This window comes from Halorubrum sp. CSM-61, assembly GCF_003781945.1.
Taxonomy (GTDB): Archaea; Halobacteriota; Halobacteria; order Halobacteriales; family Haloferacaceae; genus Halorubrum.
The window spans coordinates 388,799-445,099 of sequence record NZ_RJJW01000001.1; the positions used below are offsets into that span (position 1 = coordinate 388,799).

Below are 56,301 nucleotides of genomic sequence, written 5' to 3' on the forward strand. Positions count from 1 at the left end.
ACTCGGCCCGGATGGCCATGGTCGTGACCGTGGGCGGCGGGCTGTGTCTGCTCGCGGGCGCGCTCATGCTCGCGGCGGCGGCGCGGGGCGCCCTCGGCGGCGCGACCTTCGACCTGACGGCGATGATCGCGAACGACGAGGCGATGCGGGCCTCCCTCCGCGAGTCGGGACTGTTCGTCCCGGCGCTGGGCCTGATCGTCGTCGCCGCGGCCGCCAAGTCCGCGCAGGTGCCGCTCCACTTCTGGCTGCCGAACGCCATGGTCGCGCCGACGCCCGTCTCCGCGTTCCTCCACTCCGCGACGATGGTGAAGGTCGGCGTCTACTTCCTCGGCCGCGTGCGCCCGCTCCTGATGAGCCCCGAGTGGGTGGCGGTCGTCGCGACCCTCGGACTCCTGACGATGACCGTCGGGGCGCTGTTGGCGGTGGCCGCGACCGACACTAAGGAGCTGCTCGCCTACTCGACGGCGAGCCACCTCGGACTGATGGTGGCCGGCTTCGGCTTCGACGTCGTCTACGGCGGCGAGGCCGGCGCGTTCCACCTGCTCAACCACGCGCTGTTCAAGGCGCCGCTGTTCCTCGTCGCGGGGATCGTTGCCCACGAGGCCGGCAGCCGCAGCCTCGACGAGCTCGGGGGGCTCTGGCGGGAGCTCCCGGTGACGGCCGCGATCACGGCGGTCGCCGCGCTGAGCATGGCCGGGATACCCCCGTTCAACGGTTTCTACTCCAAGGAGCTGCTGTTCGAGGCGGCGTACGAGGTCGCCCACGAGGCCGGCGGCCTCGCCTGGCTGTATCCCGCGGCGGCGACGTTCGCGAGCGTATTGACCGTCGTCTACTCGCTGAAGTTCCTCGCGGTGTTCTTCGGCGAGCGGCGGACCCCGGTCGCGGAGGTCCATCGCCCGCCGATCGCGCTTGTCGGCCCCCCCGCGGTGCTGGCGATCGCGGCGGCCGTCGTCAGCGCCGCGCCGCAGGTGGCCGTCGACGCCGTCGTTCAGGGCGCCGTCGAGGCCACCGCCACCGGCGAGGCGGAGCTGTCCGTCGGACTGCCGACCCACTTCACGCCCCCGGTCGCGATGTCCGCCGTCGCCGTCCTCGGTGGGATCGCCGCGTACCCGCTCCGGGGGCGTCTCGCGGCAGGCATTCGGCGAGGGGTCGAGGCGCCGGTCCCCGTTCGGCCCAGCGGGTGGTACGACTGGGTCGTCTCGACCGCGGCGGCGACCAGCGCCCGGTTCGGTCCGGCGGTCCACGACGGCCTCCTCCGGAGGTACGTGGGATGGGTGGCGGCGGCGGGGAGCCTGTTCGCGCTCGCCGGCTTCGCCGCGGCGGAAGGGTCACTCGGAATCGGCGGTCTCGGCGGTCTCGGCGTGCCGCTACCGGTTGCGGTGGTGTTGGGGGTGGCGACCCTCGCCGGCGTGGCCGTGGCGATCGCCACGTCGCACGTGTCCGGCGTGCTCACGCTGTCGATCCTCGGGTTCATGCTCGCCATCTTCTTCATCCTCGCGAGCGCGCCGGACCTGGCGCTCACGCAGCTGGTCGTCGAGACGCTCCTTCTCCTCATGTTCCTCCTGGTCCTCCAGCGGTTACCGTCGTACTACTCGGAGGTCCGACCGCTCGCGATCGCCCGCGACGCGGGCGTCTCGCTTCTGGTGGGCGCGACCGCTTTCGTCGCGGTCCTCCTGACGATACCCGGTCCCGACGCCGACCCGACGGGCGTCGCCACCTACTACACGGAGCAGGCGGTTCCGGGCGGGGGCGGCACCAACGTCGTCAACGTCATCCTCGTGGACTTCCGGGCGTTCGACACGTTCGGCGAGCTGCTGGTCGTCACGATCGCCGCGATCGCCATCCTCGTGCTCGTGACGATGCGGACCCGCGGCGAGGCGTCCGAGGCCGAGGTCGAGGAGAACCCGCTTCCCGACGGGGGTGACTCGCCGTGACGACGACGATCATGCAGACGACGACCCGGGTGACCGTGCCCATCGTCCTCGTCGTCGCGATCTCGCTGTTCTTACAGGGTCACAACCTGCCCGGCGGGGGGTTCATCGGCGGCGTCCTCACCGCGGCGGCGTTCGTGCTGATATACGTCGCCTACGACCTCGACTACTTGGAGTCCGGGGTGCTGGGCCGAGAGATCGAGCCCGGGACCAGCGTCTTCGAACACCGGACGGTCACCGCCTACCGCCGCACGTTGCTCGCGGGGCTCGTGATCGTCCTCGGCAGCGGCGTCGCGGGCATCCTCGTCGGCGACCCCTTCCTGACGCAGGGGTACGTCCACCTCGAGGGGATCCCCGTCTACCACGAGGTCGAGCTCGCGAGCGCGCTCCTCTTCGATCTGGGCGTGTACCTCGTCGTCGTCGGCAGCCTCCTGACTATCGTCTCGGTGGTGAGCGGCGAATGACCCGGAACGGGGCGGCGCCGTCCGCCGGACGCGGAGGTGACGACCGATGAGCGTCGCCCTCGCGATCGCGGTCGGCGGGCTGTTCGCGGTCGGGACGTTCCTCCTCCTCCAGCGGGACCTGATACGGGTCGTGTTGGGGGTCGCCGTCGTCTCCCAGGCGACGTTCGTCTACCTGATCGCGATGGGGGGCATCGACGAGGGGGCCCGGGACCTCGTGCCCGTGCTCGATACTCACGGCGGCGGCGTCCCCGAGATCGCCGATCCGGTGGTACAGGCGCTCGTCCTGACGGCGATCGTGATCAGCTTCGGGACGACCGCGCTGGCGCTCGTGCTGTCGTACCGCGCCTACGAGGAGAACGAGACCATGGACGTCACGGAGTGGGCGAGATGAGTCTGCTCGTGATCGCGCCGCTTTTGGTCGCGGTGACGACCGCCGTGCTGACGCTCGCGCTCGGTCGGCGGCCGGGGATCCAACGCGCGACGAGCGTGGTCGGCGTCCTCGGCTACGTCGGAACCGTGTCCGCCGCCGTCTGGACGCTCGTCCTCGGTCCGGCGGCCCCCGGCGCGGCGGTGTATCAGGTGGGCGGCTGGCCCGCCCCCTTCGGGATCACGCTCGTGTTGGACGGGCTGTCGGCGTTCATGCTGACGATCGCCGCGGGCGTGGGGATCGCTTCGATACTGTTCTCGATCCGGTACGTTACCCCCGAGAACCAGCGCGTGTACTACCACCCGCTGTTCCACATGCTCCTCGTGGGCGTGACCGGGGCGTTCCTCACCGGCGACCTGTTCAACCTGTTCGTCTGGTTCGAGGTGATGTTGATCGCCAGCTACGTGTTCGTCGCCTTCTACGGCACCGATCGCGCCACCGCGGCGTCGTTCCGGTACCTGGTGATGAACGTGTTCGGAAGCGCGCTGATGCTCATCGCCGTCGGCGGCCTGTACGCCACGACGGGGACGCTCAACATGGCCGACATGGCGCGGCGGCTGGCGGCCCCCGACGCGTACGGCATCGATCCCGCGCCCGTCGTCGGGCTGTCGGCGCTGCTGCTCGCGGTGTTCGCGCTGAAGGCCGGGCTCGTCCCCTTCCAGTTCTGGGTGCCCGGCGCCTACACCGCCGCCCCGACCCCGATAACCGCGATGTTCGCGGGCGTCACGAAGAAGGTCGGCATGTACGCGATCGTCCGCCTCTACTTCACGGTGTTCGCGGCCGCGGCGGTTCCCGTCGACCTGTTCGGGATGACCGCCGCGTCGCCGCTGGCCTTCCTCGCCCCGGTGCTGGGGGCGATGGGAGCGGCGAGCATCGTCGTCGGCGGGTTCGGTGCCGTCGGTCAGGACCGGCTCGAGGGAGTGTTCGCGTACTCGAGCGTCGGGCAGGTCGGCTTCATCGCGGTTCCCGTCGCTATCGCCGCGGCGGCGGACCCGGCGGGAACGCTCCGCGGGGCCGCCGTCGCCGCCGCGCTCGTGTTCGCGCTCCACCACGCGCTCGCGAAGGGGCTGCTCTTCCTCTCGGTGGGCGCGATCGAGGACGCGACCGACACGGATCGGCTGCGGGAGCTCGGCGGCCTCGCCGACCGCTCGCCGGTGCTCTCGGGAGCCGTCTTCGTCGGGCTCCTCTCGCTGATGGGTCTCCCGCCGCTGGCCGGGTTCTTCGGGAAGCTCCTCGCCTTCGACGCGGCGGTTCGGGGGCTCGCGTCGGACCCGGGCGTGGCTCCGGCGCTCGCGCTGGTCGCGCTACTCCTCGGCGCCGTGCTCACGATCCTGTACGCGACGCGGGTGTGGATAGTCGGCTTCTGGGGACGCGAGACGCCGGCGGTCGAGGCCGCGTCCGTCGATTCGGGACAGGTCGCGGTCCTCGTCGCGCTCGCGGCGGCCGTCGTGCTCGTCGGCGTGGGGTTCGACCCGGTCTACCGGTTCGCCGAGACGGCCGCGACCGCCGCGCTCGACGGGGAGGCCTACGTCGAGGTCGTGGGTCTAGAGGGGGGTGACGGCGCGTGACCCGCACCTGGCCGGTCGCCGGATTCCTCTTCGGCGTCCTCTGGGTGTTCGTGCAGGGACCGCCGCTCGCGCCCGAACCGCTCGTCGGGTCCCTCTTGATCGGGCTCGCGGTCGGCTTCCCCACGGCGTTCGTCTTCCGGCGCCTGTACGAGGACAACATGGAGCTCCGCCGGTCGGTCCGCGGAGTCCCGTACGCCCTGTTGTACGTGCTGACGTTCGTTCGGGAGGCGATCGTCGCCAGCCTCGACGTCACGTACCGCGTGCTCGCGCCCTCCGTGCCGATCGAGTCCGAGGTGATCCTCATCCCGCTGCGCGTGCGGACCGATCTCGGCGTGACCACCATCGCCAACAGCATCACGATGACCCCCGGGTCGCTCACGCTCGACGTCGACCCCGAAGAGAACGCGCTGTACGTCCACGTCATCGACGGGAGCGACCCGGACGACATCGTCAGGCCGATCCGCAAGTGGGAGAACTACGCGCTCGTCATCTTCGACGAGGAGCTGTCGCCGAGCGATCCCGTGCCGGATTTCGCGGTCTACCCGCCCGACCAGACGCATCCCGCGCTCAAGCAGGCCGCTCCGGAGATAGGGAAGGAGACGGAGAGCGAATCACCCGCGGAGGAGACGGAGAGCGAATCACCCGCGGAGGAGACGGAGAGCGAATCACCCGCGGAGGAGCCAACGGGAGGTGACGGCGATGGCCGCTGAAGGGCTCCTGGTACCGGTCATCGACGCTGCGATCGTCCTCGTGGCGCTTCTGAACCTGCTGTGCGGCTACCGCGCGGTCAAGGGACCGACGATTCCCGACCGCGTGGTCGCGCTGGACGCCATCGCGACGAACGTCGTCGCGATCGCCGTCCTGTTCGCGGTCAAGACCGGCCGGGGGCTCTTCGTGCTCGTCAGTCTCGTCCTGGCGATCATCGCGTTCCTCTCGACGGTCGCGGTTGCGAAGTTCATCACCGAAGGCGACGTCATCGTTACACAGGAGTGACCCCACCATGGATTACCAACATCACGGAGAACGGGACGGGCCGACGGATACGCGGGTTTCGGGAGGGGATCGCCGATGATCGAATCGACCCCGATACGGGCTTGGATCGTCATCGCGTTCGTCGTCGTCGGGACGTTCTTCCTCACGGTCGGGACGATCGGCCTGTTGCGGCTGCCGAACGTGTACAACCGAATGCACGCGACGAGCAAGCCGGCGACCATCGGAACGGTCGCGATATTCATCGCGGGGTTCGTCCACTTCGGTCCCGGGGGCGCCGGCCTCTCGTCGCTCATCGGCATCGTCTTCCTGTTCCTGACGGTGCCGACCGGCGCGCACATGATCTCGCGGGCGGCAGAGGAGACCGGCGTCCCGTTTCTCGGATCCGTGACGTGGCCGGGGAAGTCCGACGACGAGTGAGGCTCCCGACACTCGTCGACCGGGTACGACGGACCGTCCAGATAGCCGTCTCACCACCGTGTGAGATATAGAGCCGACGTATTTCCCGGCAGTGACTACTTGGCTCTGTTGAAAACTTATCCTTCAGATGTGTTTTGTCTGAAACAACCGGTCGGTGAAGACTGCTTTTCGATCGATAGCGGGAGTGAGTATTGCAGATCGGCGTCCGCGCTTTAATATTTAAAAGCAACCGTGAGTGACGCCGATGATCGCTTTTAAAGCTACAACGCAGTGGCGCGTGCCTGCGAGGCCGCCTCGCGGCCGAGCAGCACGCGCGAGGGAGTCGCTGGCGGCGACAGCCGCCAGCGACGAGGCTGGGGAGGTGTGAGGCGCGTTGCTGTGCGGGGCGGGACTCAAAGGGGCAGCCGTGAGGGCGGCGCAGGCGACGTAAGCACCACAGGGAGCGAGTGAAACGAGCGACTGAGGAGCGCAGCAAGCGTGCGCCGCCCTCACGGCTGGGGCTTTGGAAGCCTCCACCGTAGCATCGCAGTTCGCTTATAAACAGCCGCTAGCAACGTCACCCGATCACGTATAAAACCTCGATCAACTAACGTGCAATACCTACTCCCGCAATCGTTCGCCGCAGTCTTCGTATCGACCGCAAGGAGGACGAACAGATCACTCGCTAAGGATTTCGACAGGGCCGGAGACATCGTGTCGCGAGAGGCGGACATCGCAATCGGAGGGACCGGAAGGCGGCCGATCTGCGGCGATCACGCGACGGCGGGTGAGCGCTCGACGACATCTGACCCCTTACTACGCGCCTTACGAAGTCCCCCGAGCGCGTCGACGGCGTCATCGGGGACGACAATGACAAGATCGAGGAGCTACCGAGTGTGACGGAGAACGGCATCGAGCTCGCCGTCGAAGACGGGAAAGTAGTCGGAAAGCACACCGATACCGGTGAAACGATCCCCATCGAACTCGGCGAGACGAGCGCAGAACCGCTCACCGCGGGGGAGTCGGGGATCGGACCCGACGCCGATATCGTCATCGTTTCGCCGGACGACGACTGGCACCGGGCGGTCGGCGACGAGAACGATCCCGTCGAGGACGCGCTCGTCTACGTCCTCCCCGGCGAACACGAGGTCAGGCGGCGCACGCTCGTAACAAGTCACTGCGCGTTCGTCGGCGTCGGCGACGCCACGCTCTCCTACCCGGACGTCCATCAGGCGACGCTGACGTCGGACGTCGGCACCGGCGACGTCACCGTCGAGGTGGACGACGCGTCCGAGTTCGAGGTCGGCCGAGGGATCGTCCTCTTCGGGCCGGACCGAGAGGAGAAGGCCGGGCGAAACACGCACCACACTCACGTCACGGACATCTCCGGGAACGCGCTCGAGCTGAACGAGGCGGTCCGCGGCTCGGCGGCGGAGTTCGACGAGGGCGACGTCTGCGCGCAGACCCACTCCGCCATCGCGACCCGGATCGACGAGGTGTCCTCGGAGAACATTCACGTCCGGAATCTCACGTTCGACGGCGGCGGGCGCGACGCGGACGCCCCCGCCGATTTCACGGTCGCGTTCACGTACGTCTTCGGGGACGACGGCGGGTCGGTTCGAGACTGCGTCATGCGGGACTTCCACTCCGAGGGGATCTCGAACCAGCGCGGGACGTCCAGGGAGCTGCGGAACAACACGGTCCGGAACGTCGCGTACAACGCCCTCCACGTGGGCGTCTGGAGCGACGGGACGGAGGTCATCGGAAACTGGATCGAGGACTGCGACGGGACCGGGATCTACATCTCCGACGACACCAACCACATGACGATCCAGAGCAACGACGTCATCGACTGCAGGGGCAGCCCCTCCCCCGAGGTGCCGTCGGCGTACCAGTCGGCCGTCGGCGGGATCGGCGACTTCGACACGGGGAGCGGGGAAGGCGGTTCCGGGGGGAACCACGAGAACACGGTGAAGCACAACCACATCGATCTCACGGGGGCCTCCGCCGGTGGGATCGAGGCCCGAAACACGGTGGACAACAGGTTCGTCGATAATCGGATTCAGATCGGCACCGGGTACGGAATCGAAGCGGACGGCGTGTCCGACTCGGCGATCACGGGGAACAAGATCATGATCGAGGACGGAGAACCGGGTGACTACTGTATCCGGACCGCTTCGGCCTGTGAAAACCTGACTATCTCGGGGAACACCCTCCTGTCAGACGAGGGGTCCTCGGGTTGCATCCGCGTGGATCTCTCGGAGTCGCTCGTCGCGGACAACGCGCTCTCCGCTCCGGGCAGGTATCCGATGTGGATAGGACGTCGGGCGAGACACGTTGCAACAAGTTCAGGGACAACCACGTCGCGGAAGGTACCGGCGTGATCAGCGGGGCCGGTTCGGCGGCGGAAACCGAGTGGGAACTGTCCGGAAACACCTCCGACGACGGTGACGACGTCGACCTGCAGAACCCGACTCGCATCCTGATCAACGGCTGGGGGACGAACGCCGGCGACCCGTCGGCCGAAGGCGAGTGGAACGGTCACGGCCGGGAAGGCGTCCAAGTCTACGACACGGCCAACGACGATCGGTACCTCTACCGCGGCGGAGACTGGCGCGGTCCGTTCTGAGCGACGCTACGTCGGTCAGTCCCATCGGCTCTTTCGAAGCGAAATGGCCGGCCCGAGACCCTTCGCCCACCGGGTCCGCTCTCACTCGTCCTCCGCTTCCGCCATGTATGTCATTTTTTACCATGCGGTTCGTGGGATCGGCATGGATCCGACGCAGTACCGCGACGCGGTCGTCGCGAACCGGCGGGAGCACGGCTTCGAGGTCGACGACGAGTACACGAAGGGGTTCGATCCGGTGTGGGCCACCCGCGAGGACGACCCCTCGGTGGGCGAGTGCGTCGCGCTCGCGACGCTCGTCGACGAGCTGGACCCCGATCCCGACGACGTCACCGCGACCGCCGACGAGTTCCGGGACGTGCTCGTCGACCGGGTCGACGACCGGCGGGGGTCGACGACGCCGCTCGGCTACGTCGTCTTCCCGGTGCCGAACCCCGATCCCTCGGTCGTCGACGCGGCGCGGTCGTACACGGTCGCCCGCCGTCGGACCAACGTCTTCCCGATCGTATACGACTGCGAGGCGGAGACGCTGCACCGACACGAGGTGCCGCGGTTGAAGGGGCGAGGGATCTACCGCAGACAGGCGGCGGACGCCGAGCGGCTGTTCGATATATAAACCCGACTGCTCTGTCGGGATCTCGCGCAGGTGAGCGATAGCGGGAGTAAGTATTGCAGATCGGTGGCGGCGAGAGAGTATTTAAACAGTCGCGAGCGACGCCGACGATCGCTTATAAATGGGATGCGGTGGCGCGCCCCGGTGAGCGGCCCTCTGGGCCGCGAACCGACGGTGCGAGGGAGTCGGCGGCGACCAACGGGAGCCGCCGACGAGGCTGGGGAGGCGTGAGGCGCGGTTGCGGTGCTGTGCGGGGTGGGACTCAAAGGGGCAGTCGCTGTGGGCGGCGCAGGCGACGTAAGCACCGCAACGAGGGAGCGAACACCGTGAGCGACCGAGTGAGGAGCGCAGCGAGCGTGCGCCGCCCACAGCGGCTGGGGCTTTGGAGGTCTTCACCGTCGATCCCAAGAGGTCGTCACCGTATCGACGCCGCTCACTTATAAACAGCCGACAGCAACACCACTCGATCACGTATAAACAACTACTCCACCATATCGATATACCCACTCCCGCTATCGATCGGCGTCGGTCGAAGACGGAACCGGACTCTCGCGGCGCGCTCGCTTCACGCGACGACGAACTGGTTCCAGATCCCCGAGACGAGGAAGAACAGCGCGTAGTAGGCGGCGTACACCAACACGAGCAGCGAGGCGGCGATCGAGCTCTTCGGGGCCTCGATCGGCATGTCGTTGCGGGCCTCGACGTTGCGCGCCTCCAGTTCGAACAGGTCGGCGATCAGCATCGTGATCACGATCACCGCGAGGATCGTGCCGCTGACGGGGGAATCGAGGACGAACAGGAACGACAGGAGCAGCAGTCCGATGTTCGTGAACGCGTGAGGCGAGTACGGCTCGACGCTGTCGCCGTCGTCCCCCTGTTCGACGTGGTGCCGGTGGGCGATGTGTCGGGTCGCGAGGTTCGCGACCGCCATCACGAGTATCGCGTACGGCAGCATCGGTCCGACTTCGGACAGCCAGCCGAGCGGAACGAGGAACTGCAGTGGATCCATACCGACATATCCGGTCACGAGTTATTAGAGTGTTTCCGATCGGCGCGCTCGCGACGACCGCTCGGGGCCGCGAACGCGACCCGATCGACCGCCTCGATCTCGACGGGGCGGTGCGGCTCGACGGCGCCGCGTCGCTCCCCGTCGACCACGAGCCGGATCGGTTCGCCTTCCCGTTCGACCGTGAGCCGCGCCCGCTCTCCGGCGATCCACGCGTCCGTGCGGGTGCTGAACGGGGCGATCGGCGCGACCGAGAGCCCGCCGTCGGGCTCCACGAGCGGGCCGCCGGCGGCGTTCGCGTACCCGTCGCTCCCCAGCGGCGTCGCGACGACGACCCCGTCGGCGCGGAACGACTCGTCCCGGCCGCGGGAGAACTCGACCGCGAACTCCGAGATCCGCGCCGGCTCGTCCGTGACGAGGGCCGCGTCGAACGCGGCTCTGACCGGCGTGACCCCTCCGCCGCCGACCGCGAGGACCGGATGCGTGACGCGTCTGACCGTCTCTTCGGCATCCGATCCGCCGAGAAGTCGACGGAGCGCGTCGACGGCGCCGTCGCGGTCGAACGCGAGCCGGCGATCGGAAACCGGGATCACCGTCCCGTCCGGTCCCGAGACGACCGCGTCGCGGATCGCCTCGTCGCCGACCGCCACGAGGACGGTCGCGTCGGCCACGTCGGAGCGCTCGTCGTCGATCGCGCCCGCTCCGGCGTTTCCGCTCGGCTCGGCGTTTCCGCTCGGCTCGGCGTTTCCGCTCGGCTCGGCGTTTCCGCTCGGCTCGGCGTTCCCGCTCGCCTTCCCGGCGCCCGCGAGCCGTCCCCCGGCGTCTCGAACCGTCTCGCGGAGCTCCGACGCGCGCTCGCCGTCGCCGACGACGGCGACCCGGCGTTCCGGCGGTTCCATGTCCGGGAGTGCGACCGGCGGGAGTGAAAACCTCCCGGTTCCCGGCGAGCGAGGGAGCTAGAACGGCCAGTCGCCGGTGATCTTCATCCCCGTCGCCTTCCCCTCCCGTTCGAGCGCGGCCGCGATCTCGTCGATCGGCCGCCGCGCGGTCGAGACGTCGTCGCCGGCGAGGTCGACGACCAGTTCGGTCAGGAGGATCGCCTGCTCGCGGAGGTTCCGCGACTCCAGCTTGTCGAGCGTGTCCGCGCCGGTGTGGCCCCAGCCGCGACCGCGCCCCTCTGTCTCCCCGGAGACCATGTAGCCGGGGATCCCGCGCTCGACGAACGGCCAGTGGTCGCTGTGGGGGACCAGCTCCTCGCCGAGCGAAATCGGGTGGTCGAACCGGTCGCTCACGCGCTCGCCGGCCGCCTCCAGCGCGTCGAACCCGTGGTGGTCGAGCCGGAGAGTGCGGCCGAACACGTTGCTGTCGACGTTGACGACGGCCTTGACGCGGTTCGGGTCGACGTCCGCGGCGAACCGGGAGGAGCCGACGAGTCCCACTTCCTCGGCGCCGAATCCGACGAACCGGACCCGCGTGTCGAGTTCGTCTTCTCGGGCCGCGAGGGCGGTGGCGACCTCGACGAGGGTCGCGGTGCCAGCGCCGTTGTCCATCGCGCCCTCGGCGAGGTCGTGGGCGTCGACGTGACAGGAGACGACGAGGTACTCGTCGGTGTCGGGACCGAGGTCGGCGACCGCGTTCCCGCTCGTCGCGTCGGCGGTCTCGCAGTCGACGGCGACGGTGAGGGCTTCGCCCTCGCGCCGACGCGCGAGGCGCGCGCCGGTCTCCTTCGAGACGCCGACGGCCGGGATCTCGCCGATCGGCGCGTCGGCGGTGCCGACGCTCCCGGTCGGGGGTAAGGTTCCCTCGACGTGGTTCGCGAAGACGAAGGCCGCGGCGCCGGCCTCGACCGCGTGGTAGTACTTCTCGCGGCGGTGGATGAACCGGTCGACGGAGTCGGGGGTGTCCGACGAGACCATCACGACCTTCCCCGTCAGATCTCTCTCGAAGTCCTCGGGGACGCCGTACCCCAGATCGACGAACTCGCCGGTCGCCTCGTCGCTCGGGCTCCGCGGGAGCGCGATGCAGGCGTTTCGGCCGCTCGCGACGGCCTCGTCTCCGCGGCTGATCTCGCTGTCGCCGCGCTCCCAGCCCTGAATCCCGAACTCCTCGATCCGGGCGTCCCGCGCGCCGGCGTCGGCCAGCGCGTCGCGAGTCAGTTCGAGGCCGGCGCGCTCGCCGTCCGACCCGGCCATGCGGTCGCCGACGTCGACGAGTGATTCGAGGTGGTCCCAGCCGATGTCGCTCGTGAAGACGTCGCCGATCCAGTCGGTCATGGGCGTAGGTGTCCGGGATGCGGGTCAAACATTTCGATGGCGGCGGACCGGGCCGGATCTGGGGGCGCGGCGGGCTGGAGCGGCTCCGCGGTGCGAGGAGGCTCCTAGGCGACGGAGACCGCCGGAACGAGCGCCGCCGCGGCCTCGGCGGCCGCGAACGTCGAGTCGTACGCGTGGTTCAACATGAGGTAGGTGACGACGCCGAGCACGAGCGAGAGGAGCCACGCGCTCGCCGCGATCCGGCCGACCCGGCGGTGGGGGGTCTCGTTCCGGAGCTCCGCCTCCGAGTGGGTGAGCCCGAGGACGACCGCGTAGAGGACGACGGGCACCGCGACGACGGAGAGGACGATGTGAATCGCGAGCATGATGAGGTACGCGGGGTAGACCCAGTCCCACAGGGGGACCCACGCGTACGCCGAGTCGAGGACGAACTCCCTGGTCCCGCCGCCGGCGACCTTCGGCAGGTACAGCCCGAGGAACACGAGGATGAGGGCGAACGAGGTCGTCATCGCCGTCGCGTGCTTCTTTACCTCTCCGTTGCGGATCCAGTACCACCCGAGCGAGAGCGTGACGATCGCGACGGTGTTGACGGCGGCGATGGCGTGGGCGAGGAGATCGACGGTGCCCCGAGTCAGATCGGGGAACAGCGCCTGAAACTGGGGCACGAGGAACACGCCGCCGACCGCGCCGTAGCCGACGACGGTGAGGAGCACGGTGACCGCGCCGGCTCGCCCTTTGACCCGGTCGCGAACGCTGGCGGTGGACATACCGGAGGAAGGGAACGGAGCGATAAGTCGGCTTCGGGTGCTCCCGTCCGTCGGGACGGTCTCCGGTTCGGCTCCCGGGACGGTCCCCGGGTCGGTCCCGGCCTACCGATCGATGACGCCCGTCGCGGTCGCGACCTCGATCGCGGCCGCCTCGTTGATCCCGCCCTGCAGGATCGTGTACCGGTCGCGGATCTCGTGGGCGCTGGTGAGGGCGGCGATCAGCTCCGCGTCGTCGATCCCGAGCTCGGCGGCGGTCGTCGGGGCGTCCAGCTCCGCGAGCGCGTCGCGGATCGCGGTCCACTCGCCGTTCTCGCCGCTGTGGAGGTACTCCGTCATGATCGAGGCGACGCCGACCTGATGGCCGTGGAGCGCCCGCCCCGGCGCGGTCCGGTCGAGCTGGTGGGAGATGAGGTGCTCCGCGCCCGAGGCGGGCCGCGAGGAGCCCGCGATCGACATCGCGACGCCGGAGGAGACGAGCGCCTTCACGACCACCCACGCCGACTCCTCTAGCCCGGGCCGGATCATGTCGGCGTTCTCGACGAGCAGCTCCGCGGTCATCTCCGAGAGCGCACCCGCGTACTCGCTGTACTCGACGTTTCGCAGCCGGCGGGCGAGCCGCCAGTCCTTCACCGCGGTGTAGTTCGAGATGATGTCGGCACAGCCCGCGGTGGTGAGCCGCCACGGGGCCTCCGCGATCAGCGTCGTGTCCGCGACGACCGCGAGGGGCGGGTCGGCCGCGACCGAGTGGCGCGTGTCGCCCTCGGGGATCGAGGAGCGCCCCGAGACGATCCCGTCGTGGGAGGCGACGGTGGGGACGGAGACGAAGCCGACGCCGAGGTGGTCGGCCGCCATCTTCGCGATGTCGATCGGCTTCCCGCCGCCTAAGGCGATCAGGTAGCCGGGGTCGACGGCCTCCGCGGTCTCGGTGAGCTCCTCGACGGCCTCGAAGGAGGCCTCCTCCACGACGGCGGTCGCGGGGTCGTCGAACTGCGCCCGCACCCGGTCGCCGGCGATGTCGTTGGGCGTCGGGCTCGTCACGATCAGCGGTCGCCCCGTGAGGTATAACTCGCCGACCGCCTCCCCGAGGTCGTCGAGGACGCCGTGGCCCACGAGCACGTTCCGCGGGAGCTTGATCCACGTGGTCTTCTCGAACATACCGGGCGGTCGCGCCCGTCGGTGAAAGCCGTTGTCCATGTCGGTCGGAGGGCGGGAGGTCGCCGATCTCGCTACGCTCCCAGCGCAGCCAGCGTCGTCGCCGCGTCGTAGAGGAAGTAGACGCCGAACCCGGCGAGCACGACCGCGGAGCCGACCGCGACGATCGGCGCGAACGTCTCGATCCGGCGCTCGGCGGCGACGAGCCCGGTCGGGAACCCGGCGACCCAGATCAACACGCCGAGGAAGAACCCGCCGATGAGCGCCGGGGAACCGGTGGCGACGACGAGCGTCCCGGCGAGGTCTTCGCCGACGATCGGGAGCCGGGCGAGCACGTCGAGCTCGCCGGGGCGGAGGAGGCCGACGCCGATCGTCAGCCAGAACAGCACCTGGTAGGGGTTCGTCAGCGCCAGCACCAGCGCCTTGCGGAACCCGTTCCCCTCCTCGACGACGGGCTCGCCGCCGGAGGTGGGGCGGAACGACGCCCGCGCGCCGCGGGCCGCGCCGAGCGCGAAGTACAGCATCAGGACGCCGCCGACCGCGACCATGACGCCCTGCAACAGGGGGAACGACTCGACGACCGCGACGACGCCGACGTACGCGAGGGCGAAGAAGATCGCGTCGGCGGTCGCGGCGCCGAGGCCGGCCCGGAAGCCGGCGAGGCGACCGCGCAGCACCGCTTCCTCGGCGATCACGGCGTTCATCGGTTCGGGCGGGGCCGCGAGCGCCAGCCCGAAGACGACGCCGGCGCCGAGCGTTACGAGGAGACTCACACCGTTCGGAAGGGTCGTTTTCGTGAAAAGCCCCGCGAACGAAAGGTGGGGGTCACGGGCGGGAAACCCGCATCGATGGACGAGTGTGAGCGGTGGAGGTCGGGCGTTGCGGTCGAGCTCGGGTCGCGGTCAGTCCGCGTCCTCGACCCGGATCGAGCGGGCGATCTCGGCCGGGAGGCTCTGCTCGCCGGCCGGCGTCGCCACGGTGACCATCCCGAAGGGCGCGACGTCGACGACCTCGATCTCCGTTCCGGGCGTGATCCCGGCGTCGGCGAGGTAGTCCAGCTCGTCCTCGTCGCGGTCGGAGACGCGGACGACGACCACGCGGTCGCCCTCCTCGCGGTCCGCGAGGCGCGCGCCGCTCCCCTCGTCGACCGGTTCGAGGTCCGCGCTCGGGATCGGGTCGCCGTGGGGGTCGACCGCGGGGTCGCCGAGCGCCTCGGCCACCCGCCGCTCGAACGCCTCGGAGATGTGGTGTTCCAGGGCGTCGGCCTCCTCGTGGACCTCGCTCCAGTCGTAGTCGAGCCGCTCGGCGAGGAACGCCTCCAGCAGCCGGTGGTGACGGACGATCTCCAGCGCGACCGCCTCGCCCTCGGCGGTCAGCTCCGCGCCGCGGTACGGCTCGCGCTCGACGAGCCCGCGCTCCTCCAGTTTGCCCAGCATGTCGGTGACCGACGGCGAGGTCTTCTCGAGGTACTCCGCGATGGCCGACGTCGAGACGGGCGGGCCCTGCTCGGACTGGAGGACGTAGATCGCCTTCAGGTAATCCTCCATCACGTCGCTCAGCATTTATAAGCGATCGCGCGCGGCGGCGGAAATACCTACCGGGAGGCGGTGCGGCTGCGTCCCCGGCGGCGATTCGGCTGCGTCCCGGAAATCGGTGTGACTGCCGGTTCGCCGCCGGCTCACCGCGAACTCACTCGTCTTGCAGTTCCGCGTCTCGCAGCGCCTCGTTGAGGTCCTCGCGGACGCGCTCGCCGGTCTCGCGGTCCATCGCGGTGGTGACGATCCGGTTCTCCTGTACGCTGGAGCCGTCCCGCAGGAGGAGTCTGACGTTCCCGTTGGTCCCGGCGCGCGTCGCCTTCGCGCGCAGGCCCGTCCGGGAGCCGGTGCCGCCGGCGTCGATGGGTCCGGGGACGATCTTCTTGACGTGAGGGTGTTGCGCGACCGTGCCGACCGCCTTCCGGCCCTTGCGATCGCCGATGAGCGTCGAGTGCGACCCGCCGATCTTCTCGCGCGGCGGCGTCTCGACGACCTCCAAGGCGCGGTCGCCACGGCGATCGAGCACCCACGAGACGACGGGGCTCGCCTCGCCGTCGGTGTCGCTTCCGGCGTCGCTCTCTCCGTCCCCTCTTTCGTCCGTCTCCGCCTTCGCGTCGGGCACGCGGTAGAACTCGTGGTGGACCTGCGCGCGCGTCTCGCGGAGCGGCTCGCGCGCGCCGGCGGCGTAGACGGTGTCGGGCCGCTTCCGGCGGATCTCGTCGGCGACGCGCCCGGCGAAGTTCCGGAGCTGGATCTCGGTCAGCTGCTCGTCGCTCTCGGGGCGGGTGGTCACGGTCGTCTCGCCGACGACCTCGTCCTCGTCGAGCATCGCGAGCCGGGCGCGGTCCTCGTCGAACTCGACGACGACGGCGTCGGCGTTGGCGGTGTTGCAGGTGAGACAGTAGTCCCCGGGCTTCCGGAGCGGGGTTCCACACCGCCGGCAGTTCATAGCGAACGGTGGGACGTGACGGGTAAAAGCGCGTCCGTTCGCCGCGTCACAGAGGCAACCCATATAGTGGGGCCGGCCTGAAGAAGAGTATGAATACCGACCGATCCGGGGGGGAGCCTCCGGACGGGGAGTCGGAGGTCGGGAGCGACGGGGGCGAACCGACCGACTCCGATCCGATCGGCCTCGACTCGGTCGATTCCGATCTGATCGACTCCGAGCCCGACGTTCCGGACGGAGACGCCATCGAGGACCGGCTGGCGCGGCTGTTCCGCAGCGGGCGGACGAACGCGCTGGTCGCGTGGTCGATGGTGGCGGTGCTCGCGGGCGTGTTCGTCGAGAGCCTGCTCGGGTTCGACCTGCTCTCGATGGTCCTCATCGCGGCCATCGCGGCCGTCGTGGTCGCACCGGCAATCTCGGCGCGGAACCCGCAGGTGATGCTCCCGTGGGAAGTGCTCGGACTCGCGCTGTTGCCGGTGCTCGTGAGCGCGCTCCTCGGCGGAGAGCTCGGGACGTTCGCGACGTACCTCGCGATCGCCGCGTTCGCGCTGATCCTCACCGTCGAGTTCCACATGTTCACCTCGCTGCAGGTCACCCACTGGTTCGCCGTCGCGCTCGTCGTCCTGACGACGCTGGCGACGGCGGCGGCGTGGACGATCCTGCGCTGGAACGCCGATCGGCTGCTCGGGACCGACTTCCTGACGACGAACGAGGCGCTGATGATCGAGTGGATCTACGTGACGCTGGCCGGGCTCGCCGCGGGGATCCTCTTCGACGCGTACTTCCGGCGGCGCGGAGCCCGGCTCCGCCGTGCGATCGGGCGGGTGGTGCGCCGATGAGCGTTCGCAGCGCCCTCCGCGCTCGTCCCTCGCTCCGGACGCAGCGCCGACTCACGAGGCTGATGCAGGCCCTCCTCGTCGCCATCGTCGTCTACGGCGCGGCGTTCGGTCAGCCGAAGGCGATCACCAACGGGGGGCTCGGGCTGTTCGTCACGTTCGTGCCGGCGCTGCTCGAACGCAACTACGACATCCCGCTCGACCCGTGGCTCGGCGTCTGGATCACGTCGGCGGTGTTTCTCCACACGCTGGGGTCTGCGTGGTTCTACGCGCAGATCGGGTGGTGGGACCACCTGACGCACGCGCTCTCGGCGTCGCTGGTCGCCGGCGCGGGCTACACGACGCTACGCGCGGTCGACCTCCACAGCGATCGGATCCGGATCCCGCCGCGCTTCGCGTTCGTGTTCATCTTCGTGGTGGTGCTCGCGTTCGGCGTCGTCTGGGAGCTGTTCGAGTTCGCGCTCGACATCGTCGCCGACGAGACGGGGGTCTCGATGCCGCTGGCCCAGCACGGGCTCGACGACACGGTGCTCGACCTGATGTACAACTCCGTGGGGGCGCTGATCGTGGCGACGTTCGGACAGGCCCATCTCTCGGGAGTCGCGGAACGGGTTCGAGAAGGGCTGTACGGGGCGTTAGACGAGCGCTCGTAGCTCTCATCGCAGACACGCGGCCACGACCCGCAGCGCGGCCTCCCCGCGGACCTCCTTCGCGAGCAGCGGGACGCGCTTCACGTCGCGCCCGCGGAACAGGTCCGTCGCCCGACGCAGTGCCGCCTGCTGGACCTCCCACCGGCGCGCGCAGAACTCGCAGGTGTCCGGGTTCGGCTCCACGACCCAGTCGGGGTCGATCGCGGGCGCGTTCTCGCCGGTCGCGTCCGATCCGGTCACGTCCCCGACGCCCTCCATCACGCGGTTGACGACGAGCGTGTTCACCGGAATCGAGAACTCGTCGAGGCGCGCGACGAGCCGCTCGGACTCGACGACGCTCATCTCCTCGGGGATCGTCACCACGCGGAAGTCGGTCTTCTCGGGGTCCCGCAGCACGCTCCGGAGGCGCTCGATCCGATCGCGGAGCTCGTCGAGGTCGGCGGAGGGGTCGGCGTCGTCGTCCCCGCCGCCGAACATCCCCTTGATCCCGTCCATCATCCCGGCAAAGCGGTTGCGGAGCTTCATCACCCGGCCGATCATCGAGTCCATGATCTCGGGCAGCTGCAGGAGTCGGAGGGTGTGGCCCGTCGGCGCGGTGTCGACGACGACGCGGTCGAACCGCGGGTCGTCGAGGTACTCCAGCAGCTGGCGCATCGCGGCCGCCTCGTCGGCGCCGGGCATCGTCCCGCCGAGCAGAGAGCCGAGGCCGGCCTCTTCCCCGTTTTCGACGTCGCCCGCGGGACCGCCCGCACCGTCCGCGCCGCCCATCATTCCCCCCATCCCGCCCATCGCGTCCCCCATCTCGCCCATCCCGCCGAGGGGGTCGCCATCGGCGCCGAACATCCCCTCGTCCATCGCGTCGTCGGGGTCGATCTCGGCGGCGTACAGCGGGATCTCCTCCCGGATGCGCGACGGCTCCGCCGGGATCTCCGTCTCGTAGGTGTCGGAGAGCGAGTGGGCCGGGTCGGTGGAGACCACCAAGGTGTTCACCCCGCCCGCCGCCGATGCGAGCCCGGTCGCGGCCGCCATCGTCGTCTTCCCGACGCCGCCCTTCCCGCCGTAGAGGACGTACTCCGGGGCGTCGACGCCTACTGGAAGATCCGTGGCGGCGTCCGTCTCAGTCGGGAGGTCGGGGTCGGCGTTTTCGGGGTCGCCGTCGGCGTTCCCGTCGCTCTCGTCTCCCTCGGCCTCCGACTCCTCGACGCGATCCACCGGCTCGACGTCGATATCGTCCATACCGGACCGTGGGCGCGGCCCGCTTGTGTACCCGTCGGTACGGATCTGTGAGAGATCGGTGTGGTATCGGGTCGATCGATGGTTCGGGCGAGTGAGTGGAGTGGAGGGCGGTTGCGGATCGAGCTCCGGTCAGTGCAGGTGAGGCACAGATCGCTCAATACGTTATTCCGTCGCTCGATACGCCTGACTGCCACGAACAATTCCCACTACCGCGAGGAGGGCATACAGAACGGGCATATTTACGAGACCGAGATTCAGATAGCCGAGAACGGTGAACGCAAGTGCGAGAACTCCAACGGCGATCATAATGACTGAGTACGCTTTCTGAAGCTTCAAGAGCAGGAACCCACCAGCGACGGCGATTAACGAAAAGAGGCTGCTGAGAACATATGAATCGAGGTAGACGGAAACAAAAACCGCTCCGAAGAAAGCAACAACGATGAGTCCCACTCTACAGAGGTTTCTCCGTAACTCCTGATCGATCACGTTGAGAAAGTTATATTGCGAGGAGAAACAGTTTGTTCTTTTCGTAGTCTCCATCGACCGGCTATTTCAGGCGAGAATATATCTGAGAGATGGGGTTTCAGCAGAGCCGATCGACGCCATCGGTGACTCTGGGGTGAGGATCTTCAAAGCCCCAGTCGGGAGGCGGGCGCACGCTCGCTGCGCTCCTCAGTCGTTCGCTCCGCTCACTCCTTGCGGTGCTTGCGTCGCCTGCGCCCGCCTCCCGACTGCCCCTTTGAGTCCCACCCGCCCGCATCCGCACCGCAGCCTCACACCTCCCCAGCCTCGTCGCTCGCTCGGGCTCCCTGCGGTCGCCCGCTCGCGACTCCCTCGCGCGTGCAACTCGCGCCCTACGGGCGCTCGTCGGCACGCGCCACCGCACATGCATGAGTTTAAAAGCCGCCTCAAAAACGGTGAACCCGCACTACTCGCCGATATCGTCCCCCTCGCTCCCCGCGCCGTTCCGCACCTTCACCGCGACGCCGCTCTCGAAGGCCTCGGCCTCGGCGCCGGAGAGTTCCGCTCGCCCGACCGCGAACAGCGCGTCGCCCTCGTCGACGACGAGCACCTCGTCGCCGGGGCGGATCCCGTCGTCGGCCGCGGTCACGAACTTCGCGAAGGCGTTGCGCCCCTCGCGGACGAACGGCTCGCTCTCCTCGCCGACGACCATCCGGTGCCGCGGGGCCGGAAAGGCCTCGCGGAGCCGGTTCCCGCCGGCGATCCCGAGGGTGAACCGGCCGTCCGTGCCGTACGAGACGAGCCGGTCGCCCTCCGGGCTGCCGGGGTCGTCGTCCACGTCGCCGACGATCACCTGTCGGGGGCGGCCGCCGCTCGACCGCCGGAGGGTCAGCGTCTCGTCGGCGGGGAACAGCGCGTCGCCCGCGCCCGCGCCGAACTGGTAGTCGGCGCCGGTCCGCAGGTCCGCGAGGGCCGCTGCGTCGCTCATACCCCGGCTATCGCGGCCACCCGCAAAGCCGTTGCGACACGGGACGATGCGAACGGTCGAGGGAATTGCGGACCGCCGCCGACTCACCCGGACTCGTTCCCGCTCGCGGTGAAGTCAGTCGCGGTCCAGTCGGCGTCGACGCGCCCCCGGCCGCCTCGTCGTCAACCGGCCGGGGATCGCGGCGGCGGGCTCGGCGCAGAACGGGTTCACGGTCGCGCCGCTCCTTGAAAGCGGAGCCGCGAGGGGAGCCAGCACGACGGCGGACTGACCGCGACCGACCTGATCGAGACGACAAGCGTCTCGGTGACAACGGTCGCCGACCGCTCAGCACACCGGAACGGGGCCGAGGAGACGATTCGGGAGACGTAATCAGCAAAATAAAATCCGTAAGTTGGTCGGCTTCAATGCTAGAGCCGAACTAAGATCATTCATTAACATCTACTGATTTCAACAGGCTCACCGCTGTCGTTTTAAACCGTGAATGTTACTGCGAGATTTGTCAGTACCTTTACGTGGCTCTTGCCGCTACGGTTCGCTCCCGTTCTCAGACTATAGGTCGTAGCGGTACCGCCGTCATGATATATATTATAAATTTGATCTACTGTGTATCATTAAATTGGTATTTAATAGAACCAAGACCTGCAAAAATAAAAAGTAGCCCAATAAATTGTCTATTGTATGGATGTTAGAGATTACCACCATCTCGCCGAGGAGATAGCCCAGCAAGCAGATACTGAAACGCTAGAAACCTACGAAGATCGGATTCATTATTATGAAAGTAAGAATTACAGCCAAATACCGATACCAGATGACAATAAATACTATAATGTAGATGATGGGTGGATAGGAGACATCACTTTGGATCAGATTATTCATCCACATACTCATTTAATTGATATTCTAGAATTAATGGAGGATGCTCCATTTTTGCTTCTAGATGCTTTCTATGGATGCTACTTTCTTATTTATGATGGTGAATATGTAACTACCTTTGGAACTGGTCTCCCAGACGAACATAGCACCGAAAAAAAGGAAGAGTTGCTTGAGAAAATTGAAAATCAATATGGATTCTCTGAGCCAGATTTACTCACATATAATGAATTAGAAAAGCACTATCCAAAAATCACAGATGAAAAAGTAGATATTGAAAATAGATATCAGATCATAACACTCAGTCGATCACATCGACAGCTGCGTAATCTCGTCTGATGGCGATGAATCAGATGGAACTGGTCATGGAGCGTCTTCGAAGCGCTGGTGAGTGTGATCTTCAGGATGGACCGTCGCTGTCGGCGGCGCACTGCCGCCGACGCGACAGTGTCGCCACTCACGACCGCTATCTAAATCGGTGGACAGCTACCGGAAGAACCGGTTGTCGAGTGGCTGGTTCGCTGGAATGGACCTACGTACACCAAGCGCTGTCCAAGCGGCCCGCAGCACCATCTCACAGAACTCCGTGAACGACCACTGCCAGAGGCGGCGCCCCCCGTGGCGGGGCGCCGCCACGTACTTCCAGTGAAGATACCGCCAGCTGTTCTGGAGCAGCAGGCTCACCACAAACATCACCAGCCGTAGCCCAGCGTCCTGAGAACTGGTGAATGCGAGGCTCTGCTTGGCTAATCGGTAGCTCGACTCGATGCCGAAGCGCTTGCTGTAGTGTTCTCGGGCATCCCGTGGGGTGTCGATAAACGGCGCGTCAGCGGCGTAGCCGTGACGCGCCACCCCGTGTTCGTCGTATCGTCCCTGTTGGTAGACGCAGTCGATGAACACAGGGAACGTTACCTTGCCGGCGAGATCGTGTTCGATCTCGCGGCTCCAGCCGCTACTGAGTTCGTCTTGGATCGTTTCACCCCACTTGACGATCGGCATCACGTAGGCGTAGTTGTGCGTGGACAACAGCCCAAGACAGGTGCTGTTGTAGAATCCGCGATCGAGATAGACGGCCTTGACGCCGAGGTCAAGGCCGTCGAGGAGCTCGAGAAACTCACCAAGGACGTCGCTGGTGGTGTCGCCAGCGACAAGCTGGCGCACCGCCAGCGTGTACCGCTTGTTGCGTACCCGCGCGTACAGCGTCGCGTACGCGTGAAACGTCGTCGTTCCCCGTTTCGCCTGTGAGGAGTACAGCGCTTCCGTTTCGTCTTCATCGCCGTAGTAGGGGTCGAGGTGGAGGTCTGCACAGACCTCCACCGGTCGATCTGGAAGCGTCTCAAGCGTATCTCGTTGAAGTAGCGTGTCGCCAACCGCCTCAACGGAGTCAAGTTCGAACTGCTCGGTGAGATGTCCTCGGACGGTGTTGGCGTGTGGCGAGTCCTCGGTCGTTTCGCAGACGTGATTGATCGAGGTCCCGCCGGCGCTGGCGCCGGCGAGGACCTCGTACAACGTCTCTGTCGTGACCTTGACGTTCTCGTCGAGATCTATCGCAAGCTCTTCGTTGAGGCTGTTGACGACAAAATTAAGGAGGTGCTCTTCTTCTATCTCGCTGTCTGCTTCGGTAGCTTCCACACCCTTCCCAAGCAGACACTTTCACTCAAACCCGATGTGATCGACTGAACCTAATCCCGCTGTGTCAGCGCTGTCATATTCACGTCCACAAGACGGACGCGACCCCATACAGGCAGTGGCATCGCCAACTCCCGATCGAACACCGAAATGCGTGGAATGCGCATCATAAGGTGTACTACGAGGGGCCACGGCTCAACAGCGCACAGGCCGAGTGGTTCTACGGCGATAATGAGGGCACGCCACAGAGCGCACGATTCCACGATAAAAAGTCGGAATCGCCCGATGAGTCTCACGAAACGACTGAATCCGACACTAACTCGACGTCAGAGACGTCAGAGGATGATGACTCAGAAATGACATAGCTAGTCGTCGACGAGAGGCTCGGTAACTCCGGTAGCGATCAGGTCCGTCGTGGTGTCAATTCGGATCCCAACTTGGAGACAGTAAGCATCAAACACGCTCCAAGCAATGAGGACCAATATCAGATCGGGTTCGTTAGCCGAGACGCCCACGGCTGGTAGCGACTCAAAAAACAGGAACTGGCCAACGCTGGCGGCCAGTTAGACGTCAGCCCATCACCGATATCGGTATTACTCACTGATGACCAACTGCGTGATGGCCACTCGAGACCCACGGTCACGCTAATTTTTTAGAATAGTACTTTCGCCCCGCTTGCCCGAAGTATAAGTCACAGAGTCTGTAATCTTGGGGTGAGGGAGCACAGCTGAGTCGGTCTCACCGACCGAACCAGCTGTTAAAGAGTATCACACGCTCCCTCTCCCCCTGAAAAGAGCTGCCGATTTCGTGAGAATGGCCCCCGATAATCCAGAGACAGTCCGTGGCACCTGCTCATTCTGTGGCGATACAGTTACTGGCCGACACGCGATAATCGAGTATGAAACAGATAGCGGTAGACCGGGCGTGTGGGCCGAATGTCCAAGCTGTGGCGAGGTCGTTGACCCCACCCATGCTCAGTAAACAGTTCATCCAGCAGATTGTGAGACTCGATCTACCATCGACAACCCACCACGAGTGCCGTCACTGTGGATACAGCGTGGGGAAGGACGTCGATGAATGTCCACAGTGTGGCGCTGACGAGATTGCGGCCTACGACCTCGAGTAATTGCTGGAGCGCTCACAGTTGGTGGAGAAGTTTAATGCCTTATGTAGCATCCGAACGCTAACATGGCATCAATTATTACATAAGGTGTGGAGGAGCCGCCACCACCGACCTCGCTACCCAAGTATCTCGCAAAAGGCTCCCAAAGCAGGATACGGAGACGCTCCACGAGATACAGAGCTACGTTGGGGTACTCATCGAGTATCGCGACCAGCCACTCGGCACCGATGAACTTCCCGAGACAGCTGAATCCGTCAACAAGCCCGACAGTTCAGGAACTGGACCATCGTCAAAGAGAAGATCACCTGTGGCGACGACAGCTGTAAGTGCGCCAGCGGAGATCGTCAGGATATGCACGGCCCGTATCTCTACCGCTACTATCGTGAGAATGGGACGATGAAATCAGAGTACATCGGGAAGCCCGGAAGTGGGTAGTGGTGAGTCGGTCAACGTCGACTAACGAGCATCCCGGGAGAGATACGCTTTTCACTGTACGCACACTTAGACAACGGTATACGATGAACTGGGATAGTGAGCGAGAAATGGCCAAAGACGTCGAGGAGAACGAGGAACTGTACGAGGCGCTCGCAGACGACGATACCGACGACGACAAAGAGTAATCAGCGATACTCTTCAGGAAGGACCTCGCCGAAGAACTGAAGCCAGACGCGATACAGCTCGTCCGTTTCATACAATCTGTCGAGATGGATCGGAGGTATCTCTCTTCGAACGTCGTGTGACTCAGCTCGCACCCGTTTGACCCGCTCCGTCGACCATTCTCCCGGTTCGATCCCGTTGTCACGGAGCAGCTTTCGCAATGTAACGATCGCAGTACGGTGGTTCCCATCCGGGAAGAAGTGTTTCCCTACGAGCGCGTGTATCCAGAGCGCGCACTGTTCGGGAAGCGGCCGGTCAGTTGGGAACTCCTCGAGAACCCGTTCGAGATCGCCGTTTCTCACTCGCCAGATCTCCTTTCGCTGTTCAAGGAACGACTCGTCGTGTGGATTGTCGTAGTGATGGCCGTCTGCTCTCAGAAATTGTGTATTCCGGAATTTGAAGTTCTCCGGCTCGATCGACGAAAGATCCGTGATACGAGGGGCTGGATCCGTCGAGTCTCCCATTCGTTACACGCCCCAACTCATTCGATCTACATTACTTGTGGGGGAGACATGCGTATACGGTTCCTCATCAGACCCGGTCGATACTGATGAATGCCCACAGGGTAGCTCTCACGAGATTGCGACCTACGATCTCGAGTAATTGCTGAAGAGCTCACAGTTGGTAAAGCGAGTTCAACTCCTTATGTGTCACCCGAGCGCTAAAGTGGGACTAGTTGTTACATAAGGTATGGAGGAGCCGTCACCACCCACCTCGCTCCCGAAGTATCTCGCAGAGGGGCTCCCAAAACAGGATACGGAGACACTCCACGAGATACGGAACTCCGTCGAGGCGCTCATCGAGTATCGCGACCAATCGGTTGACACCGAGGAGCTTCCCGAGACTGCGGAGCCCGTCGACGAGTCCGATGGCGCAGGAAGCGGGACCGTCGTCAAAGAGAAGGTCACCTGTGGCGACGATAGCTGTAAGTGCGCCAGCGGAGACCCCGCGGATATACACGGCCCGTATCTCTATCGCTACTATCGTGAAAACGGGACGATGAAATCGGAGTACATCGGGAAGCCAGGAAGCGAGTAGGGTGGATCAGGATAGTCGGGGTTCCAACGATCCCAGTCAAATAGACAGTGCCAGTAAAACGACGTTACAGCGCTCGTGAGTCGGGTTCGACGATGCTGGCAAACGCGACGTTTGCTTGGACTTGCTCGATCTCGACCGACAGCTCATGACCTGGTTGTCCGCCGGGAACGATCACGACGTAGCCGCGTTCAACCTTCGCAATGCCGTCACCTTGATCACCAGTCGTCTCGATCGTCACATCGCGGACCTCACCCTCATTTACTGGAGGAACGTCCGATGTTGGAGTTTCCTCTTGTACAATTGATTGGGGTTGGTATTTCTGGGTCTTCTGTTCTTTCGAAGATTCCGATGTAAGGACGGCAATACGGTACGTTTCGTCGACAGCGAGCGTGTCATGTTCGACTTCATTCGACGGAATGTCCACGACATATGACCCATCACGTTCTTCGATTTGAGCACTGAACAGAGAACGAAACGAATCAGGAATTTCAGTCATCGGATGTCAATAGTGTAGGAAGCACAGAGTATCTAAATGTCCCGTATCAGAATCTTGGAGAGACGGGTACTATTGTGAATGAAGCGATCGTATCTCAGAGGGTCGGACCAGTGTCTACACACCATAGCGTCCGCTGTTCTCAGAGAGCGGCTAGACAGAACAGCGGACACGGTGGTGTGGCACCCACTAAGTGGTCGATAGCGTGAGGGAGAGAACGGCGGACACGGTGGTGTCCACCAGTAGTGTACGGCCTAGATCATCAGTGGAAGTACCTAATCTGGAGAAAGAGAACAATAGAGTGGATAGTTAGTATTGTTGAACCCTCCCCCCACAGTGTCCGCAGTTCTATGCGAACCAAGTGGGAGACTTATTTGTGCTACCTACTAATCATATAGTCTATTCTTGATACTACGGACCAATAGTAATACTATAGTGATAAATCTATCTATATTTCAGAGCCAGTATAGAGTGCTTTGATTAAAATTTCTATTAACAGCGGACATAGTGGGGGGAGGGTGTGACAGCATGATATAAATAAGAAGAGAACGGCGGACACCACGGACGGGGTGGTTTTATAATGGAAGCGATTTATTGATAGACGTACGACGATGGGAATGTTCGAGCGGGACACGGATATTTATCGTGACCGGGACGCCCTTCGTGAGGACTACCAACCCGAGCAGCTGGTCGGTCGAGACGAGGAACTCAACACATATCAGACGACCCTACAGCCAGTTATTAACGGTGAGCAACCGAACAACGTCTTTCTCTACGGTAAGACAGGTGTCGGGAAGACAGCCGCAACGAGATATCTTCTTGATCATCTTCAGTCCGATGCGGCCGCGTACGACGATATTGATCTCTCGGTGGTTATGCTCAATTGCGACGGCCTGACATCGAGCTATCAGATCGCGACCCGCTTAGTTAACGAGTTTCGGGACGACACCGATCAGATCAGCACGACCGGGTATCCACGAGCTGCCGTCTACGATATGCTCTGGAACGAGTTAGACACTAATGGGGGGACAATTCTGATCGTCCTTGACGAGGTCGATCACATCGAGGATGACTCCATCCTCTATCAGTTGCCGCGAGCTCGAGCGAATGGTAATCTTGAGACAGCCAAGACTGGGATTATTGGTATCTCGAACGACTTTTCATTTCGTGAGGACCTCTCCCCGAAGGTACGATCTTCACTGTGTGAGGAGGAGATCCACTTTCCTGCTTATGACGCCACAGAACTACAGCAGATTCTCCAGCAACGAGCCGATGTCGCGTTTCACAAGGGCGTTCTTGAGGAAGGCGTCATCCGCCTCTGCGCTGCCTATGGGGCAAAGGATGCCGGCGACGCTAGGCAATCACTCGACCTACTGATGAAAGCAGGAGATATCGCTCGCGATGACTCTGCTGAACACGTAATCGATGAACACGTTCGTCAGGGCCGGACATCACTCGAACGGGGGCGAATTCGTGAAGGAATTGGGGGCCTCACCCAGCATGGGCACCTCGTGTTGTATGCCGTGTTGACGCTCGATCGGCAGGGGAAGACTCCGGTTCGCTCGCGGGATGTTCGACCCCGATATACGAGTATGGCCGAGCGGGCAGGGATCAACCCGCTCGTTACACGCCGGATGCGTGATCATCTTAGCGAACTCATTATGCTCGGGATTCTTGATGTCACCGAGCGCAATGAGGGTCGCCGCGGTGGAACCTACCGCGAGTATTCTGTGTCAATGGACCCAGAGCTAATCATCTCTGCGATGGCTGATACTGTCGAACTCGTTGGAATCCACGAGTCGATAGAGAAGTTGCTTGAGCGGGAATCTACGTCAACCCTCCAAGACTATCAGTAGTTCTTTTCGTGTGTTGGTTTCTCCGGACATCGTGGTGTCCGTTCCGCTCGGAGGCACACTCTCGTATGGATCGGTCGGACGATAACAGCGGACAGTCCGGTGTGACGGTAGTTGCGTTCGATTGAAATATGAAGATATGACGCCTTGTTGAACGCAAGACAGCGTCGGGGTAAGATCAAATCTACACAGTATTATAGCGTTAGAGGCGCTCTTATTAAGAACCGTGAAAAGCGGCCATCTGCGTATACTGGTTTTATACTGAGGAACCAATTAACTGGTCAATATAAACCGCCAATGGCGTGAAAAACAGCTGATAGAGTTACTCACTTTCATGTGTCCTGTGTGATCCTATGCAGTCAGAGTTCGATACTCCCGATTCAATAGCGTATACTATGGAAATTCGCGGCCACAGTCTGGACAGAAGGTTTCGCCGCCATCCAACAGAGAGAGGCACTTAACGCAGAGACGATTGCTTGGACGGGTGGCGATATCCTCCAGAAAGTCCATCGCAGTCTGTGACGCAACCCCTGGCCGATAGCCGTTAGCGTACCCCGGCAGTGTTGAGGCCCATTGGACCGTTCCCTCATCATCGACTACCGCAACGTTCCCAGCGATATCGAGTTTCCCGTAGCGTTTGAACGCCTCTGACGGTGTCTGGTCGATAGTTTGGTTCAGGGCACGGTTACGTTTGAGGTCGCGCTCATAGACATCCTCAGGCCTTGAGGACCGTATTTCGCCTGGGAAGTTCGCGATCGTCCCGTGCTGCTCGTCGATCCGGTCGATCTCGACAGCGATGCCGTGCGTATCATACAGCGTTCGAAAGAGTCGTAGCGTATGGTCGTGCCATTCTCGGATCTCCGCATCAGCGTAGTAGCGGAGAATCATGTGTCCTGCTCAGTGTTTTCTGCGGCTGCGATGCGGTCCGAGAGGCTTTGGGCGAGCCACTCGTTGGCGAGTTCGCTCGCACAATCGACCATCTGTTGATGGCTCATCCCCTCGGTTTCGAATGATTTGTAAACGTGCCATTGTTCCGCGCCTGGATCAAAGACAATCACATGTGTCTTCGCTTTCATATCCAGCAGGAACGCTTCGATCGTGCTAGGAGACGATCCCGGAAAGCCCATAGCTCCGCGAACTTTTGGATTGTCGGTTTCGCCAATCTGCTTCACGATATCGTCGGTAATGGGCTGGCTCGGAAGCGACGAGAGAAACGAAGGTGTGGTTTCTAAATCATCGGTCATGCGTGGCGATTCGTGGTGAAATATCTTGAATCCGTGGACCTAGTCGTATCTTCCTGTTATATTTCACCTCCGTCACCGCAACGAAAAAGTGACTACCACCACCCGATGACGAATCTATCGATAATCTCTGTGAACAACCTTAGACATTTACTATCGCGCTCTCTCACTACGATAGCCTGTTGCATCTTCAATATCAGTTCGCACGACGTGGCTGGGTAGCCTCAATCCAAGCGGCTGAAGACAAGACGTGGCAGATTGACATCCATTTTGCTGATAGCAACGTCCGAAGTATAGCTTGATCCGCCGCTACTGATCAAGATTCAGCGACAAATCGAGCCGCCTGAGAGCGATGTCTCTCAGGCGGCGACCCTGTGTTTCCGACAGGAGATCGTCGTCAGATCAGCCGACTTGGCGAGCGTATCAGCCCTGGTTTGTCCTGACGTTTCGCCGTCAGTGAGGCTGCTACCAGTGCTACCGCAGAGAGAACAACGTGGGTTTCGACGTTGTTCTCTTTGCGGGCGCGAACGCGATCGAGGCCGGTAAAGGACTTCAGCCGGGAGAAGACGCGCTCGACACCTGCGCGCAGGTGTCGATGCATTCGTTCCTTGATCGCCTGGAAAATGTACGTCTCCTCGACACTGCCAACCTCAACGCCGTACTCGGACAGTTGTTTCTGTGGAAGTCGCTCAAGTGCGTCGTATGGACTGTCTATCTCGTCTCCGTGTTTCTTGAACAACCGCTTGATCTCCTTCTTGATCGCTTTCAGCGGCTTCGATCGGCGTGGGTTGATGACCGTCAGCAACGGGCTTGAGAGCCGTTGCTGACTCTGGTCTCTATTCGCTTGGCTGTCGAAACCAGCATCAGCCAGCACTGCCTGAATGTCCTCGAAGTCGTAGCGGTCGTCGAACTCCTCGATCAGCGGCGTGAACGCTTTACTGTCGTGCCTGCTGCCGGTCTCCATCGTGATGGCGACCGGCAGTTCGCTCGCCGCATCAACCACCAAGAACACCTTGTACCCGTAGAATTTTCCCTCGTGATAGCCCCAGCTAGCTCCTTCGACGTCGCCGTCTTCGATCTCTTCGCGGGTGTTTGCCCAGGCGGCGATGTGCGTTCCATCGATCACGATGAACTCACCAGCGTGATCGTGTTCAGCGAGTACTTCGCTACACATCGACTGAAGGCAGTCACGGAGTTCCTCGGGTTGGAGCTCATCGAAGGCACGCCAGAGGGATGTCCCGTCGGGGACATCCTCTGGCTTGGTGTAGTCGAGCGCTTCACGAAGGGAGTAATTCCGACGAATACGGCGTTCGAGAGCTTCGAACGAGTCGCCCTCGAACTGCCGCAGGACAAGTGCCGCTGCGCGTTCAGGCGGGATGGACTGAATGTCTGAAACGGCTACCGAGAGGAAGGTAGCGAGCAACTCATCGCGGTAGAGGAAGCCGTCGTCCGCCGGTTCCGGCGGACTGACGGCTGATGGCTGGTCGGTTTCGCGCTGGGAGAGCTGGGCGTCCCGTCGGGACGGCCAGCGGTGGGTGTAGACGGTTGTCTCATTGATCTCGCTAGCGTGAACCTCCTGGTCATCAGCAAGGGCAGCGAGCGCACGATAACAAGGACGCTCAAGCCGATCGTTTGCCTCAGCGGCAGTAAGTCCGGAGGGACGGTTGAATGCGAGGTGTTTGAGGGTGGCTTTGGTAGATTCCTTACGGTGGAAGACGGCGATGCCGTCATCCACCTTGGGTCGCCAGAAGCCGTCATGGGTTGATCGGTGACCAACGACGTGTTTGCTGGCGACGTAGCTACCGTGATGGTTGAGCGAGGTGTAGAAGGGGGCTTGGGAAGCTATCTGATCGATATACCACGCTGGCACCTCGGTGCCAGCGCGGAGTTGCTCCTTCGAAGCGACTTCTCCGTGGGTGCGGAGGAACTCACGAACAGCAGTTTTATGAGAAGTGGCTGTGTTCTCATTCGTGTCGGATCTGGTGCTATACATACCTTTGATCCGACTTCTAGTCTAGTTAAAGTGACTATTTTAGATGATAGTGACTGACTTGTGAGATTCCGGAGCTAATTTTGAAACCGTGCAACGGGCTATACGAATATGTCGTTTCGGGTCAGCTGGCACAATCTCCTTGAGCGGTTAGATGACCTCCCGGAAGGAGCGACGCTTCGGACACCACTCTCGAACGACCGGTTTCAGATAACTGGCGTCCAGGAACACCGCGTCATCATCAGATTCTCAGATAGCGGTGAGTCGCGACCGCTTCAAAAAGACCAGTTCGAGACACTATATCGACGTGTCTCCGACTCTACCGATGGGTTCGACCTCGATCGACTCCCACCCGATGCGGATCCATACCCGACGGTATTGAGTCTCCATCCACGATTTGAGGTGAACGACGACCGAGGTGTGATCATCGAGACCGAAGCGCCAACCACCTCATTGTTGCTGGACGAGGGCCCGTCCTCTGACCCTGCTCTAGACGAACGGACAGAACCCGATCTCGACGTCTACGCGGATGCGCTGTTGCTCGTCGACGCGCTGGAACGCCACGAGGTTACAGCGCTCGAAGGGGTCGAGACAGGGACGCTCATCGACCTGTATACCTTGCTCTCGGACGTTCAACGGAACGCCAACGACCTCCGCAAGGAAATCGCAGACACGCTCCTAGACCGACTCCATCACGACCGACCGGTCTCGGGATCGTACGGTTCAGTCCAGCGGACGGCTCGGACGAACCGCTCGCTCAAAGATGACGAGGAGGTGCTGGACACGCTCGAATCAGCCGGGATCAACCGTGATCGGGTGGTGAGCGTTGATCGCGGGAAGGTTGACGACGCCCTCGAGGTGACTGATGTCGCTGAAAGCGACGTCTACGAGATTGAAGAAACCGAGTACGTTCGGAAAGCCGAGGTGGACGAAGATCGCAAGGAGACGCGGCTCCAAGGGCTGAAAGACCAACTTGCGGCGAGCGATGCTGACGATGCCGACCAGCTTCGTGACGAAGTCGAAGAGCTCGAGTCGCGGATCGAGGAACTGACCGAATTCAAGTCTGGACAGTCGTATCACACGCGCTCGAATGCCGACCGGTGAGTCGGTTTGACGACGTGACGGGGTGAGACACGCTACGGTCGACGTCGGCCCTAACATGGGTGTTTCTCAACGGTCGAGGCAAGTCCCTCGAGGCTCTCCAGCACAGGGTAGTTTATGTGTCTGATGTGAGAACTGATGATATGAGTGACCCGGATTCTCCAACCGTCTCGGTATCTCTCTCTGGTCGCACGGATATCCCAGCAGTCTTGAATCGAGGTGGCATCGATCACGTGAGTGTCCATGATCACCGACTCCTTGCTATCTATTACACGGCAATTCTCAATGTGACAACTGGTCCGCATCAGATATCGGATACACAAACACTCGCGGTCGAATGCTGGGAGGATCCAATTCCATCTCGTGCTGATGGAAAGTCGTCACAAGATATTCTTCAGGACTTCACCGACGTGTTCGACTGAAGATAGTGTATACACTGTTCTGTGACTACTCAGTCAATGACTCGCTCGCGAGTTACAGCGATGAGTAGCCACAAGAACAGCCACGCGAACAGAAACACGACGAGGAGCCCCGTTGGAGACAGGGCTCCAAGCGGACTCATGAGGTCGGCTAACACTGGGAGGGAGAGGAGAAAAATAATTCCAGCCCCCACGCTCCCACCGAGGCACTCAACGAGTGGCCAGACTGCGGTTTCACCCGTCTCAATGTCGCTATCTGGGTGGTGGTGCGACTCTGCCCCCGCATAGCTTGGTGTGACCATACATACCACCTATCGAAAAATACATATTCGATCGTTATAAATCTGGCTCTGAAAGCATCATACAGTGAAAGGGCTCCCTAAGCTGATTTCAGCCCTGAATAAGCCGTACCGCCCTACAACTGGCAACGTGACGAGATGGACAGACAGACCACGGTCGATGTCGACCGTGACGTGGGCTCAGGATTCACTTGTCAGCGATGCCTGCTGCCTTATGTAACATTTACTGTCCCCTATTCACCGGATTTTTACATAAGGTATTGATTTACAATACCGATTGAACAAAACCGAAAAACGCCCGTTGCGGGTTTGTCGTGCTACCGAGTGGGAGAATTAGCACAATAATCTCGGCCAATCTCATAACGAGTGTTAGCGACAGAAAGAACGATTATAATGAATACACGTTAGCTGTTGGAATATGAGTGCGTCACAGGGTGAAGCCGATCTCTCGGAGGACGAACGTGCGGGTCTTGAACTGGTCCGTGAGACAGGTGGGATTCACCAGAGCGACTTTTGGAAAGAGCTAGATGTCTCTTCGCGAAAAGGGAGCCGACTAGTCGAAGCGCTTGAGAGTGCCGAGCTGATCCAGCGTGAGGAAACGGTGTACGAAGGTCAGCGGACCTACTATCTCGAACCAACAGCATCTGATCGTGACTTTTCACTGCTGATGGCGGGTGACATGCTCTCGCCATTCATTGGTGAAGAAGAGGTCGATCCGCAGGCAGACGCCTTCTCCCAATGGCTGATGAACATCACGTACGAGGAAGAGTGACTCTTTTCTCAAGGGCTTCTGGCGGCCTTTAGTCGCCAAATCTCACACTTGTATTGAGGTAGGACTCAATATCCTCAATTGGGTGCCCACCTCGGATGAACTGTTTGTAGTCCTCAAACGCGTCGTCGCGACCAGCGGGGAGGATCACGATTTCGGTCATGCTTGAGTGGAAATCATTGGTGGGGAGCAAATAGCTGGCTACAACTTCATTGACTCTGTTGAAATCCTAAGGAGCTGATAGGATTGGTGTTCGAGATACAGAGTATCCATTTAGTAGGATTTAAAATGCCTCTATCGCCTGAATTCTGTTTTCATCGAAGCACTCTGTATGATTCTTCGACTCTCTGGTTACGGGACCGTTCAGCTGAGATGATTCAGTATCTATTAACCCACTAGTCATCTGCTCTGGTCTGAATATGTTCTATCAACTCATCTCTTGTACCAGTTCCAAGGCGTGCAACCCCGCGTCGTTGATAGAGCAAAACTGTATGATCCTGTTCCAATGATTCAATATTAATTGAATTTAGAGCACTCCGAGATGTCCCGATACACCATATTGAGTTTCGCTTCGCATTTTTGACTAACCGATCCCAGTTCATCACGATTACTTCCTCGAAAGTGTCGGCTGTAAAGAGTAGGATGACTACGTCCAAGTCTTCGAGCCTAGACGAAAGGGAATCTGTAAAGCGATCCACTTCTTTTCTGAAGTCTAATGGTGGAGCTCTTTCGACTTGGCTTTCACCGCGCACGTATCCGTGATCTTCGGATAAAATATGGAGTTCGATTTCACAATAGGAAGACAGCGCATCAACAATCGTCTTAACTGAGAGAAATGATCCTCCGAAGTATTTAGAGTAGGTCTTAGCTGATTCATTCGTTGTCATTGAACCCTCGGTGAATATCGCGGCTCTCATTGCGCGTATATTTGAACCCCTTTTTTAAATCAGTTCCCGAATTTCTGGTTGTGGATCAGTGATAGAGGGATCAATAAAACATTACAACTTCTGAAATGTAACCCTGATATTCGTCCGTATAGATGCGTAGACATTGATCACGGAGAGATATATGTGGACTTATTTGCGAGCAACGGAATGAGTCGCAGAAATCGGTTTAGGTTCCTCAACAAAGAGTTGGCCAACGTTCAGATACACGCCACCTTCACTCCGTTCAATCCTGATACGAAACGCATTATCGTCTACGATCGTTCCTTGTAGGTGGAATTGTACCGCATCCATTGATCGGATTGAACGGGACTTTCGGAGTACCTGCCGCAGCACTCTGATGATCTCTCCACGTGAATCTTGTGTCGCATTATATAATAAGTCGTCCAAACCTATCACGGTAACTGGACAGTCTACGGTCTGATCTGCCTCAATTTCTCGGAAGAACTCCAATGCAGTGAGTTCATTATCTGTATCCGAAACCAGTTCAGTCACAATATTATACCCTTGGTGTAGTGTCATGGTTAGAACTGGCTAAGCCCCATATTCATCACCTGTTCATAACGGTCGTCTCCTGTCACATCAGCCATGAAATCAGCTAATTCTTCCAAGTCTTCACTCTTCCACTCCTTCAGATATTCCCTGGTGTTTTGATCCGTCTTATAGAGGTGGTAGAGGAAATGAACTTTATCAATATCCAGCAATTCATTACCTCCCTTCCCGTTATTATTTAACTTTGCCTCGATGAATGTAATTCGCTCGTCTGCTGTAACCGGATGTTTCCGATCACGGGATCCCTTCGCTAGTTTCTCGTCTTCCAAATCACCGACGTTTAGATTCTTAGCAAGAAGTTGCTTGTTGAGGTTATCATATTCTTCCGGGCCGCGCTGTAGAAATGCTGCATATGCCTTAGTAACAGAGTCAGTGCTTGCTGGGAGGTTAACTGAGCCCTCAAGAACCTGTTCAATAATGGAGTCTACTGTGTCAAGCGCTTCATCGATTCCTGCCTGATCTCCTTCAGAGTAGACTTTCGGGAAATGCCGAGAGTAGTAGTACATACACTTTCCACGAAGGATGACGCCAAGGTCGGCCTTTGAGAGATTCTCATGACGTTCTTGCTCTTTGGTAGCCATCTCCTGTAATTCGAAGAATAGATTTTGTCGAAGTTCAGTAAGTGTGATTTCTTCATCTGACTGTTCCTTATTAGCATAAATGAGGATGTCATATTCTGCGTTGTCAAGATCTGATATATGCGTACTGTTGTCTCTATCCGATTGTACAGGATATGCTCCGGTAATTGTAAATCCGCTATTGATGATGGATTCAAGAATGACTGACCACGCTTCGTTCTCGTTGTGGTGGTACGTGAATACCATTTCACCATCAGGTTTGAGAACTCTGTGACACTCAGAGAAAACGTTAGATAATGATTCGATAAAATACTCTTCGTCCTTCCCAACTTGGCTGTTTGCGACAATTTCTCGGGCTTTCGGTGAGAGCTTAGGTTCGAACTCTTCGTACTCAGATTGTAGGCACTTCTGTAACCAGACGTAGAAGTAGTCAGCTAATTCCGAGTATTGAACGTTGTCATAGTACGGTGGGTCAGTAATGACATAATCCACACTTTCATCCTCTAGATCAATTCGCTCAGATGTTTTACAGTAGAGTCCCTGGAGGGAATCCTCATCAACTGACTCATTCAGGATCTCGTGTTTAACGACCTCCCCGCTTTTTTCATTCTTAATCTTCTCAAACGGCTCGTTACAGTACTTCTTAGCGTCATTTAGCTTTCCGAAGGCGTTTCTGAGGGAACCAAGAGTTCCGTGTTCGTTGAGGGGGTTGGGTTCAACGGGTTGTGTTTTGGGGACATAGGCGTGGCGTTCGAATACATCTAGTCCCTTTTGATTTCCTACATGCCACCGACAAAGTTTACAATTGAAATTCAGCATATTGGAGGCTGTGAGAATGAGGAATTCGCGGAGGTTCTGGTCTTCGACTTCCAAAGCACGCTTGAATATTGTGCCGTGGACAGCGAGCTGACGGTCGGTAAATAATTCGCGGAAGTGCGTGTAGTTGTAATTATGGAGAGATCTCGTCTTGTCACCGTCGGGAATTTGCTGGTCCGGAATTACGAGGTCGTTCTGTTCAACCAAGGCTTCCAATTCACTGGCCTTTTCAGCGTCGGTTTTGTCGAATTCTTTGAACCGTTTTTCTCCGTGTGGATCGACATATTGTAGGGCATAGTACTCAAATTCTGGTTTCTCATTAAGTCTGTTAAGAGTCTCTTTGATGTCGTGCTTATGCCCGTTACTACAGGTGTATTTACCGTATCCACTATTCCCATCGTTCGGATCAAATGTAGTATTACAACTGGGACAAGTCTCTTCGTCTTTAACTTCTCTGTTTAATTCGATAATCCGGTTTGAGCAACTTTGATTAGGACAGTATACAGCTGCGGGAGAGTTTGACTTTTTATACCCTAGTTTGTAATTTTTGAACAATCTGACTTCTTCATTACAGGTTAGACAGGGAATTGTCTGTGTTTGGAAAGAATAGAGAATTGGAGATTCTTGTCCAGTGTTAGGATCTATGGTGATGAAATAGTCCCTGAGTTCGCTTTTCACATCCGATATAAGGGATTCAAATTCTTTCTCAAGTTTCTCTGTATTAACTTCGTCAATTGATTTCTTTGTAATAAACCACGCAACCGGGTTAAGTTCGTATCCGATTGTCTCAGCTCCAAGACGATTTAATTCGACGTGCGTAACTCCGCCACCCGTGAATGGATCAAGGATGGTGGTATCGCTATCAATCTTCTCACTATCTGTGTTTAGATATAGTCCATCATGGTTCCCTGAATCACGTTCTTGGATGATATCGGTGTTTGTCACAGAATCGTCTGTGAGAGCCGCAAGACCAAGGATCCTAAACGTTGAACCGGGACGGCGTGCCCACCATTTGTGTAAGGAGTAAACCGGACGGTATACGTCGCGGCGGTAGGATTCTTTCTCAGCCAATTTGTCCATCATGTCTAACGGTAATTTATCCCAGGTTTCTGTCATAGTTAGTTACCTCCAGTCGTATCGATCTGTAGTACTGGCGTTATACACTCGGGAAGACTGAGACCCCCGTGCATGATTTTCTTTGTCGCCCCGCGTTTCGTCCATTTGTGATGTCCTCTCACGACGTAGTGGCCGCCTGCTCTTTTAATAATATTAGCATTCTCAAGCACCCGATATGCCTGTCCGTTCCCGATTTCACGGAACCGACTACTGAATTTGCTTGATAACGAGGATTCCTCTTCATCAGATAAGGAGTATGGGGAGTTCCCGAGGTGATTCACGTAGCCGTGATCGCTCGTAATGAGAAACTCAGAGTGGACACTTTCCTGAATTACGTCTTCAAGAAGACTCTTCACACCTTCGTAAATCTCCTCTACTTCCTCCATAGAGTAATTCCCTTTCAGAGCACCTTCGAGTCGCTGATCTGGGTGGCGCGTCCACACGAATGCCGGATCTGTACTCGGGAGCTGTGGGACATCTCGATCGCCGATAAAGCGGAAGTTATCCCGTGACACTGCTGATGGACTCTGTGCGTCGAACCATTCACGGCAAATGAACTGTGTTTCACTTGGCAACCCCTCGATCGGGGCCCACGTGAACGAGATGTCCCAATCATGTTCAGACTGGAGCTCCTGTTCTAATCGGAACCCTTCACGGAAACTAAGAGCGTCCATGATCACCCCACACCCATTTTCGATTGATGTTATAGGGTGATCTCCCATCGCATTAATGAGCTCATCGTAGAGATCAGGGTATAGCTTCGTCAATTCGTATTCTAATAACCGAGTCTGGTACTCTGATTCAGCAAGGTTCCGATCGCTAAGTGCGTCCTCATTCCCCCAAATCCGTCTAAGACACTCAAATACCCCGTCAAGAATGTCCTCTTCGTGGAGGAGGGCATTAAATTCCTCTTCGGCGTATAATTCATTACTCATTCTTGTCCACCTGCATTTTGACCGAGAGTGATGCCTTCTTAGGGACATTTAGGTCCCACAGTAGGGCTAGGAACGAACTGTGATCCAAGGGTTCGTCCGGGGTAATCTCGAACGTTTCGTCAAGGCTCACCCGCTTATCCAGAGCGTCGGCGTTGATCCCGTATTCACCAAGGTCATCGCTGGTGAGCACCCCCTCAATCGTGATTGTCGCTTCATGGATATCCCACCCCTGTGTCTCTCGTTCAATTTGATCGATCAGATCTGGTTTATTATCCGCGTCAATCGTCCCCATGACCGGATAGGGACGAATTTTCGGGCCCTCGGGTTTCTCAAGTCCAAACTCGTCTAAGAGTTGATCAACAGTCGCGCCTTCAACCGACACTTCCCCTTCGACAACGCCTGAAGCATCAAATTCGAACCCACATTCACATGATGTGCTTTTCAGCTCTTCTCCGCACTGCGGGCAGCTGAACGCTGTCTTTGGCGTGGCAGTTTTCCCGCTGCCGGAAGTCTCAGTCTCTGTCATAGTCCCACCTGAGGTCGTCGTCTCAGAGCTACCCTCGATGTCGCTGCCAGAAGTGTCTACGGTGATCGTATTGGTTTCTTCTTCGTCTTTTTCGTTGTCATCTTTGCTGACGTACTGCTGATGAACAAGGTTTGTGTCGTTTCCAAGGCTCCGGACTCGTTCTTCGAAGTACCCACCAACTTTAATCACACCACCTTGACAAAGCGACTTGATTGCTTCCTCCAACTCTGACTCTTCTGTAAGCGTTGCGTGTGTAGTCTCTCGGTAGAAGTCATTACGGAGATGTTCATACTGTATCCCACTCGCACCTTCGTCTTTCACCGCATTCTTGACCTCTGATCGAAGTTGACTGGGATCCGGTTTGACGACGCTAACCGTTGCGTCGTAGAAGTCAACGCCTGGACCAGTGGGCAGGGCCTGGGGGAATAGCCCACGTTCTGTCGATGTGTGAACGGTTCCGAACTTGTCTTTGACGCGATCTCGGAGGTTCTGGTAGTTCTGGTCGTGGATTTCTTCGAACCCTTCGGGTAGGACCTCTTCCTCCCTTTTGAGTTGTTCCCCCGCCACGACTTTTCGGGCGAGTTGCCGAATACCTGTGTTCGAGTCGATGCCTGCGAGTTTTTCGGGGGTAACCAACACGAGTGTGTTGTTGAACTCACGGTTCTGACCGGTGGTGAGCTCTTCAAACACTTCGTCGTAATTCTGCTTAGCTGCGAGTGAAACGACGATTTTGAACGTCTTGTTGTCCGGAATATCCTGTTCGGTGTTCACCGGATCGAGTATGTACACGTTGTTTCGGCCATCGAACAGGTCTTCCTGAATCAGAGACTCTGTCCGATGGATGGCATCATGCTTGTGGATATCCTCGGCTTTCTTTTCGATGCGAGCTGCAGGGTTTTCCTCAACATCGAACGCGTATTCACCATTGATTCGGTGGATGTGCCACGCATGTCCGTAGACGTCTTCGGTGAATGTTTGGATGATGCGGTGTGCGTTGATTCCTTTCCGCATGACACCCATCAGCATCTCACGTTTGTTTGCGCCTTCTTCGCCGGCACGTGCGAGGCTGTGTAGGAGGGTGATGTTAATTAGTTCCTCAATGAACTCATCGAATGTCCCGTCGGATTTTTGAAGGCGGTTGTAGTCGTTGATGTACTTCCCGACCAGTTCGTTATCGATATACTGGAACCGATCAGTGTACTTGTGGACATCAACGTTCCCGGTGAGGATGAGGTCTGTCTCGGAGTAGTTGTCGCTGAGGATTTCTGTGAGGAATCGTAGAAGCCCACGGGCGTCCGAGCTGGTGCGTTGCTCGGAGTACTTCTCCATTAGGAGTTCTAAGGTGAGCGGATGGAACGGGTAGTACCGTTCAATCCGTCTTTCCATGTCGTGGTAATCCTCCAGTTCGATCTGATCATTCTGCCGGTAGACATCTGTGTATTCCTTCGCAAGTGAAGACACGCCGTCTACATCTGTTACCTCTCCAATAAGTCGGTGGAGAATAAATTCGATTTTCTCGTCTCGTCGGGACCCGAGATCGTGTGTGAACGGGTTGGTTCGCTGCGTAATGGCTTGGACGTCTTCGTTTTCGTAGAGGAGGGACACGAAGACGCTGAGTCGGGTGTCGTCGCGCCCTGCGGCTTCGAGGAGGTTCTGAAGGAATGCGAGGTTATCATCCCGGTAGTCCTCTCGTTCCATCATCCCGTACCAGCGTTCGAACTCGTCAAGAAGGACGAGGGCTGGTTCGCCGTCCAGCGTGTCGCGGATTTGATGAACTGTGGGGAGGTCTGTTCCACCGACCCATTCGTCGATGCCGAGGTAATCGCCGACAGCTTCGGAGAGACGGTTGTAGTCTTTTTCCAGATTGAACATCTGGAGTGCGGCCGTCTTCGTTTGAGTGGGGATATCTGCGTCAATTCCTTGCTGGTCAACCCATGCTTGGCCGAGTTCCGGCGAGTTGAAAAGGTGGTAAATGACAAGCTCAATGTGGCTTTTCCCGCTTCCGTAGCCACCGCCGACGATCTGTCCCCCCTCGGAGAAGTCAGCGTCACCGTTTAGATTCCGCGCGGTGTTTCTGATGATTGTAGAGAGCGTGTCTGTTGGGTACGTGATTTCCAGGATACGTTCTGCGTCCTGTTCTGGGGACTCACGATCATCGTAGAGATTGTAGAGACTGACTTCGTCCAGTAACCCGGTAGAGTCAATCGTCCCGTCATCTCGAAGGATTTCATCGCTCGGGGTAATTCGTGCGGAGATGGGCGTGTCTGTCATTCTTTGATTTTCTCCATCAAATCATTCTTGTCATCGATCCAGTCAGCACATTCGAGGAGATGGGCGATCGCTTCATCGTAGGTAAGCCCATCTTCGGCTTTGTAGCGTCGAAGATCGTCTCGTGTTAGCTTCTTAACGCTGATTGATGTCTCGCCGTCCGTCATATTAACTGATTGTTACCACGAACGCGTTATATAGGTTCGGTGGATAGATGATTCTTATAATTTCTATAGAAATATAGATCTGTGCGTTAAACATCCGGTGAGAGATCGCGTTAGGTATCTCGGAGCCATTCACTCATCAGCAGAGTCCTCGATCCTGTATCGATCTAAGTTGTCCATTACCCGGTTGATACTTCGGGGAGACACACAGTCGCTTCGCAGCCTTCCACTGTGAGATATTCTCTTTTTAAACGCATTGAGAGAACCGTGCGAATCTCATCCATCTGGTCACTTGAGACTAACTCACCATCGTCTTATTCAAACCTCAACGGTGGCCGACCGGCACGACCAGTTTCCGGTAGTAAACTTCGGATGTCCCGAATATCAACTCGGCGTTGTAGCTCCAGCCCGACATCATTGAGTCCATTTAGTATTTTTAAAACTGTATCTACAGTCTCACGATTAATCTCAATTCCTTGCGAGATGATATGGACAGTCACGTCCGCATCAACGGCGTTCTTAACGCGGTCAGCGATCAATCCAAGTGAGTCACCCAGTACAGTAAAATCATCATCAATGTTATAAAAATTCTAAATTAATTCGATTGATAAATCCGTTTAGATATACCGCTCCGTGACCGATACGCGCTCTGTATTCATCACGGCCCTAAAAACGTGTCCGCGATTGGGGATATAAACATAGCCACCACTCCTTTTCGAAAGTTCACTTTTCGCGTTTCTATACAATCGTGAACTTGGGGTGTATACTACCGAAGTCGCAACTACGCGCTTGAACAGCCCTATCCAAACGTTTCAGTTCCGGTCCGATCGGGTGCCTTTTTAGGTGATACCGTCGTAGCCGAATACGTGGAAAGCCGGTATCTCCACCCCTAGGCAGGGTCTGTCCGGCTTTTCCACGCAAGCCCGTTCGATGAGTGACGACAACGACCAGTCGGATTCAGATTCTGACAGCGACGAGGACGAACAAACCCCACTCGACCGGATACGTGAGCTGAAGCTGACGCTGGAGGCGATCAGGACAGCCGCGAAGCTCGTCGAGATGTTGAAGTAGTGGAGTACGCCAGTTAGCCGGCGTCTCCACCCCTAGGCGATTGAGATTACCAACGGTATAGTATTAAACGATTTGGCTTGTATCCTCGGAGATTCGGCCTCTCTCGTACAACCTACGCGCTTCTGTACCACTTCAGGTTTCCACACAAGCCCGAAGCGCCACAAACAATTAGTAAGCCGGCTGATGTTCTGAGAGTATGCTACAGTCGAGCTTTGAGGCATTTCAAAATCCTGTGGTATGGCTGGGTTTCGTTCTGCTGGCGATCGCTATCTCGGGAGGCATATACCTCTGGAATAACGAATAGAACTACTATTGGCTGGAGAACTCGCCTAGATAGAGATCATTCCGCTCCAGCAGATTCGGTATTGTTCGCGTAGTCGAGCAGGTTGTCGCGTTGTGTGTTGAGCTCCTGGTCGCGGGTCGGGACCCCCGCGTAGACGGCTGCGTTTGTCATGGTGCTGCCCGCATGTCTACCTGAATTAAAACTAAGCCCCTATTCGCCAGATGAGCGAGAGGGGTGTGCTTCTCGCCACATGAGGTTCACACCAAGTTAATTGAGGTATCCTTCGAGGCGTGCCGGGGAAGCCAAGTTCAGTTCTGGTCCTTTAATTTTGCCGGCCTCTTCGTTTTTTTCGACCCATTCCATAACGTCTCCAATGTCCTCCTCAGGGACGATCAGGACACGCTGGTATGCTTGAGCGCGGAAATCCGCCAACTGCTTCAGAGCGTGTTTCTCGTCGTTTCGGATACCTTCCCAAGTTTCCACTTCAACGACGAGGTGCTTGGTTAACGGGTCGATCACGACAATATCCGGTCGGCCTTCAACTCCGGACACTACACCTGCGGTATTTCCATCCTTGGCCCCGTCCGGATCTATGTGATCCGCGTAGAGTTTTGCGCGGTCAGAAGACTGTTCTTTAAATTCGTAGAAACTCTTACGCAGGACAGCCTCGTGCTTCTCTTCGTGACCTGAAAGGGCAGCACCGATCGCGGATCCGACCACCCCGCCAACCGGACCACCGATGAGGAGGCCAGCTGCTCCTCCAACTCCTGCTCCAGCAAGCTGATCTTTGTCTTTATCGTCCATATTGTAACTAACACTCATCGATAATTAAATGGATCCGAACCGCAGTGAAAGTTAAAACACACCGTGATAGTCTGGTTCTCCATCACTTCTCGAACAACATTCTCATTACGGCTCCCCCTATTCACGTAGCATCAAGAAACGCGAGCTTTTACAGCATAATCTGAAAAATTCTGGGTAGTATGACCGAAGATGAGGAACGGATCAAGACACGGGAAGAGATTCTCTCCGACGCAGAAGAAGAAGCGGACCACAAAGGGAACCAAACGCAACTTCAAACCGTCAACAACTCTCTAATACGGAATCAGACGCAACAACAAGTACGACTAGAAAAAGAGCTAGAAGAACTCCGAAGAAGCTTAGAGACGTATACAACTTGGTCAAGGGCACTGACTATTGTTCTAATAGTTCTTGGTGGACTGTCGCTAGTTATACAAGGTCTGTTCATCGCTGTTCGTCTTGGTATACTCTGACCACAGCTAGGTCATTGACCGCCCGTAACGCCATTAGTTGGCAGACACACTCTACTCTTCGATACCTCTACTCCTTCGGTGAGAAGTAACGTAACGAAGGTTACGCGTTCATAGGCCCTATCTACACCTGCTCAAAATTCAGATAAGTCAATCTAAGACGTCGTCCACGTCGATGTCAAATTCTTCGTAAATGTCACCTATCTTTTCATCAACATTTTCGTGATCATGATCACTCCAGCCTTGAATCGAATCTAACTGCTCGATAACCATCTCCCGGGTGATATTCTCGTGATTTGAACTTTCACTCACGATCTCCAAGGAATCTCGAAGCGCGTCCACTACTTGGAGGGCTAAGTCAGGATAGTCTTCTACTACTGACCGTCCGAGTACCCCCAGCTCGTGAAAGCCACTGAATACATCGTTCTCTACTGCGGTTACCGCACTATCACAGTAATGAATAGTCAAGAACATTCCAACATCCTCCACGTCATCCGGGCTGAGACTGCTGATCATTCTTCCCATTCCCCCAAGACCCATGAACGACACTTCAACGCCCTCCTCCATCGCATAGTCATAGATAGTTTTCTGAGTGCTGAGGATGTTTCGAAGCAAAAAACCCTGATACTGTTCGTTCTCGATAGCGACTGACTTGCCAACCAAATCTGAGCAAGTCGAGAGTACAGAGGTTACAGGCTTGTCGTATCCTTTGTCAACTGCAGCTGTACAGTACTCCTCAAAAAAAGTAAGACGATCATATGCAAATGTCATTCTACCCGACATTGCCCAGAGGCGTTTCTCTTGATCCTCCTCAGAGAGGTCATCGATTCTTTCTATTTCGTCTTGAAACACAGAATGGTGTTCGCTACTAGGCAGGCTCTCGTACTCTGCTTTTGTAATATTCTCTAAGGCATCGTTGTACGTCCGGAAAACAGATTCATACTCCTTTTCAATAATGTCTCTGCCAATTTGGTTGAAGTGATCAGTAACCGCATCCAATATTCCCGTTTCTCGCATATCGATTAAAAGGTCTAGTACATCGCCAAGATTCGAAATATACGAATTCAGGAACTGTGCGTTTTCCGTCTTCAGTATCTCGGTGTAGATCTGCCGCTCCAAATGGAGAAAGTAGCCACTGATCGCATCTGCTTCATCATCTGATAACGTTGGGTCGTCTTCTTCCTGGCGTCGTCTGATTTCCTCCAAGAACTCCAATTCTTTCGAAAACAAAAGACCAGACCATTCAGCGAACAGGTAGATGTCGTTGTCCCGAACGGTTCGGATAATAACCTTCTGGATATCGACGAACCGGTCCCGTTCATCAGTACCTCGAATTATACCTTCTCGATGTTTCTGTACGATCTCATGGGCAAAATTGTTCGGGATGCTCTCCTTGAGCATCTCCAATTGCGTGTCCGGTTGTAGCTTCCGGATGATGTAAAAGAGATAGGCGACGAGATAGAGCAGACACCAGACTAACGTTACAAACGAGTAAAACACGAACCTTCCGGTGAACTCCTCAAGAAACGAGAGGACGAAGATATTGGCCGCGATTGACAGGGTGTATGAGGCAAGGAGAAGTACAATGAATTTCGAGTACAATACAGACCGAGCGATTCGGGGCGTGAGCCTCTGTGAATAGTGCTCTAGTCCTAAGAGTGTCAGAGAAATTGTAATCGCGAAAACAGTGGCCAGTATCTGGGTGTTGGTCGTGATGATCGTCCCTGGGTTCTCAAGCGAGTTGATCAGGAACGAGGGAAATACGAGATGACTGACTGCCCCGAACAGAAATAAAATTCCTCCTCCGTATAGCAGTATTTTCCTCTCAACGTAGATCTGGGCGAGGCGCCATCGGGTGTGATAGTACCGGCCGAAGATTCTGTCTGCGATAGGTCCACTATTATGTACGCTGTAGGCTAGCAGGCCCAAGACCACTCCTATTGTCACTAATATACTGCCGGAGAGCAGTGTCCATGTCCAGGTGAATATATTGAGGAAATCAGAATATGCGTCCATGAGAAGCGCTGAGCCCACAAGAATGAACGCCACAGTAGTGACGATTATTTTCTTTTCACCATCCAAAGAGGGGTTAGAGAGCACGATTTAGTATGAGTTCAAACCAGATATGCTAATATCTGTCCTTTCTTTAATTAAGATTTTCCTGAATAATCGCTGAATTGGCGTTGTAGTCTCAATTTCAATATATGATCTCTGAATAGACTTAGAACCGGTTTTGTTCAACATTCGGACGCACTCCAGGTTTCACCTGCGTCATGACTAGTTTCCGGACAAGTCCACACAGAGCACCTATTAAGCGAAATCGACCTGTCCATGTTAGTACGCTACCAATTAATACCAAAGTGAATCTGTTTCACGTTGGCATACACACCTCGTGTAAAGTCGTTCCAGTCGGCGATCTGAAATCGCTGTGCTGTATATTCGTGTGGATCTTCTGGCTGGTCCCAGTCGCGCAGGAAAGCACGTAATCTGGAGTAATTTGAGATAGGGGCGGCACCATCAATACTGAATCTGTTCTCCAAAAGTTCTCGCTTCCCGTAAAACGGGTTCGCACAAATAGCACCATCAATACTAGCTTCAGATTCAATGTCAAGGTCAACAGTTCTAGTTGTACGCTCCACGAGATCCACAGGAATGTCGTCAGGGCTTGGGAGTCCCTGGGTATCGATCTCTACACCCTTCGCTGTGCTGAGTCTCATTTTACTCTGCTCAGAAAACTCAACTAATGGCCGAACATCAACCGGCTGACCGTCAATTAGGAAGTTCACTGTTAAATGTCGATACCCAGGTTCCGAAGTGAACGGTGCCGCGTAGATGAGTACGCTTGATTCAGGGTATTCGACATCAAGATCAGAAATAAGCACCGCTTGATCATGGTCGTACAGTTTTAACTCATAACCAGAGTCCTCTACCTCCAAGTAGCGACTTTCACGGTTGCGAAGGTTTGCTACGAAGTTCTCATAGCCGCTACCGATCCAAGCCCCGTTTGACTGGTTGATTGTGAAATGGCAGTCCGGTACGGACAGACCAAATATACCCTCTAATACCGAGAACACGTGTTCCGCACGCGCCTCGGAGATATAATCAAGCTGTGCTACTACCCTGTAGGGGTTATTCGGAAAATAATGTGGCGTGAATAAACATAATTCAGATATGTGCCCATCAGGGCATTCAATAAAATAATTTGAGGGCTCACCTTCTGAATCGGGGATCCTCAGTAGCCTCTCGTCGTCATCTTTGGAGTTCCCATGAACTTGATCTCTATAATGAATCTGTACTTCGTGGCCGTTGAGGTATCTCACCTCTGTTTGTCTCCGAACCGGGAATAGCGGTTCCTCAATTTTCCTATGTTCGTAGCTTAGCAGTTCTTCTGTGGATTCAACTATGATTGCCAGTTGTGACTTCCCGTCGATTTCTAGAATGTCTGTAGAAAAATCTGGCACAGGCTCCACGACATGACTAAGAACATCAGAGACGGACCGAGCTATCTCATCAGTGGATCCGATATCTTCCAGCTCGCCTGGCCGCCCATGAGAGTCTTCTCGGACTCCCAGCACAATAGAACCTCCCGCAGCGTTAGACATTGCGGCGATCTCTTTCGCAACCTTACGGGGGGCAGCTTCTTTTGATTTGTATTCAATCCTCTCTCCTTCCGGTTTTCCCCTCCTGATTTCCTCTTCCAGATCCATTGTCGTAGTGCTAGTTCAGATTCAACTTAACATTACGTGCCAGAGGTGAAACCAGAATTTGAGCCTCAGATACCTCCACAAAAGAATGTCTAAACAGGTAGCCCTGAGGACGACCTGTCTTATACTGATCTCGCCATCCGGAACCATCCGGAACACCCACGGTTTAGCTTATGTACTTCGGCGAGAGTCGTCGATGATTTGATAAGCGACGGAGCGGCGTTCGAAGACGACCACCTTCCAGACCCGATTGTCGGCCGGAATAGCCACATGAACGAGGTCACCGACACCCTCGCGCCGATCGAAGACGGTCAGCGCGCCGAGAATTGCTTTCTCTTTGGTCCCTCCGGCGCTGGGAAGACGACCGTCGCGAGGGCCGTCGTTCGCGAGCTCTGCCACGAGGTGCTTGACGTCCCGTACGCCTGCGTGAATTGCTGGTGGAACTACACCCGGAACGCCGTCCTCGAACGACTTTCTCGCGACTTCGTCGGCGCCGCAGTCTCACTCTTCGCGTCGATGTCGACCCTACTCGATCGCGTCCATCGTGACTTCAACGAGTCGGGTGTGATAATCCTCGACGAGATCGACCAGCTGCGCGAAACCGATCTGCTCTACGACCTCCACGAGTTCCGCGGGCTCTCGTGAATCGGCATCGCAAACGATGAGGTCGACCTGCTCGCCGACCTCGACGAGCGTGTTCGCTTTCGCATCTCGGTCGGCTACCGGGTCCGGTTCGACCGGTACGGCGAGGACACGATCGGGGAGATACTGGATCGACGGGCTCGTGAGGGACTCGGACCGAACGCCGCGAGCGACGAGGTGTTCGAGACGATCGCGCGGCTCGCCGACGGCGACGCACGCATGGGCATCACGACGCTCTGGGTGGCGGCGCAGAAGGCGAGCAGCAAGGGGCTGTCGAACATCCCGAGGCGACTCGTTGAGGACTCGATCTCTGAGGCGGAGCTGGAGAACGCGCGGAAGACGTTCAGCAAGCTCAACCATCATCAGCGCGTACTGTACGGAGTACTCGAAGAGAACGGACCGCTCATCCAAAAAGAGTTGTACGCGAGATATACGGAGGAACACGATGACCCAGTGACGCTACGATACCTCCGTGAGAACCACCTTCCCAAACTGGAGCACTACAATCTCGTCAACATCGAATCCACAAACGGGACGAAGCTGTACACACTGCTGGAACCTCAATTGCTATCTGCCTGAGCGCTTATCGAGGTACCGGTCAAAAAAGACATCTGTTGACACACCAACGAAAGGATATGATCGACTACGATTCAGAAGAGGAAGCGGTGATGGTTACCCTACACGAACTTCTGAGTGATCAGGGTGATGGAGGGTTGCTAACGCCGACGTTGTTCACGATTAGCGATGAACTGGAGACTGAAGAGGAGATGACCAATAGCGAGATCACTGCCATCCTCCGCCAGCTCCACCGCGACGGACACGTGAAAGCATCCGAAGCATTTCGGCCCCGAAATCACGACCCAATGGTATACATCACTCCAAAGGGCTGGAAAGGACTTAATCAACTGGGTAGAGAAATTCCAGATAGTTGGATAGAAGCGCAAGAAGAGATTCTCTCTCTACTATACAACAAAGAATTAAATGAATGGGATGACCCCCGATCCAACCTAAATTTATCCTACTCGCAGATTGAGCGACAGGTAGATGTGCCGAAGGGAATATTTGACGTAATTCTCACCTATCTCCTGGAAAACGAGTATATTCTTTCTGAAGAACGGGGATACCTGATTAACGAGAAGGGGGCGCAAGCCTACGAAAATGAAACATATACCGGAGAGCCAAGAGGCTTCCAATAGAGAACATCACTGAAGACTCGTACTTAGTCTGAGCTTGTTAACTATCCCGAACAACATCCGGAACTGACGTAACGGTCACGTCTGGCGATTTGATCATCCGGAATCATCAGGAACACTCTGTGCGACTCTGAAGTACGTCTCCTGACCACCTCAGGGTATGGCCTCGAAGCCACCCGTCCACGGCAGTAGCGCACGTATGAAAGAGTTCACCGTCGACCTTGTCTCAGAGGGCATCCAGACTGGCACCGGACCGTACAGCGCGAGCGTCGTCGTCAGCGTCGACGCGAACTCCACGCTCCGCATCGAGATCGAGGCGGCCAACAAACTGAACTGGGAGCTCGACGCTCGGATCGCCGACAGTTCGCTGGAGATCGTCCGCGCGTTCAACGACTGCGACGGCGTTCCCGACGACGTGATCCCCAACTGAGTCACACCCGTCGCCGACGGCGTCGGACTCGCTCGACGCCGACGCCGCGGCGAGGTCCTCGCGACTGACGTCCCGGAGGAGCATGTTGACCGTCTCGGCGAACTCCTGGTACGCGTCCTGGAGGAAGACGAACTTCTCGCTCTGTTTGTCGTAGGCGTACTTCTCGGCGACCGCGTGGACGCCGCGTTCGGTGGTGGAAAGGTTCTTGTCAGGGTTCGGCGTCCACATGTCGAGCAGTTCGATGTCGCGGTTGAGCCGGCTGTACTGGCGGAGGGTGTTGTCGATGTCGGTGGACTTGCCGATCTTGACGTCCATGATTTTGAGCCCGGAGTATTCGAGGTGAGAAATCCGAATCGCATAGACCACTTCCCTCATGGACAGGTTTTGAGGGAGTGATCTCTTGACATTAAGGATTGCGAGAAGGTAGTGGTTCTCGCAAAGCCGTGTAAACCCGTACTGGTATAAATAAAATATACCTACATGAGAACACGACCAAGGTTGAGCCGTGCGAGTCATAACACACACACACACCCGGCTATCGATAACTGGCCGAGACGCCTGACAGTAGTTCGACGAGTCGGCAGAGTACGCGGGCAACGAGCGGCTCTACGCGGTACTGTTCGACACGGACTAGGATGTCATAAGCCTGGGTGTGAACGATGACCTCAAGCTGCAAGCCGATGTCGAGCAGGTGGCTGCGTCGCGGAACCAGCTCTTGGAGGTTGGGGCAGTGCTGGAGGGCATGATCGCAATAAGTGAGAACGGTGAGAGAAGAACTGCTCGCGCCCCCGATTGCTCACGAACGTCTGTTCAAAACGACGGAATGGGCATACTGGTGGTGCGGCCCGTCATGGACTGAAACGAAGGAACTCTCGAATTTCTGCGAGTGTGACAACAATTAAGACGAGTTGAGGAGTCCCTTAATAGAATCCCAAACTGGCTAGCTAACCTTCTGAGTCAGCTGACACTCCCAACCAGTACCCGGAACCAGTCCCGGTGAGAGAAGCCTTGGCCAGTGAATCTTCGATATTTACTGGGGTAGATAGCAGCGACCACATCTGATGGACTCACAGATATACCAGCGCCAAACGCCGCAGAAATGATTACAAGCATTAAAAATGGGATCGAATGGAGACTTTCAGCCATCAAAAAAATATCCGTACTAATTAAAAAGCTAGATTTATTGATAGAATACACAGATACGATTGTCCATATGATGTGTGGTGATATGCCCGCTATTCGGATCCCATAATTCGGCATCTTTGAGAGGCCATTGAATTCTACTGCGTAGGGGTACGGTATTTTATACCAAAATCCATAGAGGACACCCGGATCGCCAGAGAATAATTTGCCTGCGGCCCAGTGTACATACTCGTGAAAGCACCAACTAAGATATCCTCCAATGATTAAGGCACATATCGTAACGATGAATCTCGATGTGGGTACCATATTTTATATCTTGTCTTAAGCTTGCTTTGACAGAATTAATATCTGACCCACTTGTGAATAGAAGGCTCTGTTGAACTCCTTGGAAAGTGATAAATTCTGCCCCGGTTGTAGTCAGTACACCAAACTCACTTAACAGCGGGAACTGAATCCGAGATTATGGAATTAGATAGCTCTCTTACATCAATTGATTGGGCTTTAAGCCTGTTTGTGACGGCCATTGTTATTGGATGGCAACTCTCCGCTGGCAATTCCTTCAGTTCAAAAATGGCTGGAGCCCTAACTTTCGGTGGTATCGTTCTGGGGGTCTGTCTGTACGTGTCTGAATGGTATCGTGAGCGGTAAGCAGCTCTCATTGACCGGATAATTCAGGCGAGAATATGTCTGAAGAAGAGGATTCCAACAGAGCCGTACTACAGTATATTTGTGATGTCGTTAGCAGAGGCAGAAGCCACTTACAGAGTGATCGATAATACCGAAATTGACGTACTCCATCACGGCGTCGACACTGACTTGGATCCAAGGAGGGAGCTAGAGACAACCTCGTTTGAGCAGTCAATAAGCAGCTGGCGGACGCTGAGCGAGAACCAAGCGAGATCACTTCACAAGGCCGAACGCTTGTTCCAAATCAACAAGCTGTGGTCAGCTCCCTTTTGACTCAGCTAGAGGTCTTTGAACGGTACATTCGTGCCCAGCAATCGTATCTAGATTCAGCCACTGCAATCGAAGCTGGAGTACGAGCTTTCGAGCAGTCACGCTTTGATGACGCACAGGGCAATCTACTCGATGCTCGTGACTCGCTATTAATCAGTATTTTTGAGTCGGGCAGATCCTATCGGTTATGTACGATGGGACTGACATTGGACCAGTATGAAGAACGCTCTTGTGTAGGACATTGTTGATAGCTTGCTGTCTTGCGATTTCGGTCTATCCCGGGTGAACTCTATTCGGCTTAGAGAGACGTTCAGATCGGTGGTTGTGGCTACTTGTGAAAATACCGTGACCGTATCAACAATCTCCTACGGAAGAGCGAGACCCAATTTCACCCCACGCCTAGACAATACTGGGGATCTTGGAAAGATCCTCTGAGGATAGGCTCAAAATTAACCAACTAACTGGCGCTTCTACTGGTATCTGTTGGTTAATCACGTTGACCATCACAGCTAAGCCCGGGAGAGGGCTATCGCACAGCACTCGCTGGGAGACGACAGACCGGCCACGGCAACTGACCAGATGGTGTATCTGGACCCTGCTCAAGTCGGGTTTTATTTGTAGAATTGACCTATGACTTGGTATGACCGACTCGCCGTCTCCAAGCGTCTCTGTCTCGTTATCTGAGTCGACTAACGTTTCTACAGTCTTGGACCGGGCCGGAATTGATTACGTTACCGTTCATGAGCAGCGACTGCTGGCGATCTATCATACCGGAATTTTCAATGTGACAACCGAACCGGAGTCAGTGTCGAATGCCCGCACGCTTGAGATCGAATGCTGGGAAGCCCCACTCCCGTCTCGTAGTGATGAGCGATCGCCACAGGAGCTTCTCGAAGACTTTGCGGCCGTATTTGATGCTGGCGATGAGTCCTGAAATGGTCACTCGAGAACCTTGATCAGACCGACGGTAATCGGTTGAGAGCACTAGAAACGCTAGAAACAAGTCAGCTGGCACGAGTCAACACAATACGCCATTTATGGACATTTCTGAGACGCTCCAGACACTGTATACTGCGACTGTTGTGCAAGACGATGGTACCTATCAAATAACTGTACCAGACCGTGAGATAGCCACCGGGACACTTTCTGAGGGTGAAACATACCGTGTTGCGCTCATATCGACATCGACGTCGAATATCGAAGCCACCGACGCGACTGAGGCCACTCAGTCAGCTGACCACGCTGCTCAGCAACACGAATACGACGGCCCGCCTGTCGAGGAAGGTGAACAGCGAGACGTTGAAATCGAGAACCTCGGTGACCAAGGTGACGGTATCGCGAAAGTCGAGCGCGGCTACGTTGTGATCGTTCCCGAAACGAGTGTCGGAGACCGAGTCACCGTCGAGATACAACAGGTGCGTGAGAACGTTGCGTTCGCTGATGTCGTTGATGACACCCTTCGCGGGGAAGTCTAGGACCGCAGGTTGGCACGAACGGGTGGTTATGGCAAACTTCTCACACCACTACTCACTTTCTGGCTTACCGATGTACTCCGATTTCATCGTCCCGTTTTCACGATAGTACCGATAGAGATACGGACCGTGCATATCCGCAGGATCTCCGCTAGCGCACTTACAGCTATCGTCGCCACAGGTGACTTTCTCTTTGACGACGGTCCCGCTTCCTGCGCCATCGGGATCGTCGACGGGCTCGGCAGCCTCGGGAAGCTCGTCAGTGTCGACCGACTGGTCGCGATATTCGATGAGCGTCTCAATATAGTTCTGTACCTCCTGGAGTGTCTCCGTATCCTGTTTGGGGAGCCCCTCCGCGAGATACTTCGGGAGCGAGGTAGGTGGTGACGGCTGCTCCATACCTTATGTAACAACCGGTGCCATGTTAGCGTTCGGATGCTACATAAGGAATTGAACCTTCTCTACCAACCGTGACCACCTCAGCAATTACTCAAGATCGTAGGCAGCAATTTCGTGAGAGCCACACCGTGGACATTCATCGACGTCCTGCTCCACACTGTACCCACAGTGACGGCACTCGTGGTGCGTTGTCGATGACGGCTCGAGCCTGACGATCTGCTGGATGAACTGTTTACTAATCATCGGTGGGGTCGACGATCTCGCCACAGCTGGGGCATTCGGCCCACACGCCTGTGTCGCCGCCAGCGGTCTCATAGTGGATGATTGCGTGCCGACCCGTGACTGTCTCGCCGCAGAACGAGCAGTCGCCACGGACTGTCTCTAGGTCATCAGGAGTCATTCTCACGAATTCACGGGTTACTTCGAGGGGGAGAGGGAGCGTGTGACACTGTTTTGGAGCTGATCCGGTTGTTGAAAACCGGCCCAGCGGTGCTCCCTCTCCTCAAAATTTGAGACTCTGTGACTTATAGTTCGGGCGAGCGGGGCGAAAGTACTGTTCGAGGACAGCAGCGTGATTGCGGGTCGTGAGTAGCTATCGCACGAGAGCCGCATAGCACACTCCAAGAGCGGTGCGTGGTGACTACGCGCTCGCGGGAGTCCCATCGGCGTCGCCACTATCGATGAGCGGGTAGTCGATGTGGACCTCAATGCGGTCGAACGGAACGACGGGTTGAATCGCACCGCTGGGCCCGCCCGCTTCGAGCGTGAGGATGCCCAGTACTTCCAGCTGCTTCAGGTCCGAGTGGACGTCGGACCTTTGATCGAGAGCTACTGGGGGTGTCGATATACACCAGCTTGGACTTTTGTCAATTTGTTCTTCTCAACCAGTTGAGAGAGTGCCCGGCTGACGCTTGACTTTGGTCGCTCAGTTATCTTGGCAATTTCAGATGTTGTGAGCGTATTCTCATCGCTACGTCGGAAGGTTTCAAGAATATCAATTTCAACCCGGCTTGCTACGTTTCGAAGCAGATCGTATTCAAACGCCATCCTAGCAAGGGCCTCAATATCGATATATGCCCTATTTACGTCCCCGTTACTGCTGTGCGATTTGACACTCAGTAGCCCCACAGATTGTAGTGCTTCTTTCTCCTGGGCAGTGAATGCTCCTTCGCCAATTTCCAGTTCAGTCGTGTCTGATATGGTGTACTCTGTAGGCTGGCTCATCGTATCAAACCTTAATACTTGCTCGGAAAAAGGATTAACGGGTATGTTAATCTTCTTTCCAGCCTTGTATGAGTAATTCCCGTTTATGTTAGCAACGCTTTTCATTTGGACCGAGTTATGTACACGTGAGGATGCGGGGGAGGCGGTTAGCGTAACGCGCCGCCTCTCCCGGTTAGGATAGTGAGGTAGTGGCTCACGGTCCGACGACATCCGGTCTTCATATCTACAGTTCCTCCAGTAGATAGGATTGCACAGCGGTGTC

At 57.8% G+C, this 56,301-nt stretch carries 56 protein-coding genes and 4 pseudogenes (2 of these 60 only partly in view); 28 read left to right on the forward strand and 32 right to left on the reverse strand.

What is annotated here, in order from left to right; genetic code table 11:
* From mbhE to EDM04_RS02060, 10 genes are all read left to right on the forward strand, one after another.
* Nucleotides 1-1,934, forward strand: partial view of a hydrogen gas-evolving membrane-bound hydrogenase subunit E gene (gene mbhE, locus EDM04_RS02015; protein WP_123619502.1) — the 3' portion only. Its footprint begins 472 nt before the window's first position; only the last 1,934 of its 2,406 coding nucleotides appear in the window; the start codon falls outside the window, past its left edge; its stop codon occupies nt 1,932-1,934.
* Complete coding sequence (locus EDM04_RS02020) at nt 1,931-2,395, forward strand: MnhB domain-containing protein (protein ID WP_123619503.1); 465 nt, start codon at nt 1,931-1,933, stop codon at nt 2,393-2,395. The genes mbhE and EDM04_RS02020 overlap by 4 nt, the downstream gene beginning before the upstream one ends.
* Nucleotides 2,396-2,441: 46 nt before the next feature.
* Entirely contained in the window at nt 2,442-2,786 is a 345-nt protein-coding gene (locus EDM04_RS02025; RefSeq protein ID WP_123619504.1) for a sodium:proton antiporter, read from the forward strand.
* Nucleotides 2,783-4,390 (forward strand): complex I subunit 5 family protein, encoded by a 1,608-nt coding sequence (locus EDM04_RS02030; RefSeq protein ID WP_123619505.1) that lies wholly within the window; start codon nt 2,783-2,785, stop codon nt 4,388-4,390. Before EDM04_RS02025 ends, EDM04_RS02030 begins: the two co-directional genes overlap by 4 nt.
* Nucleotides 4,387-5,100 (forward strand): Na+/H+ antiporter subunit E, encoded by a 714-nt coding sequence (locus EDM04_RS02035; RefSeq protein ID WP_123619506.1) that lies wholly within the window; start codon nt 4,387-4,389, stop codon nt 5,098-5,100. Before EDM04_RS02030 ends, EDM04_RS02035 begins: the two co-directional genes overlap by 4 nt.
* The gene (locus EDM04_RS02040) at nt 5,090-5,383 is read left to right on the forward strand and encodes a monovalent cation/H+ antiporter complex subunit F (RefSeq protein ID WP_123619507.1); all 294 of its coding nucleotides are present in this window, start codon (nt 5,090-5,092) and stop codon (nt 5,381-5,383) included. The genes EDM04_RS02035 and EDM04_RS02040 overlap by 11 nt, the downstream gene beginning before the upstream one ends.
* 75 nt (nt 5,384-5,458) lie before the next feature.
* Nucleotides 5,459-5,800: a monovalent cation/H(+) antiporter subunit G gene (mnhG, locus tag EDM04_RS02045; RefSeq protein WP_123619508.1), complete on the forward strand. Its 342-nt coding sequence runs from the start codon at nt 5,459-5,461 to the stop codon at nt 5,798-5,800.
* A gap of 875 nt (nt 5,801-6,675) precedes the next feature.
* A complete protein-coding gene (locus EDM04_RS02050) occupies nt 6,676-8,163 on the forward strand; it encodes a right-handed parallel beta-helix repeat-containing protein (protein ID WP_164471059.1) in 1,488 nt (495 codons plus the stop codon).
* Complete coding sequence (locus tag EDM04_RS02055; protein WP_123619510.1) at nt 8,160-8,408, forward strand: hypothetical protein; 249 nt, start codon at nt 8,160-8,162, stop codon at nt 8,406-8,408. Before EDM04_RS02050 ends, EDM04_RS02055 begins: the two co-directional genes overlap by 4 nt.
* Nucleotides 8,409-8,550: 142 nt before the next feature.
* Entirely contained in the window at nt 8,551-9,021 is a 471-nt protein-coding gene (locus tag EDM04_RS02060; protein ID WP_123619511.1) for a hypothetical protein, read from the forward strand.
* 562 nt (nt 9,022-9,583) lie between these two features.
* Here the strand turns inward: EDM04_RS02060 and EDM04_RS02065 are convergent.
* The 8 genes from EDM04_RS02065 to EDM04_RS02100 form a co-directional block, all read right to left on the reverse strand.
* On the reverse strand, nt 9,584-10,027 hold the full coding sequence (locus tag EDM04_RS02065) for a hypothetical protein (protein ID WP_123619512.1): 444 nt from the start codon (nt 10,025-10,027) through the stop codon (nt 9,584-9,586).
* Between the two features lie 14 nt (nt 10,028-10,041).
* The gene (locus EDM04_RS02070) at nt 10,042-10,923 is read right to left on the reverse strand and encodes an NAD(+)/NADH kinase (protein WP_123619513.1); all 882 of its coding nucleotides are present in this window, start codon (nt 10,921-10,923) and stop codon (nt 10,042-10,044) included.
* A gap of 57 nt (nt 10,924-10,980) precedes the next feature.
* Nucleotides 10,981-12,297 (reverse strand): M28 family peptidase, encoded by a 1,317-nt coding sequence (locus EDM04_RS02075; RefSeq protein ID WP_123619514.1) that lies wholly within the window; start codon nt 12,295-12,297, stop codon nt 10,981-10,983.
* A 104-nt stretch (nt 12,298-12,401) separates the two neighbouring features.
* Entirely contained in the window at nt 12,402-13,064 is a 663-nt protein-coding gene (locus EDM04_RS02080; RefSeq protein ID WP_123619515.1) for a DUF420 domain-containing protein, read from the reverse strand.
* Between the two features lie 102 nt (nt 13,065-13,166).
* Entirely contained in the window at nt 13,167-14,219 is a 1,053-nt protein-coding gene (locus EDM04_RS02085) for an NAD(P)-dependent glycerol-1-phosphate dehydrogenase (protein ID WP_123619516.1), read from the reverse strand.
* A gap of 71 nt (nt 14,220-14,290) precedes the next feature.
* Entirely contained in the window at nt 14,291-14,989 is a 699-nt protein-coding gene (locus EDM04_RS02090) for a LysE family translocator (RefSeq protein ID WP_123619517.1), read from the reverse strand.
* A 129-nt stretch (nt 14,990-15,118) separates the two neighbouring features.
* Nucleotides 15,119-15,778: a metal-dependent transcriptional regulator gene (locus EDM04_RS02095; protein WP_123619518.1), complete on the reverse strand. Its 660-nt coding sequence runs from the start codon at nt 15,776-15,778 to the stop codon at nt 15,119-15,121.
* 127 nt (nt 15,779-15,905) lie between these two features.
* On the reverse strand, nt 15,906-16,700 hold the full coding sequence (locus EDM04_RS02100) for a DUF2103 domain-containing protein (protein ID WP_123619519.1): 795 nt from the start codon (nt 16,698-16,700) through the stop codon (nt 15,906-15,908).
* 89 nt (nt 16,701-16,789) lie between these two features.
* Here EDM04_RS02100 and EDM04_RS02105 point away from each other — a divergent pair, with 89 nt between their 5' ends.
* Entirely contained in the window at nt 16,790-17,536 is a 747-nt protein-coding gene (locus EDM04_RS02105; RefSeq protein WP_206424405.1) for a hypothetical protein, read from the forward strand.
* Entirely contained in the window at nt 17,533-18,186 is a 654-nt protein-coding gene (locus EDM04_RS02110) for a hypothetical protein (RefSeq protein WP_123619520.1), read from the forward strand. The genes EDM04_RS02105 and EDM04_RS02110 overlap by 4 nt, the downstream gene beginning before the upstream one ends.
* Nucleotides 18,187-18,189: 3 nt before the next feature.
* Here EDM04_RS02110 and EDM04_RS02115 read toward each other — a convergent pair whose 3' ends face one another.
* The 3 genes from EDM04_RS02115 to EDM04_RS02125 form a co-directional block, all read right to left on the reverse strand.
* The gene (locus EDM04_RS02115) at nt 18,190-19,419 is read right to left on the reverse strand and encodes a TRC40/GET3/ArsA family transport-energizing ATPase (RefSeq protein WP_123619521.1); all 1,230 of its coding nucleotides are present in this window, start codon (nt 19,417-19,419) and stop codon (nt 18,190-18,192) included.
* 162 nt (nt 19,420-19,581) lie between these two features.
* Nucleotides 19,582-19,905: a hypothetical protein gene (locus EDM04_RS02120; RefSeq protein ID WP_206424406.1), complete on the reverse strand. Its 324-nt coding sequence runs from the start codon at nt 19,903-19,905 to the stop codon at nt 19,582-19,584.
* 442 nt (nt 19,906-20,347) lie between these two features.
* Nucleotides 20,348-20,869 carry a PUA domain-containing protein gene (locus EDM04_RS02125; protein ID WP_123619523.1) on the reverse strand — a complete coding sequence of 174 codons (522 nt, stop codon included), beginning with the start codon at nt 20,867-20,869 and terminating at the stop codon, nt 20,348-20,350.
* 136 nt (nt 20,870-21,005) lie between these two features.
* Here EDM04_RS02125 and EDM04_RS18740 point away from each other — a divergent pair.
* Nucleotides 21,006-21,238, forward strand: a pseudogene (locus EDM04_RS18740) (acetaldehyde dehydrogenase); the annotation flags it as partial.
* 309 nt (nt 21,239-21,547) lie between these two features.
* Nucleotides 21,548-22,078, forward strand: coding sequence for a hypothetical protein (locus EDM04_RS02135; protein WP_123619524.1), 531 nt, complete (start codon nt 21,548-21,550; stop codon nt 22,076-22,078).
* 147 nt (nt 22,079-22,225) lie between these two features.
* On the opposite strand, the gene EDM04_RS02145 is transcribed toward EDM04_RS02135, so the two are convergent.
* Nucleotides 22,226-23,371, reverse strand: a complete 1,146-nt coding sequence (locus EDM04_RS02145; RefSeq protein WP_123619196.1) for an ISH3 family transposase — start codon at nt 23,369-23,371, stop codon at nt 22,226-22,228.
* 967 nt (nt 23,372-24,338) lie between these two features.
* Between EDM04_RS02145 and EDM04_RS18370 the strand changes: the two genes are divergently transcribed.
* Nucleotides 24,339-24,494, forward strand: coding sequence for a hypothetical protein (locus tag EDM04_RS18370; protein WP_164471060.1), 156 nt, complete (start codon nt 24,339-24,341; stop codon nt 24,492-24,494).
* Nucleotides 24,495-24,580: 86 nt separating this feature from the next.
* A pseudogene (locus tag EDM04_RS18745) lies at nt 24,581-24,926 on the forward strand (DUF6788 family protein).
* 185 nt (nt 24,927-25,111) lie between these two features.
* Here EDM04_RS18745 and EDM04_RS02155 read toward each other — a convergent pair.
* Nucleotides 25,112-25,612, reverse strand: coding sequence for a hypothetical protein (locus tag EDM04_RS02155; RefSeq protein WP_007992836.1), 501 nt, complete (start codon nt 25,610-25,612; stop codon nt 25,112-25,114).
* Between the two features lie 226 nt (nt 25,613-25,838).
* Between EDM04_RS02155 and EDM04_RS02160 the strand changes: the two genes are divergently transcribed.
* Entirely contained in the window at nt 25,839-26,186 is a 348-nt protein-coding gene (locus EDM04_RS02160) for a DUF6788 family protein (protein ID WP_123619525.1), read from the forward strand.
* 64 nt (nt 26,187-26,250) lie between these two features.
* Here the strand turns inward: EDM04_RS02160 and EDM04_RS02165 are convergent, their stop codons facing one another.
* Complete coding sequence (locus tag EDM04_RS02165; protein WP_123619526.1) at nt 26,251-26,682, reverse strand: TRAM domain-containing protein; 432 nt, start codon at nt 26,680-26,682, stop codon at nt 26,251-26,253.
* A 608-nt stretch (nt 26,683-27,290) separates the two neighbouring features.
* On the opposite strand from EDM04_RS02165, the gene EDM04_RS02170 reads away from it, so the two are divergent.
* Nucleotides 27,291-28,535, forward strand: a complete 1,245-nt coding sequence (locus EDM04_RS02170) for an orc1/cdc6 family replication initiation protein (protein ID WP_123619527.1) — start codon at nt 27,291-27,293, stop codon at nt 28,533-28,535.
* A 390-nt stretch (nt 28,536-28,925) separates the two neighbouring features.
* Here EDM04_RS02170 and EDM04_RS02175 read toward each other — a convergent pair whose 3' ends face one another.
* The 3 genes from EDM04_RS02175 to EDM04_RS02185 all read right to left on the reverse strand — a co-directional run bounded on the left by EDM04_RS02175 (nt 28,926) and on the right by EDM04_RS02185 (nt 31,766).
* A complete protein-coding gene (locus EDM04_RS02175) occupies nt 28,926-29,420 on the reverse strand; it encodes a zinc ribbon domain-containing protein (RefSeq protein ID WP_094519344.1) in 495 nt (164 codons plus the stop codon).
* Nucleotides 29,417-29,776 carry a hypothetical protein gene (locus EDM04_RS02180; protein WP_123619528.1) on the reverse strand — a complete coding sequence of 120 codons (360 nt, stop codon included), beginning with the start codon at nt 29,774-29,776 and terminating at the stop codon, nt 29,417-29,419. Before EDM04_RS02180 ends, EDM04_RS02175 begins: the two co-directional genes overlap by 4 nt.
* A 394-nt stretch (nt 29,777-30,170) precedes the next feature.
* Nucleotides 30,171-31,766, reverse strand: a complete 1,596-nt coding sequence (locus EDM04_RS02185; RefSeq protein ID WP_123619529.1) for a transposase — start codon at nt 31,764-31,766, stop codon at nt 30,171-30,173.
* 108 nt (nt 31,767-31,874) lie between these two features.
* Here EDM04_RS02185 and EDM04_RS02190 point away from each other — a divergent pair, with 108 nt between their 5' ends.
* On the forward strand, nt 31,875-32,867 hold the full coding sequence (locus tag EDM04_RS02190) for a hypothetical protein (protein ID WP_123619530.1): 993 nt from the start codon (nt 31,875-31,877) through the stop codon (nt 32,865-32,867).
* A gap of 140 nt (nt 32,868-33,007) precedes the next feature.
* Nucleotides 33,008-33,286: a hypothetical protein gene (locus tag EDM04_RS02195; RefSeq protein WP_123619531.1), complete on the forward strand. Its 279-nt coding sequence runs from the start codon at nt 33,008-33,010 to the stop codon at nt 33,284-33,286.
* A 29-nt stretch (nt 33,287-33,315) separates the two neighbouring features.
* On the opposite strand, the gene EDM04_RS18375 is transcribed toward EDM04_RS02195, so the two are convergent.
* Nucleotides 33,316-33,585 (reverse strand): hypothetical protein, encoded by a 270-nt coding sequence (locus EDM04_RS18375; RefSeq protein ID WP_164471061.1) that lies wholly within the window; start codon nt 33,583-33,585, stop codon nt 33,316-33,318.
* A 415-nt stretch (nt 33,586-34,000) separates the two neighbouring features.
* Between EDM04_RS18375 and EDM04_RS02200 the strand changes: the two genes are divergently transcribed.
* Nucleotides 34,001-34,354, forward strand: a complete 354-nt coding sequence (locus EDM04_RS02200) for a MarR family transcriptional regulator (RefSeq protein ID WP_123619532.1) — start codon at nt 34,001-34,003, stop codon at nt 34,352-34,354.
* Nucleotides 34,355-34,382: 28 nt separating this feature from the next.
* Here the strand turns inward: EDM04_RS02200 and EDM04_RS18910 are convergent, their stop codons facing one another.
* The 6 genes from EDM04_RS18910 to EDM04_RS18380 form a co-directional block, all read right to left on the reverse strand.
* A complete protein-coding gene (locus EDM04_RS18910) occupies nt 34,383-34,514 on the reverse strand; it encodes a hypothetical protein (RefSeq protein ID WP_277424134.1) in 132 nt (43 codons plus the stop codon).
* 232 nt (nt 34,515-34,746) lie between these two features.
* A complete protein-coding gene (locus EDM04_RS02210; RefSeq protein WP_123619533.1) occupies nt 34,747-35,268 on the reverse strand; it encodes a hypothetical protein in 522 nt (173 codons plus the stop codon).
* A 551-nt stretch (nt 35,269-35,819) separates the two neighbouring features.
* Nucleotides 35,820-38,357 carry a DUF1156 domain-containing protein gene (locus tag EDM04_RS02215; protein WP_123619534.1) on the reverse strand — a complete coding sequence of 846 codons (2,538 nt, stop codon included), beginning with the start codon at nt 38,355-38,357 and terminating at the stop codon, nt 35,820-35,822.
* Between the two features lie 2 nt (nt 38,358-38,359).
* Nucleotides 38,360-39,292, reverse strand: a complete 933-nt coding sequence (locus tag EDM04_RS02220) for a hypothetical protein (protein ID WP_123619535.1) — start codon at nt 39,290-39,292, stop codon at nt 38,360-38,362.
* On the reverse strand, nt 39,285-42,089 hold the full coding sequence (locus tag EDM04_RS02225) for a DUF499 domain-containing protein (protein ID WP_123619536.1): 2,805 nt from the start codon (nt 42,087-42,089) through the stop codon (nt 39,285-39,287). Before EDM04_RS02225 ends, EDM04_RS02220 begins: the two co-directional genes overlap by 8 nt.
* A complete protein-coding gene (locus EDM04_RS18380; RefSeq protein WP_164471062.1) occupies nt 42,086-42,253 on the reverse strand; it encodes a hypothetical protein in 168 nt (55 codons plus the stop codon). Before EDM04_RS18380 ends, EDM04_RS02225 begins: the two co-directional genes overlap by 4 nt.
* A gap of 927 nt (nt 42,254-43,180) precedes the next feature.
* Between EDM04_RS18380 and EDM04_RS18385 the strand changes: the two genes are divergently transcribed.
* Nucleotides 43,181-43,321, forward strand: a complete 141-nt coding sequence (locus EDM04_RS18385; RefSeq protein WP_164471063.1) for a hypothetical protein — start codon at nt 43,181-43,183, stop codon at nt 43,319-43,321.
* Between the two features lie 550 nt (nt 43,322-43,871).
* Here the strand turns inward: EDM04_RS18385 and EDM04_RS02235 are convergent.
* Nucleotides 43,872-44,408, reverse strand: coding sequence for a hypothetical protein (locus tag EDM04_RS02235; protein WP_123619537.1), 537 nt, complete (start codon nt 44,406-44,408; stop codon nt 43,872-43,874).
* Nucleotides 44,409-44,587: 179 nt separating this feature from the next.
* Here EDM04_RS02235 and EDM04_RS02240 point away from each other — a divergent pair, with 179 nt between their 5' ends.
* Entirely contained in the window at nt 44,588-44,878 is a 291-nt protein-coding gene (locus tag EDM04_RS02240; protein ID WP_123619538.1) for a hypothetical protein, read from the forward strand.
* A 147-nt stretch (nt 44,879-45,025) separates the two neighbouring features.
* Here the strand turns inward: EDM04_RS02240 and EDM04_RS02245 are convergent, their stop codons facing one another.
* Together EDM04_RS02245 and EDM04_RS02250 are read right to left on the reverse strand one after the other, a co-directional pair.
* Nucleotides 45,026-46,975, reverse strand: a complete 1,950-nt coding sequence (locus tag EDM04_RS02245) for a DUF2254 family protein (RefSeq protein ID WP_123619539.1) — start codon at nt 46,973-46,975, stop codon at nt 45,026-45,028.
* Between the two features lie 242 nt (nt 46,976-47,217).
* Nucleotides 47,218-48,582 carry a helix-turn-helix domain-containing protein gene (locus EDM04_RS02250; RefSeq protein ID WP_123619540.1) on the reverse strand — a complete coding sequence of 455 codons (1,365 nt, stop codon included), beginning with the start codon at nt 48,580-48,582 and terminating at the stop codon, nt 47,218-47,220.
* Nucleotides 48,583-48,828: 246 nt separating this feature from the next.
* Here EDM04_RS02250 and EDM04_RS02255 point away from each other — a divergent pair.
* Together EDM04_RS02255 and EDM04_RS02260 are read left to right on the forward strand one after the other, a co-directional pair.
* Nucleotides 48,829-49,800 (forward strand): annotated as a pseudogene (locus EDM04_RS02255) (Cdc6/Cdc18 family protein).
* Between the two features lie 56 nt (nt 49,801-49,856).
* The gene (locus EDM04_RS02260) at nt 49,857-50,417 is read left to right on the forward strand and encodes a hypothetical protein (protein WP_123619541.1); all 561 of its coding nucleotides are present in this window, start codon (nt 49,857-49,859) and stop codon (nt 50,415-50,417) included.
* A 223-nt stretch (nt 50,418-50,640) separates the two neighbouring features.
* Here the strand turns inward: EDM04_RS02260 and EDM04_RS18750 are convergent, their stop codons facing one another.
* Nucleotides 50,641-51,159 (reverse strand): hypothetical protein, encoded by a 519-nt coding sequence (locus EDM04_RS18750; RefSeq protein WP_241154839.1) that lies wholly within the window; start codon nt 51,157-51,159, stop codon nt 50,641-50,643.
* 337 nt (nt 51,160-51,496) lie between these two features.
* Between EDM04_RS18750 and EDM04_RS02275 the strand changes: the two genes are divergently transcribed.
* The 3 genes from EDM04_RS02275 to EDM04_RS02285 all read left to right on the forward strand — a co-directional run bounded on the left by EDM04_RS02275 (nt 51,497) and on the right by EDM04_RS02285 (nt 54,419).
* On the forward strand, nt 51,497-51,703 hold the full coding sequence (locus tag EDM04_RS02275; RefSeq protein ID WP_123619543.1) for a hypothetical protein: 207 nt from the start codon (nt 51,497-51,499) through the stop codon (nt 51,701-51,703).
* A gap of 1,881 nt (nt 51,704-53,584) precedes the next feature.
* On the forward strand, nt 53,585-53,878 hold the full coding sequence (locus EDM04_RS02280; protein WP_123619544.1) for a hypothetical protein: 294 nt from the start codon (nt 53,585-53,587) through the stop codon (nt 53,876-53,878).
* A gap of 103 nt (nt 53,879-53,981) precedes the next feature.
* Nucleotides 53,982-54,419, forward strand: a complete 438-nt coding sequence (locus EDM04_RS02285; RefSeq protein ID WP_082222555.1) for a TRAM domain-containing protein — start codon at nt 53,982-53,984, stop codon at nt 54,417-54,419.
* Nucleotides 54,420-54,467: 48 nt separating this feature from the next.
* On the opposite strand, the gene EDM04_RS02290 is transcribed toward EDM04_RS02285, so the two are convergent.
* From EDM04_RS02290 to EDM04_RS02305, 4 genes and pseudogenes are all read right to left on the reverse strand, one after another.
* Entirely contained in the window at nt 54,468-54,815 is a 348-nt protein-coding gene (locus EDM04_RS02290) for a DUF6788 family protein (RefSeq protein ID WP_082222556.1), read from the reverse strand.
* A gap of 640 nt (nt 54,816-55,455) precedes the next feature.
* Nucleotides 55,456-55,629 (reverse strand): annotated as a pseudogene (locus tag EDM04_RS19015) (transcriptional regulator); the annotation flags it as partial.
* 14 nt (nt 55,630-55,643) lie between these two features.
* Nucleotides 55,644-56,039: a helix-turn-helix domain-containing protein gene (locus EDM04_RS02300; RefSeq protein ID WP_164471064.1), complete on the reverse strand. Its 396-nt coding sequence runs from the start codon at nt 56,037-56,039 to the stop codon at nt 55,644-55,646.
* 223 nt (nt 56,040-56,262) lie between these two features.
* A protein-coding gene (locus tag EDM04_RS02305; protein ID WP_123619546.1) for a hypothetical protein crosses the window boundary here: on the reverse strand, nt 56,263-56,301 show its end. It continues 852 nt past the right edge of the window; only the last 39 of its 891 coding nucleotides appear in the window; its start codon lies off the right edge, out of view; its stop codon occupies nt 56,263-56,265.

Excerpts from the sequence above, each read along its gene's own strand:
- EDM04_RS02025 (WP_123619504.1), top strand. The coding sequence starts at position 2,442 with ATGAGCGTCGCCCTCGCGATCGCGGTCGGCGGGCTGTTCGCGGTCGGG.
- EDM04_RS02030 (WP_123619505.1), top strand. The coding sequence starts at position 2,783 with ATGAGTCTGCTCGTGATCGCGCCGCTTTTGGTCGCGGTGACGACCGCC.
- EDM04_RS02040 (WP_123619507.1), top strand. The coding sequence starts at position 5,090 with ATGGCCGCTGAAGGGCTCCTGGTACCGGTCATCGACGCTGCGATCGTC.
- mnhG (WP_123619508.1), top strand. The coding sequence starts at position 5,459 with ATGATCGAATCGACCCCGATACGGGCTTGGATCGTCATCGCGTTCGTC.
- EDM04_RS02060 (WP_123619511.1), top strand. The coding sequence starts at position 8,551 with ATGGATCCGACGCAGTACCGCGACGCGGTCGTCGCGAACCGGCGGGAG.
- EDM04_RS02065 (WP_123619512.1), bottom strand. The coding sequence starts at position 10,027 with ATGGATCCACTGCAGTTCCTCGTTCCGCTCGGCTGGCTGTCCGAAGTC.
- EDM04_RS02070 (WP_123619513.1), bottom strand. The coding sequence starts at position 10,923 with ATGGAACCGCCGGAACGCCGGGTCGCCGTCGTCGGCGACGGCGAGCGC.
- EDM04_RS02075 (WP_123619514.1), bottom strand. The coding sequence starts at position 12,297 with ATGACCGACTGGATCGGCGACGTCTTCACGAGCGACATCGGCTGGGAC.
- EDM04_RS02080 (WP_123619515.1), bottom strand. The coding sequence starts at position 13,064 with ATGTCCACCGCCAGCGTTCGCGACCGGGTCAAAGGGCGAGCCGGCGCG.
- EDM04_RS02085 (WP_123619516.1), bottom strand. The coding sequence starts at position 14,219 with ATGTTCGAGAAGACCACGTGGATCAAGCTCCCGCGGAACGTGCTCGTG.
- EDM04_RS02095 (WP_123619518.1), bottom strand. The coding sequence starts at position 15,778 with ATGCTGAGCGACGTGATGGAGGATTACCTGAAGGCGATCTACGTCCTC.
- EDM04_RS02100 (WP_123619519.1), bottom strand. The coding sequence starts at position 16,700 with ATGAACTGCCGGCGGTGTGGAACCCCGCTCCGGAAGCCCGGGGACTAC.
- EDM04_RS02105 (WP_206424405.1), top strand. The coding sequence starts at position 16,790 with ATGAATACCGACCGATCCGGGGGGGAGCCTCCGGACGGGGAGTCGGAG.
- EDM04_RS02110 (WP_123619520.1), top strand. The coding sequence starts at position 17,533 with ATGAGCGTTCGCAGCGCCCTCCGCGCTCGTCCCTCGCTCCGGACGCAG.
- EDM04_RS02115 (WP_123619521.1), bottom strand. The coding sequence starts at position 19,419 with ATGGACGATATCGACGTCGAGCCGGTGGATCGCGTCGAGGAGTCGGAG.
- EDM04_RS02125 (WP_123619523.1), bottom strand. The coding sequence starts at position 20,869 with ATGAGCGACGCAGCGGCCCTCGCGGACCTGCGGACCGGCGCCGACTAC.
- EDM04_RS02135 (WP_123619524.1), top strand. The coding sequence starts at position 21,548 with ATGGATGTTAGAGATTACCACCATCTCGCCGAGGAGATAGCCCAGCAA.
- EDM04_RS18370 (WP_164471060.1), top strand. The coding sequence starts at position 24,339 with ATGCTCAGTAAACAGTTCATCCAGCAGATTGTGAGACTCGATCTACCA.
- EDM04_RS02155 (WP_007992836.1), bottom strand. The coding sequence starts at position 25,612 with ATGGGAGACTCGACGGATCCAGCCCCTCGTATCACGGATCTTTCGTCG.
- EDM04_RS02160 (WP_123619525.1), top strand. The coding sequence starts at position 25,839 with ATGGAGGAGCCGTCACCACCCACCTCGCTCCCGAAGTATCTCGCAGAG.
- EDM04_RS02165 (WP_123619526.1), bottom strand. The coding sequence starts at position 26,682 with ATGACTGAAATTCCTGATTCGTTTCGTTCTCTGTTCAGTGCTCAAATC.
- EDM04_RS02170 (WP_123619527.1), top strand. The coding sequence starts at position 27,291 with ATGGGAATGTTCGAGCGGGACACGGATATTTATCGTGACCGGGACGCC.
- EDM04_RS02175 (WP_094519344.1), bottom strand. The coding sequence starts at position 29,420 with ATGATTCTCCGCTACTACGCTGATGCGGAGATCCGAGAATGGCACGAC.
- EDM04_RS02180 (WP_123619528.1), bottom strand. The coding sequence starts at position 29,776 with ATGACCGATGATTTAGAAACCACACCTTCGTTTCTCTCGTCGCTTCCG.
- EDM04_RS02185 (WP_123619529.1), bottom strand. The coding sequence starts at position 31,766 with ATGTATAGCACCAGATCCGACACGAATGAGAACACAGCCACTTCTCAT.
- EDM04_RS02190 (WP_123619530.1), top strand. The coding sequence starts at position 31,875 with ATGTCGTTTCGGGTCAGCTGGCACAATCTCCTTGAGCGGTTAGATGAC.
- EDM04_RS02195 (WP_123619531.1), top strand. The coding sequence starts at position 33,008 with ATGAGTGACCCGGATTCTCCAACCGTCTCGGTATCTCTCTCTGGTCGC.
- EDM04_RS18375 (WP_164471061.1), bottom strand. The coding sequence starts at position 33,585 with ATGGTCACACCAAGCTATGCGGGGGCAGAGTCGCACCACCACCCAGAT.
- EDM04_RS02200 (WP_123619532.1), top strand. The coding sequence starts at position 34,001 with ATGAGTGCGTCACAGGGTGAAGCCGATCTCTCGGAGGACGAACGTGCG.
- EDM04_RS18910 (WP_277424134.1), bottom strand. The coding sequence starts at position 34,514 with ATGACCGAAATCGTGATCCTCCCCGCTGGTCGCGACGACGCGTTTGAG.
- EDM04_RS02210 (WP_123619533.1), bottom strand. The coding sequence starts at position 35,268 with ATGAGAGCCGCGATATTCACCGAGGGTTCAATGACAACGAATGAATCA.
- EDM04_RS02215 (WP_123619534.1), bottom strand. The coding sequence starts at position 38,357 with ATGACAGAAACCTGGGATAAATTACCGTTAGACATGATGGACAAATTG.
- EDM04_RS02220 (WP_123619535.1), bottom strand. The coding sequence starts at position 39,292 with ATGAGTAATGAATTATACGCCGAAGAGGAATTTAATGCCCTCCTCCAC.
- EDM04_RS02225 (WP_123619536.1), bottom strand. The coding sequence starts at position 42,089 with ATGACAGACACGCCCATCTCCGCACGAATTACCCCGAGCGATGAAATC.
- EDM04_RS18380 (WP_164471062.1), bottom strand. The coding sequence starts at position 42,253 with ATGACGGACGGCGAGACATCAATCAGCGTTAAGAAGCTAACACGAGAC.
- EDM04_RS18385 (WP_164471063.1), top strand. The coding sequence starts at position 43,181 with ATGAGTGACGACAACGACCAGTCGGATTCAGATTCTGACAGCGACGAG.
- EDM04_RS02235 (WP_123619537.1), bottom strand. The coding sequence starts at position 44,408 with ATGGACGATAAAGACAAAGATCAGCTTGCTGGAGCAGGAGTTGGAGGA.
- EDM04_RS02240 (WP_123619538.1), top strand. The coding sequence starts at position 44,588 with ATGACCGAAGATGAGGAACGGATCAAGACACGGGAAGAGATTCTCTCC.
- EDM04_RS02250 (WP_123619540.1), bottom strand. The coding sequence starts at position 48,582 with ATGGATCTGGAAGAGGAAATCAGGAGGGGAAAACCGGAAGGAGAGAGG.
- EDM04_RS02260 (WP_123619541.1), top strand. The coding sequence starts at position 49,857 with ATGATCGACTACGATTCAGAAGAGGAAGCGGTGATGGTTACCCTACAC.
- EDM04_RS18750 (WP_241154839.1), bottom strand. The coding sequence starts at position 51,159 with ATGGACGTCAAGATCGGCAAGTCCACCGACATCGACAACACCCTCCGC.
- EDM04_RS02280 (WP_123619544.1), top strand. The coding sequence starts at position 53,585 with ATGACCGACTCGCCGTCTCCAAGCGTCTCTGTCTCGTTATCTGAGTCG.
- EDM04_RS02285 (WP_082222555.1), top strand. The coding sequence starts at position 53,982 with ATGGACATTTCTGAGACGCTCCAGACACTGTATACTGCGACTGTTGTG.
- EDM04_RS02290 (WP_082222556.1), bottom strand. The coding sequence starts at position 54,815 with ATGGAGCAGCCGTCACCACCTACCTCGCTCCCGAAGTATCTCGCGGAG.
- EDM04_RS02300 (WP_164471064.1), bottom strand. The coding sequence starts at position 56,039 with ATGAGCCAGCCTACAGAGTACACCATATCAGACACGACTGAACTGGAA.